The following is a 57,671-nucleotide window of genomic DNA, read 5'->3' as shown; positions in this document are numbered from 1 at the left end:
CTGGCCATCGCCTTCGTGGTGGTGTTCCTGATCGTCCCCGACGACTCCGACAGCGACTCGGGAACCGTGGACGACGGCTTCAACACGTCGCTGACTGTCTCTGGCTGACCTGAGGGCCCGGTGGGGGCTGGTCGCGCAGTTCCCCGCGCCCCTAAAAGCCTAGGGCGCCCCATGCTTTTAGGGGGCGGGGAACTGCGCGAGCAACCCACGACAACCCGCACCCGGCAAACGAACCCGACGCCCCCTGGGGCCAAGGGGCGCGGGGAACTGCGCGCTCAGCCCAAGATCACCCGCACTCAGCAGGCGGACCTGACGCCCCCTGGGGCCAAGGGGCGCGGGGAACTGCGCGACCAGCCCCCGCCGGCCCGCAGCCCTCAAACTGACCGCAACCGAACCCTCGCCTCCATCAACGCGAACCCCAGCAGGTTCGGCCCCCTCCACCGTTCGGGGTCGAACGCGCGGTCGTCGTCCGCCGCCAACCCGATCCCCCACACCCGATCAAGGGGGCTGGCCTCAACGAGGACCCGCTCCCCCGTGCCCAGCAGAAACGACCGAAGCTCGCCGTCCGAGGCGAACTTCCGAACGCTCCCCTCCACGATGATCCCGAACCGCTCCCGCTCCCAGGCGGCCTCGTCGAACCCCCGCACCAACCGCCCGGCCTTCTTCGCGAGCGCGGGATTCGGCGCGTCGAGAGCGAGCCGCTCGGCCCGCTCGTCACCGAAGAGCCGCGCTTTCCGCGCCATCATCCAGTGCTCGGCCGTCCGGTACTCCACTCCGTCCACCGTGAACGGCGACGGCCACCACTGACTCAGACAGCTCGCCCCCACCTGCCCGTCGGCCCGCGCCCGGTGCCCCCAGAAGTGGAGGTACTTGACCTTTGCCCCCGACCGGACCGCGCTGACCAGCGCGTCCCGCGAATCGATCTTCCCCATGCACGCGAGTCTGGCAGGAACCACTGACACTCCGTCCCTCCTTTTCCAAGCGAACTCGACACCTGGTCGACAGATTCCGTCGCGTAACCAAAAGGCAACAACGGAATCACTTGTTGGAGGGCTGTTGCTCTGTCAGGATCGGCACTCAAATCGAGCTGGAGCTACGCCGACCCCCGGTACAAGGGGAGGACGGCGGAGGAGAGCGACATGCACAATCCGGGCCATCGCTTCCAGGCACAGGACCGCTTCGAGGGAGGCGCGCAGTACATCGCGGGCCGGCTGACGAAGGGCACGTCCGGCCGCACCCACGCGGTCGTCGACCCGGCCACCGGCGACGACGTATACACGTACGAGCTGGCGAGCACCGTGGACGTGGACGCGGCCGTCGCCGCCGCCCACGAGGCGTTCCCGGGCTGGGCCACCACCACCCCGGGCGAGCGCTCGGACGCCATGCACCGCTTCGCCGCCGTGCTGGCCGACCGCGCGGCGGAGTTCGCGCAGGCGGAGTCACTGCAGTGCGGCAAGCCGATCAAGCTGACCCGGGAGTTCGACGTCCCGGGCACGATCGACAACACCGCCTTCTTCGCGGGTGCCGCCCGGCATCTGCAGGGCCAGTCCGCCGGTGAGTACTCCGGCGACCACACCTCGTACGTACGCCGTGAACCCATCGGCGTCGTCGGCTCCATCGCGCCCTGGAACTACCCCCTCCAGATGGCCGCCTGGAAGGTCCTCCCGGCGATCGCCGCGGGCAACACCATCGTCCTGAAGCCCGCCGAGCTCACCCCGCTCACCTCGCTGCTGTTCGCCGAGGCGGCTACCCAGGCGGGCATTCCCGACGGGGTCGTCAACATCATCACCGGGGCCGGCAAGGACGCCGGCGAGCATCTCGTCGGACACCCCGACGTCGCGATGACTTCGTTCACCGGATCGACCGCTGTCGGCAAGCGTGTCGCCGAGATCGCCACCGCCACCGTCACGCGGCTTCACCTGGAGCTCGGCGGCAAGGCACCCTTCGTGGTCTTCGACGACGCGGACCTGGAGGCCGCCGTGCACGGCGCGGTGGCGGGCTCCCTCATCAACACGGGCCAGGACTGCACGGCCGCCACGCGCGCGTACGTGCAAAGGCCCCTCTACGAAGAGTTCGTCTCCAGGACCGCGGACCTGATGGCGACCGTCCGGCTCGGCGACCCGTTCGCGCCGGACACCGACCTCGGGCCGCTCATCTCGTTCGCCCAGCGTGACCGCGTCGCCGGATTCGTCGACCGGGCGCGCTCCTACGCGCGCGTGGTCACCGGCGGCGAGATCCCGCAGGACCTCAAGCACGGCGCGTACTACCGGCCCACCCTGGTCGCGGAGGCCGCGCAGGACAGCGAGATCGTGCAGTCCGAGCTCTTCGGTCCCGTTCTCGTGGTCCTGCCCTTCGACAGCGACGACGAAGGCATCCGGCTCGCCAACGACACCCCGTACGGCCTGGCCGCCTCCGCGTGGACCCGTGACGTGTACCGCGCGAACCGGGCCACGCGCGAGATCAAGGCGGGCTGTGTGTGGGTCAACGACCACATCCCGATCATCAGCGAGATGCCGCACGGCGGCTACAAGGCGTCCGGTTTCGGCAAGGACATGTCCTCGTACTCGTTCGATGAGTACACCCAGATCAAGCACGTCATGTTCGACAACACCGCGGTGGCCAGGAAGGACTGGCACCGCACGATCTTCGGGGACCGCTAGTCGTCACCGGCCAAGACCAGGCCGCACCCTCCCGAAAGGGCACCACGAGCATGGAGCAGTACGAGCCCGACAGCCTGTCCTCGGCCCAACTGGCCGCCATGCGGCGCAGCCTCAGGAACGGCAGGGCCTCCCTCAGCCGCCGTTCGCTGATGCGTGCGTCCGCCGGCGGCGCGCTCGCCCTTGGCGGGCTCGGGACGCTGAGCGCCTGCGGGATCCCCGCGGCGAAGAACACCGCGGGCGTCTCGTCCGAGGACCACTCGGCCAAGGAGAAGCAGATCAACTTCTCCAACTGGACCGAGTACATGGACGTGGACGACAGCGAGAAGCACCACCCCACGCTCGACGAGTTCACCAGACGCACCGGCATCAAGGTCAAGTACACCGAGGACATCAACGACAACGTCGAGTTCTTCGGGAAGCTCAAGCCGCAGCTCGCGGCGGGCCAGGACACCGGACGCGATCTGATCTGCGTCACCGACTGGCTGGCCGCCCGGCTCATCCGCTTCGGCTGGGTGCAGAAGCTCAACGCCTCCAACCTGCCGCACGCGTACGCCAACCTCTCCCAGCAGTTCCGTACGCCGGACTGGGACCCGGGAAGGGCGTACTCGTACCCCTGGACCGGTATCTCCACGGTCATCGCCTACAACAAGAAGGCGCTGGACGGCGTGGAGGTGAAGTCCCTCTCGGACATGCTCGACAACCCCAAGCTCAAGGGGCGCATAGGCCTGCTGTCGGAGATGCGGGACAGCATGGGCATGACGCTGCTCGACATGGGCAAGGACCCGGCGAAGTTCACCGACGACGACTTCGACGCGGCGATCGCCCGCCTTCAGAAGGCCGTCGACAAGGGCCAGATCCGCCGCTTCACCGGCAACGACTACACCTCCGACCTCACCAAGGGCGACCTCGCGGCCTGTGTCGCCTGGGCCGGTGACGTCGTCCAGCTCAAGGCGGACAGCCCGGACGTCGACTTCGTCATCCCGGAGAGCGGCTATCTGACGTCCACGGACAATCTGCTGGTCCCCAACAAGGCGCGGCACAAGACCAACGCCGAGCGGCTCATCGACTACTACTACGAGCCCGGTCCGGCCGCGCAGCTCGCCGCGTACATCAACTACGTCTGTCCCGTCGACGGCGTGAAGGCCGAGCTGGCGAAGATCGACGAGTCGGCGGCCGACAACCCGCTGATCATTCCCGACGCCGCCATGGCGGCCAAGTCCCACTCCTTCCGCTCGCTGAGCACGAAGGAAGAGACGGCCTACGAAGAGAAGTTCGCGAAGCTGACAGGGGCGTAACGCCTCCGGCGGGTGCGGATCCGGTGGTCCAGGCAAGCCCGGGCGGGTGCCCGGCGCCCTGGGCGGCAGACACCGGTTCCACCGCGGACCTGCCCGTGCGGCACGGCTTCCGTGTCCCGCCCCCGGACCACAGACGACCCCGACACCCAGGGACCACACCATGACGAACGACACCGGCGGCGACGTCCGCCTCTCCGGAATCAGCAAGACCTACGGCTCCTTCACCGCCGTCCACCCGCTCGACCTGACCGTGCCCCAGGGCTCGTTCTTCGCGCTCCTGGGCGCCTCGGGCTGCGGCAAGACCACCACGCTGCGCATGATCGCCGGTCTGGAGGAACCTTCCTCCGGCTCGGTCCGGCTCGGCGACCAGGACGTGACGAACCTGCCGCCGTACAAGCGGCCGGTGAACACCGTCTTCCAGTCGTACGCGCTCTTCCCGCACCTCGACATCTTCGAGAACGTCGCCTTCGGTCTGCGCAGACGCGGCATCAAGTCGGTGAAGAAGCAGGTCGAGGACATGCTGGAGCTGGTCCAGCTCGGCGAGCAGGCCCGTAAGAAGCCGCACCAGCTCTCCGGCGGCCAGCAGCAGCGCGTCGCCGTGGCCCCGCGCGCTGATCAACACCCCCAAGGTGCTCCTCCTCGACGAGCCCCTCGGCGCCCTCGACCTCAAGCTGCGCCGGCAGATGCAGCTGGAGCTCAAGCGCATCCAGACCGAGGTCGGCATCACCTTCGTGCACGTCACGCACGACCAGGAGGAGGCCATGACCATGGCCGACACGGTCGCCGTGATGAACGCGGGCCGCGTCGAACAGCTCGGCTCGCCCGCCGACCTCTACGAGAACCCGAACACCACGTTCGTCGCCAACTTCCTCGGCACCTCGAACCTCATCGAGGCCGAGGTCGACTCCAAGAGCGGCGACGAGATCGTTCTCAAGGCGGGTGGCGGCAAGCTCCTGCTGCCCGCTGCGCGATGTTCCGCGCCCACGACGACCGGTGGCAAGGTCCTCGTCGGTGTACGCCCCGAGAAGATCTCGCTCACGCACGCCGACGACGCGGGCGAGATCCCGGCGGGCCGCAACCGCATCACCGGCACGATCGCCGACTCCAGCTTCATCGGCGTCTCCACGCAGTACGTCATCGACAGCCCGGTCTGCCCGGAGTTCGAGGTCTACGCCCAGAACATAGACCGCGACTCCCGGCTGGTGCCGGGCACCGAGGTCGTCCTGCACTGGAACCCGGCCCACACTTTCGGCCTGGACGCCGCTCAGGACATCGACGCCGGCATCGAAACGGTCGAGGAAGAGGCGGCCTGATGACGACCGTCACCGACGCGCCACCCCTGGCGCCCACGCCCGCGCCCGAGGAGCGCCCGCCTCGGAAGAGAGGGCGCCTCACCCCGTACTGGCTGCTGCTCCCCGGCATCCTCTGGCTGCTCGTCTTCTTCGCGCTGCCGATGGTCTACCAGGCCTCCACGTCCGTGCAGACGGGCTCCCTGGAGGAGGGCTACAAGGTCACCTGGCACTTCGCGACGTACTGGGACGCAGTGGCCGACTACTGGCCGCAGTTCCTGCGCTCCATCGCGTACGCCGGCACCGCCACGATCCTGTGTCTGCTGCTCGGCTATCCGCTCGCGTATCTGATCGCGTTCCGCGCGGGCCGCTGGCGCAACCTGATCCTGATCCTGGTGATCGCGCCGTTCTTCACCAGCTTCCTGATCCGTACGCTCGCCTGGAAGACGATCCTCGCGGACGGCGGCCCGGTCGTCGGCGCCCTCAACACGCTGCACGTCCTGGACGTCACCAGCTGGCTCGGGATCACGGCCGGGGACCGCGTACTGGCCACACCGCTCGCGGTGGTCTGCGGTCTCACGTACAACTTCCTGCCGTTCATGATCCTGCCGCTCTACACCTCGCTCGAGCGGATCGACGGGCGGCTGCACGAGGCGGCGGGCGACCTGTACGCGAAGCCCTTCACCACCTTCCGCAAGGTGACCTTCCCGCTGTCGATGCCCGGTGTCGTCTCCGGGACGCTGCTCACGTTCATTCCGGCGAGCGGCGACTACGTGAACGCCGATCTGCTCGGCTCCACCGACACCCGCATGGTCGGAAACGTCATCCAGACCCAATTCCTGCGGATTCTCGACTATCCGACGGCCGCGGCGCTCTCGTTCATTCTCATGGCCGGGATCCTCGCCATCGTCACGCTCTACATTCGCAAGTCCGGGACGGAGGATCTGGTTTAAATGGCCCTCGTACGCTGGCTGAAGCGCCGTCTCGTTGTCATCGCGGGTCTGCTGACCCTCGGCTATCTGCTGCTGCCGAACATCGTCGTCACGGTGTTCTCCTTCAACAATCCGAAGGGGCGCTTCAACTACGAATGGCAGCAGTTCTCCACGGACGCCTGGACCGATCCCTGCGGGGTGGCGGACCTGTGCGGCTCGCTCTCGCTGAGCCTGCAGATCGCGGCCTGGGCGACCCTCGGCGCGACCGTCCTCGGCACGATGATCGCCTTCGCGCTCGTCCGCTACCGCTTCCGGGCGCGCGGCGCCGTGAACTCGCTGATCTTCCTGCCGATGGCGATGCCCGAGGTCGTGATGGCCGCCTCGCTGCTCACGCTCTTCCTCAACCTGGGCGCGCAGCTCGGCTTCTGGACGATCCTGATCGCCCACATCATGTTCTGTCTGAGCTTCGTGGTCACCGCCGTCAAGGCTCGTGTCATGTCGATGGACCCGCGGCTGGAGCAGGCCGCCCAGGACCTGTACGCGGGTCCCGTGCAGACCTTCGTCCGCGTCACCCTGCCCATCGCCGCCCCCGGAATCGCCGCCGGGGCGCTGCTCGCCTTCGCGCTCTCCTTCGACGACTTCATCATCACCAATTTCAACGCGGGTTCGACCGTCACCTTCCCCATGTTCGTCTGGGGCTCGGCCCAGCGCGGAACACCCGTTCAGATCAATGTCATCGGTACGGCCATGTTCATCGTCGCCGTACTGTTCGTGCTGGCCGGAATGGTCATCGGCAACCGCCGAAACCGCCAGAAGGCATAGCGCTTCGAGAAACATCGAGAAACATCAAGAACTTCAAGAAAGCAGCAGTCGTAGGGAGTTGAAATCATGGCCCCAAGCGCCATGAGCCGTGACAAGAACTGGGCGAAGTCGCTTTCGGACGCCCAGCCGGTCCCGTACTGGCTGGACGACCCCGGCAGGCCCCGCCCCGAGCCCGCCCTCACCACCGCCGAGACCTGCGACCTGCTCGTCGTCGGCGGCGGCTACAGCGGGCTGTGGACCGCGCTCCTCGCCAAGGAGCGCGACCCCGGGCGCGAGGTCGTCCTGGTCGAGGGCCGCGAGGCGGGCTGGGCCGCCTCGGGCCGCAACGGCGGATTCTGCGCCGCCTCCCTCACCCACGGCCTGTCCAACGGCCTGACCCGCTGGCCCGACGAGATCCACAAGCTCCAGGAGCTGGGCGCCCGCAACCTCGACGGCATCGAGGCGACCGTCGCCCGCTACTCCCTCGACTGCGACTTCGAGCGCACCGGCGAGATCGACGTCGCCACCGAGCCGTATCAGGCGTCCGAACTCCGCGACTGGTACGAGGAGTTGGAGCGCCGCGGCCTGGCGAACGGCGTCGAGTACCTGGACGCCGAGGCCGTACGGGAACAAGTCGACTCACCGACTTTCCTCGCGGGTCTGCACGACCGCCGCGGCGTCGCCATGCTGCACCCCGCCAAGCTCGCCTGGGGCCTCAGGCGCGCCTGCGTCGAACTGGGTGTCCGGGTGTACGAGAACACGCCCGCGCTCACTCTCAAGCCGTACGGCGCCGGGATGGCCGTACGCACTCCGTACGGCAGTGTCCGTGCCCGCCGGGTCGCGCTCGGCACGAACATCTTCCCGAACCTGGTCAGGCGCGTGCGCTCGTACACCGTCCCGGTCTACGACTACGCGCTGATGACCGAGCCGCTCACCGCCGAACAGCTCGCCTCCATCGGCTGGAAGAACCGGCAGGGCCTCGGGGACTCGGCGAACCAGTTCCACTACTTCCGGTTGTCCGCCGACAACCGGATCCTGTGGGGCGGCTACGACGCGGTCTATCCGTACGGCGGCCGGGTGCGCGCCGAGTACGACGACCGGCCTCAGACGTACGCGAAGCTCGCCGGGCACTTCTTCACCTGCTTCCCGCAGTTGGAGGGCGTCCGCTTCAGCCACGCGTGGGGCGGTGCGATCGACACCTGCTCCCGCTTCTCGGCCTTCTTCGGCACGGCGCACCAGGGCCGCGTGGCCTACGCGGCGGGATATACGGGCCTCGGCGTCGGCGCCACCCGCTTCGGCGCGGACGTGATGCTCGACCTGCTGTCGGGGGAGCGCACGGAACGCACGTCGCTGGAGATGGTCCGCAAGAAGCCGCTGCCCTTCCCGCCGGAACCGTTCGCGTGGACGGGGATCGCGCTCACCAAGTGGTCCCTGGCACGGGCGGACGCGCACGGCGGCCGCCGCAATCTCTGGCTGAAGACGATGGACCGGCTGGGGCTCGGCTTCGACAGCTGAGACCGTGTGACCCGCTTCACTCTCAACAAGTCGTCAGAACCCGCGTAATGCCAGGCCCGAACCTCCCTCTCTCCTGTGACGCGACCAGCGTCGACACGAGAAAAAGGGAGGTTCCGCCATGACAGGGGCCAAGACGGCGGTCGAGTGGCTGGCATCCGTCGCTCCGGATCCAGAGGCCTGCCGCTGGGAGTGGGAGCGCAACCCGCTGGGGGTCGCGCTGCTGCAGGCGGGCAGGGTCTGGGACGTACTCATCCTGCCGGGCGAACTCGGCTATCCGACGCTCGACGTGCTGACCCGGGTGCTCGATCAACCGGGCCCGGTGCTCGTCGACTTCGGTGACGCCCGGATGGGGTTCTTCGTACCCCCGGGCACGGCGGCCCGGTGGCTCGGCACGGGGGTGCGCACGGCGGGGCACGGTACGTGGATCGTGGTGCCGTATCCGGGGAGGTCGACCGGCGGGGTCCGCTGGCTCGTCCCGCCGGACGGCTCCGGCACGCTCACCGATCCGACGCTGCTGGAACTGGCGATGCACGAGGCGGCGGCGGGTCTGGCGACCGATGACCGCGACAACCGATGACTGCGATAGCCGTTGACCGATGACCGCGGCAGCCGATGACCGCGGATAGCTGTCGGAGGCCTTGACGACAGGATTGGTCTGGACCAAATTGAGCACGCTCCACGTCCATGGTGCTGGGGGGCACGAACGGATGGTGGCGGGGAGTTGAGGGTTCTGGGGCCGGTGGTCGTGGCCGGTGGTCGGCTGGGCGTGGTCACTCGCACGGGTGAGTGATCGATGGTGTGCGCGGTCGGGGAAGGTGTGATCCAGGTTCTCGGCATGGCACGGTTTCGGATGTACCCGACGAGCGAACAGGCACAGCAGATGCTGCTGCACTGCGCGCACGCCCGGTATGTGTGGAACCTCGCCGTCGAGCAGCACGCGTGCTGGATGCCGGGCCGCAGGTCCGCGCCCGGGTTCGCCGAGCAGTGCCATCAGCTCACCGAGGCCCGGCGTGACAACGCATGGCTGCGTGACGGGAACGCCGACGTGCAAGCAGCAGGCACTCAAGGACTTCGCGCAGGCCAGGAACGCCCGCTTCGCCTCCGGGTTCGGTGAGCCGACCTGGCGCAGAAAGTACCGGCACGAGGGCTTCCGCGTCATCGGCACCGACCGTGTGCCCGAGTACGAGGCGGACGGCAGCCCGAAGCTGAACGCGAGGACCGGCAAGCAGATCATGGGCCGCTCGGTGGTGGTGCGGAAGCTGAACCGGCGGTGGGCTCAGGTGAAGGTGCCCGGCTGCGGCTGGGTACGGTTCCGTCTCAGCGCACGGGGCAAGGGCGCGAAGCTGCCCGACGCGAAGACGTTCCGGGTGACCTTCCGCAATAGGCAGTGGCATGTGGCGTTCGCCGTCATCCCCGAGCCGGTGGCCGGGCCCGGCACAGGCGAAGTCGTCGGCGTCGACCGGGGGGTGACCATCACCGCCGCTCTGTCGGACGGGCGGAAACTGAACTGCCCGCAGCTCACCGTCAAGGAACGCGCCCGGATCCGCAAGCACGAGCGGCGGGCTGCCCGCGCCCCGAAGGGCAGCGAGCAGAAGACGGCCGAGTACGCGAAGGTCGCCAGGCTCAAGGCCCGCGAGGTGAACCGGCGTAAGGACTGGTGCGAGAAGACCAGCACCATGCTCGCCCGCTCGTACGGCCTGGTGCGGTTCGAGAAGCTGCACATCACGAACATGACCCGTTCCGCGAAGGGCACCATGGAGCGGCCCGGCAAGAACGTGGCGCAGAAGGCGGGGCTGAACCGGGGCATCCTCGCCCAGGGCTGGGGCCTGCTCAGGCGGCGCACCGAGCACAAGGGCCCCCGGCCGGGTCGAAGATGTACCCGCCCCCTACACGAGTCTGCGGTGCAGCGCCTGCTGGGGGCACCTCCCACGCCCTTAAGGCAGTGGGGGAGGATCGACAAGAACTCGCGCAAGAGCCAAGCCGAGTTCGAGTGCGAATCCTGAGGCTTCACCTGCAACGCGGACACCAACGCCAGCATCAACGTCGCGGCAGGACAGGGCGGGATCCCCGCCCCCGGCGCTCAGCCGGTGCCGGAGGGGTGACAACGGCCACCAGCCGTGCGAGCACCCGTGAACCTCAGCCCGTATGGGTTGGAATCCCCCTCTTTTAAGAGGGAGAGGATGTCAAATCGCCATGACCGACATGCTCCTGACCGACTTCCCGGTCGCGGGCGACGCCAACAACGTCTTCCCGCCCCTGCGCCCCGACCAGATCGCCATCGGCATGCCGGCAACGCCGAACGCGGGCAACGGCCACGTCCCGTCGTCCGAGACCAACAAGGCCCTCGACTGCCTCACCAGGAAGACGAACTGCGGCTCCTGCACGACCCACGGCACCTGGCCCGCCCTCCGCGGCCTGATGACGTGGTCGATCAACTGGGACCGGTTCGGGGGTGGGAGTTCTCGAAGAACTTCGACGGCTACTTCGGCTGACGAGCCGTGTCGCTACTGCTGCTGGGGCTCGTGACCATCGCGAGCCCCAGCAGCAGCATGGCGCTCAGACACCAGCTCCCCGCCACATCCAGTGGCCAGTGGTAGCCGCGGCGGACCAGGCCGAAGCCGACCGCCGCCACCAGGACCAGGTAGCCGATGACCAGTTCGCGGCGGCGGTAGCGGCTGTTGAGCCAGGGGAGCAGGAGGAGGACGGCCGCTCCGTACGCGACGGCGGCCGTGGCCGTGTGGCCCGAGGGGTAGTAGCCGTCCCCGGCCATACCGGGTGGGCCGGTCCGGCCGACCGCTTCCTTCAGAGGCACGACCAATGCCGGTACGGCGGCCATGGCGACCAGTGCCGCGAGCGACGGAACCCACCAGCGGGGCGGGCCCTCGCGCCGGGCCCGCCAGGACACGTACACGATGACGGCGAGCAGCACCGGAACGGCCACCACGAGATTGCCGAGATCCGCGAGGAACTCCGCGGCACCGCTCGGCAGCCGACTTCCCCTGACCTCCCCGGCCAGCCGCTCGTCCGCCCGACGGACCGGGCCGTCGACGGCGGCCTGCCAGGTGAGAAGGCCGAAGAGGAGAAGGAGCGGCACGAGGACCCAGACAGGCCGCACCACGGCACGCCGCTCACCGTCTACATGGGCAGGCGCATGCTGCGACTGGTGCGGATCCGGAACGCTGGTCATGCCACACACCCTGCCAGGCATGATCGCCCGGGGTGACGGAGGCGCCCCTACAAGGGGCGCGGGGCTGTGACATTTGCGGCTCCGCCGCGGGGCGCGACAAGCCCCCACCATCCCGCAGCCACACCACAACACAAGCCGCGCAAACGCGCCGAAAGGCTTGCACCAGGGGGGGTAGGTGCAAGCCCTTCGGTGGAACCGATCAGATCGGGTTGTCGCACGCCCCGGGGGGTTTGGGGCGGGCGACTGTCCGATCGGTGAGGAGACCCGAAGCCGGAAGCTCCGGTTGTGTGCGCGAGGCACGCCCAGGGCGAAGCTGGGGAGGCCCCGTCCCGGTACCGTCCACAGTCCCCTGTGGCCGGGGTGTATCTCTCATCTGGGTAGAACCTACGTCAGGGCCGAGGCCTCCGACAGGTGGATTCGCGTCCCGCCATGCACCTCGCACACGTTCTTCACACGCCCCGCTCCTCACCGCCGCGACACCGGAACCGATGAGACAGACTCCGCTCAGATGCGGGCAAAAGCCTGCTCGATGATGTCGAGGCCCTCGTTCAGCAGGTCCTCGCCGATGACCAGCGGCGGCAGGAAGCGCAGCACGTTTCCGTAGGTGCCACAGGTCAGGACCAGCAGGCCCTCCTGGTGGCACGCCTTGGCGAGCGCGGCGGTCGCCTCCGCGTTCGGCTCCTTCGTCGTACGGTCCTTGACCAGCTCGATGGCGATCATCGCGCCGCGGCCCCGGACGTCGCCGATGATGTCGAACTTCTCGGCCATGGCGCCCAGCCGGGCCTTCATGAGGGCCTCGATGTTCTTCGCCTTCGCGTTGAGGTCGAGCTCCTTCATCGTCTCGATCGAGCCGAGCGCGCCCGCGCAGGCCACCGGGTTGCCGCCGTAGGTGCCGCCCAGTCCGCCCGCGTGCGCGGCGTCCATGATCTCGGCGCGGCCCGTGACGGCGGCGAGCGGCAGACCGCCCGCGATGCCCTTGGCGGTGGTGATCAGGTCCGGGACGACACCCTCGTCCTCGCACGCGAACCACTGGCCCGTACGGCAGAAGCCTGACTGGATCTCGTCCGCGACGAACACGATCCCGTTGTCGGTGGCGAACTTGCTGAGGGCCGGCAGGAAGCCCTTGGCGGGCTCGATGAATCCGCCCTCGCCGAGCAGCGGCTCGATGATGATCGCGGCCACGTTCTCCGCGCCGACCTGCTTGCTGATCTGGTCGATGGCCTGCGCGGCGGCCTCGGGGCCCGCGTTCTCCGCACCGGTCGGCCAGCGGTATCCGTACGCCACCGGCACGCGGTAGACCTCGGGGGCGAACGGGCCGAAGCCGTGCTTGTACGGCATGTTCTTCGAGGTCAGCGCCATCGTGAGGTTGGTGCGCCCGTGGTAGCCGTGGTCGAAGACGACGACGGCCTGCCGCTTGGTGTACGCCCGCGCGATCTTGACGGCGTTCTCGACGGCCTCGGCGCCGGAGTTGAAGAGGGCGCTCTTCTTGGCGTGGTCACCCGGGGTCAGCTCGGCCAGCGCCTCGGCGACGGCCACGTAACCCTCGTACGGCGTGACCATGAAACAGGTGTGGGTGAAGTCCTGGAGCTGGGCGGAGGCCCGGCGTACGACGGCCTCGGCGGACGCGCCGACGGACGTCACGGCGATGCCGGAGCCGAAGTCGATCAGCCGGTTCCCGTCGACGTCCTCGATGATCCCGCCGCTCGCGCGTGCGGTGAAGACGGGCAGCACGGACCCCACTCCGGCCGCGACCGCGGCGAGACGGCGGGCCTGCAGTTCCTGCGACTTCGGACCGGGAATGGCGGTGACGACGCGGCGCTCCTGCGGAAGTGTGCTCATGAGGGGCTCCCTGAGGGGTCTTGCGAACGGCTTGGGGAAGGTCTTCGGGAAGGGCGTGCGGACGGCCTGCGAACAGGTTCTTCGGACGCCCGGCTTCCTTCTTCGCAGGCTAGAGCCGGGAACGGGGGGTGGGCATGCTCCATCTGGGCGGTGTCGGGAGATTCGGTTGTCCGCCATGGACATAGCGTGGGCGGGGAGCGACGAGGGTCCGGGGTGTCCGTATCGCCGCGTACCCGGCCCGGTAAGCGGTGAACTCCCCTTGTGAGGGCGTTAGATTGACACGCAAACCACGTACGGAGCGGCTGGTCAGGGGTGGCAGAGGCGATGGACAGCGACGGCACGCAGGACGCACGGGGCACGCACGCCGATCGTGTGCCGCGGCCGGCGGGACCGCCCCAGGTGCCGCCACGGCCCGCGCAGGCGCCCGGGACGCCGCCGGCGCCTGACGGGTCCACCTTTCTCACCTGGCTGCGGACCCCCCGGCCCGAGGCCGCGCCGGGCGTGTGGCGCTTCGGGCACCTGCCGCGGCCGGAGGAGGAGCCCGAGCAGATCCCGGCCCGGCAGCTGATCGGCGGGGCGCTCATCGCGTTCCTCGTGGGATGGCTGATCTGGTCGCTGCTGTGGAACGGCTACCTCGGCGGATGGTGGCTGCTGCCGCTCTACGCGATGATCCCCGACTCCTGGGCCGAGCCCCACAGCTTCGGTTCCGTCGTGGTCGTCTACGCCTACTACGTGGCGATCGCCATGGGGATCATGATCGGAGTCGGGCGCCTCGGCCGCTGGAGCGAGGTGTGGCGACGCTACGGGCTGCCCGCCTGGCGCCGGGCCGCGCCCGTCAGCGAGCGGCCGCCCGCGCCCGAGGAGGACCCCGCCCAGTGGAACCAGCTCCGCGCCGCCGGAGCCGCCGACGCCGCCGAACGGCTCGGTGCCGAGGCCCGGGCCGGACGGATGCGCGATGTCGACCAGGCCAGGATCGCCCGGGCCTGGCAGGGCGTGCGGAGCGGACGGCACAGTCTCGCCACCTTCAGCGGGGCCGTTCTGCAGGACGGAGCCGCCGCCTGTCTGCACCCTTCCGGGGAGCGGGATCTGCCGGGTCGGCTCGCCAAGCACGATCTCGTCACCGGGCAGGTCCGCCTCGGCACGACCGCCGACGACCCGCGGAACCCGTACTCCTACCGAGGGACCGGTCTCGCGCTCGGACCGGACCTGCTGGGCACCTCGCTGCTCGCCGTCGGGCCGGCCGGGTCCGGCAAGACCGGCGGGGTCGTCTGGCCGCTCGCCGAGTCGCTGTGCCTGCACGCGCTCGCGGGGCGGGCCGCCGTGGTCGTCGTCGGGGCCGCGGGGGCGGGGCTCGGGCCGGTGGACGCGTACGACGTCGTGGTGCGGGTGGGCAATCCCGAGTCCGTGTACGACCTCGATCTGTACGGCGGGACCACCGACCCCGACGAGGCGGCGGCCGTGCTCGCCGAGGCGCTCGTCGGGGACCTCGCCGATCCGCATCCCGGGGCCGACAGCAGGCGGTCCACCACCGTGCTGGCCCAACTGCTCGGGCCGTTCCGGGGGGTGCATGGGCGTTTCCCGTCCGTGCCCGAGCTGAGGCAACTGCTCGACGGCTCGCCCGGACCGCTCGGCGCGCTGCGCAAGGCGCTCACGGAGGGCGGCCAGGAGTCGCTGCTGCGCGAACTCGACGCGCGCGAGCGGCAGTTGGGGAATCCGGGAGATCTGGGGAGTGTGCTCGCCGATCGGGTGGCGTTGCTCGACCGCCCCGCGTTCGCCGGGTTCTTCGACACGTCCGGGCAGTCCCGCCCCTTCTCCCTGCGCGCCCTCGACCATCCCGTGCGGGTGCGGATCGACCTGCCCGAGCGCGGGCACGCCGACGCCTCCCGGATGCTCGCGCGGCTCGTGCTCGCCCAGTTCGCCGCGAGCGTCGCCGTACGGGAGGACCGGTCGCTGTTCGCCTGTCTTGTGCTCGACGACGCCACGGGGGTCATCACGCCCGAGGCGGTACGGGGCGTTCAGCGGCTGCGGTCCGCCAACGCCGGGGTCGTGATGACGCTGCGCACGCTCGACGACGTACCCCGGCCGCTGCGGTCGCCGCTGCTCGGTGCGATCGGGTGCCGGATGGCGCTGTCCGGGCTCACGCCGTGGGACGGGCAGGACTTCGCCGAGGTGTGGGGCAAGGAGTGGACCGAGGCGCGGGACGTCACCGACCGGCAGATCATCGCCGAGACGCCCGCCGGCAAGGCCGTACACATGCTGCGGCGGGTGATCACCGGCAACGCGCCCACCGCCCGGGCCGTGACCGTGCGGCAGGTCGAGCGTGAGCGGTGGTCCGCGTCCGAGCTGGCGCACGGGGTGCCGCCGGGGCACGCGGTGCTCTCGCTCACCAGCGTGCGCGGGGAGCACGCGCCTCCTCTGCTGGTGGATCTGCGGAGCTGAGGCGGGTGCGGGAAGCCGAGGGCTCCTGGGGGACATTTGACGGGTGCGCCGACCAGGACGTCCGGACATATGGTCACGGGCCGACCGTACGGTGAGGCAGAATCGACATAGGTCGTTCATACGCTGCGGCCAAAGGATCGCAAAGATCACATCGTCCGCGACCGTCGAAGAACCTGTGAAGACCCGAAGACCTGAAGGCCTCATGCCCCCCACGCTCGCCTCGCTCGTCCATCACTCGGCGCTCAAGCTCACCGTGCGCGCGGGCGGGGAACGTCTGGACACCCCCGTCCGCTGGGTGCACGCCAGTGAGCTCACCGACCCCGTGCCGTACATGGAGGGCGGGGAACTGCTCCTCATCACCGCGCTCAAGCTGGACGCGGAGGACTCCGACGCCATGCGGCGGTATGTGAAGCGGCTGGTGGGGGCGGGGGTGGCCGGGCTCGGCTTCGCCGTCGGCGTGCACTATGACGAGACGCCCAAGGCGCTCGTCGACGCGGCGGAGGGCGAGGGGCTGCCCCTGCTGGAGGTGCCCCGCCGGACGCCGTTCCTCGCCATCAGCAAGGCCGTGTCCGCCGCCATCGCCGCCGATCAGTACCGGGCGGTGACGGCAGGCTTCGCGGCGCAGCGGGAACTGACCAAGCAGGCGCTGAGCGACGGGCCCGAGGGGCTGCTGACCGCGCTCGCCTCGCAGGTGGACGGATGGGCCGCCCTGTACGACGCGTCCGGCGCCGTCGTCGCCACCGCGCCCGAGTGGGCCGGGCGGCGGGCCGCCCGCATCACCGGTGACGTGGAGCGGCTGAGGGAGCGGGCCGCGCCCGCGAGTTCCGTCGTCGGCGGCGCGGGCGACGGTGAGAGTGACGGCGGGGACGGGAGCGGCGAGGACCGGGTCGAGCTGCACTCGCTCGGGACGGGGCGGCGGGCCCGGGCCGCGCTCGCCGTCGGGACCGCGGCCGCGCTGGGTACGGCCGAGCGGTACGCCGTGCACTCGGCCATCGCCCTGCTGACGCTGACCACGGAACGGTCCCGGTCGCTGTACGCCGCCGAGCAGCGGATCGGCGCGGCCGTGCTGCGGATGCTGCTCGCCGGGCAGCCGGATCACGCGCGCGGGGTCGCCGGGGACCTGTACGGGGGGCTGCTGGACGCGCCCTACCGGATGATCCTGGCCGAGGCCGCGTCGGCTTCCGCCGGGCGGGCCCGTGCTCGGGCCGGGGACGCGGACGCGGATGGTGGCGGGACCGCGGTCAGCGCCGAGGCCGCCGCCGTTCTTGCCGAGGCCGGCGGCGATCTCGTGCGCGGGCTCGGTGAGGTCGTGGAGTCCGCCGCCGCCCGGTCCGGCGAGGCCGTGCTCGTGGTGCCCGACGGGGAGCGGCTCGTGGTGCTCGCCGCGGACCGGGGTGCGGTCGTCGCCGCCTGCGCCCAGTACGCCGAGGCCGTGGGGGGTGCTCGCGGCGGCAGCGAGCAGGCGGGCGACGAGGACGAGCTGGTCGTCGGCATCTCGGCTCCCGCCGGGCCCATCGCCGCGGGGGCCGCCTACAAGCAGGCCGAGCAGGCCCTGTCCGTCGCCCGGCGGCGGGGGCGGGTGCTCGTCGAGCACGAGGATCTGGCCGCGGGGTCTGTGGTGCCGTTGCTCGCGGACGACGCGGTGCGGGCGTTCGCGGACGGGCTTCTGAGGCCCCTGTACGAGCACGACGCCACCGGGCGGGGGGATCTCGTCGCCTCGTTGCGGGCGTGGTTGTCGCGGCACGGGCAGTGGGATGCGGCCGCGGCGGATCTTGGAGTGCATCGGCATACGTTGCGGTACCGCATGCGGCGGGTCGAGGAGATCCTCGGACGGTCTCTGGACGATCCGGATGTGCGGATGGAGCTGTGGCTCGCTTTGAAGACGACGGCATCGGCGGAGTAGGGAGGGCCTTTTTTCGCCCCCGCCGCCCCTACCCATTCCCGTCCCTTTTCGGGGGTCGGCCCCCGAACCCCCGCTCCTCAAACGCCGGAGGGGCTAAAAGACCGCGCAGTTCCCCGCGCGCCCAGGTCTTTAGGGGCGCGGGGAACTGCGCGACCAGCCACAGCCGGACCCGCACCCGACCACACACCCTCAGGCGACTAGGCCAAAGCGGCGCACCCCGGCGGGGGAGTGCTACGACTCGGACAGGCGCCGCCAGGGCACCGCGGGCCTACCGTGGTCGGGAAAGACCAAGAACACCCCCGATCGCGGAAGGGCCCGGACTCGCACATGACCGACACCCACGCCTTCTGGCTCGCCGGCCGCCAGGCCACAGGCGAGTCCACCTTCGACGTCACCTCCCCGTGGGACGGCCACCCCGTCGGCAAGGTCTCCGTACCGACCGACGCCCAGGTCGAAGAGGCAGTGGCCGCCGCACACGCAGTACGGGACGAGTTCGCAGCCACCCCCGCCCACGTACGCGCCGCCGCCCTCGACCACGTGAGCCGCCGCCTGGCGGAGCGGACCGAGGAGATCGCCCGGCTCATCTCCGCCGAGAACGGCAAGCCGGTCAAGTGGGCCCGCGGCGAGGTCGGCCGGGCCGTGTCCGTGTTCCGGTTCGCGGCCGAGGAGGCCCGTCGGTTCAACGGCGGCGAGGCCCAGCGGCTCGACACCGACGCCGGCGGCCAGGGACGCCTCGCCCTCACCCGCCGCTTCCCGAAGGGCGTCGTCCTCGGCATCGCGCCCTTCAACTTCCCGCTGAACCTCTGCGCCCACAAGATCGCCCCCGCGATCGCGGCCGGTGCCCCGATCATCCTCAAGCCGGCTCCCGCGACCCCCCTCTCCGGGCTGCTCATCGGCGAACTGCTGGCCGAGACCGACCTGCCGGCCGGGTCCTGGTCCGTGCTGCCCGTCGCCAACGACAAGATGCCCGCCCTGGTGCAGGACGAGCGGCTGCCCGTCATCTCGTTCACGGGGTCCGACAAGGTCGGCTACGCGATCATGGACTCCGTACCGCGCAAGCACCTCACCCTCGAACTGGGCGGCAACGGCGCGGCCGTCGTCCTCGCCGACTGGGCGAGCGACGAGGACCTCGACCGGGCGGCCTCGCGGATCGCCACCTTCTCCAACTACCAGGGCGGACAGTCCTGCATCTCCGTGCAGCGGGTGATCGCGGACGCGTCCGTGTACGACCGGCTGCTGCCCCGCGTGGTGGCCGCCGTCGAGGCGCAGGTCACCGGCGACCCGGCCGACGACGCAACCGACGTCGGGCCGCTGGTGAGCGAGGACGCCGCCAGGCGCGTCGAGACATGGGTCGACGAGGCCGTGAACGCCGGCGCCACACTGCTCGCGGGCGGCAAGCGCGACGGTGCCTCGTACGCGCCGACCGTGCTGGCCGATGTGCCGGCCGATGTGACCCTCTCCTGCGAGGAGGTCTTCGGGCCCGTGCTCACCGTGCAGAAGGTGGAGGGGGAGGCGGCCGCCTTCGCCGCCGTCAACGAGTCCAAGTACGGGCTGCAGGCAGGCGTGTTCACCCACGACCTGCAGACCGCCTTCCGCGCCCACCGCGCGCTGGAAGTGGGCGGCGTCGTGGTCGGTGACGTGCCGTCCTACCGCGCCGACCAGATGCCCTACGGCGGCGTGAAGCAGTCCGGGGTCGGGCGTGAAGGCGTGAAGTTCGCGATGGACGACTACACGTACGAGCGCGTCCTCGTGCTCACGGGACTCGCTCTCTGAGATCAGGCGCGAGGCGTCATGCGACGGCCGGAGTCCGCTGTGCGGGGACTCCGGCCGTTGTCGTACCTCGTCCGGACCCTCAGCCGGAGAAGCCGACGTGCGCGAGCCGCACCGGGCCGCGCAGTCCGATGTACAGGTCGTGGACCTCGGTGGCGCCGAATTCGGCGACGACGGTGGTGTAGTCGTACGGTCCCGGTGTGGCCGGGACATCGAGGCGGGCGATCACCGGGCCGCCGTCCAGGGCCAGTTCGAGTGAACCCTCGCCCGACACCTCGACGGTGACGGTCCCGGTCGCAGGGCCGAAGTCGCAGCCGCGGTACACCAGTTCGGCGGTGTTCCCGTGGGTCCCATCGTTCCCATCGTTCCCGTGCGCGGGTGTGACCGCGTCGCCCGACAGCTTCGTACGGTCGACGATCTCCGCTCCTCGCTGCTCGTCGAAGTCGGCCGCGTTCAGGTCGAGTTCGAGGACAGGGCGCGGGGTGGTGGGCGTGCCGTCCAGCTCGATCGTCCCGCGCAGACGGATGTCCTCGCTGGACGCGCCCACGAGGAGTTCGTACGGACCCGGCTCCAGGCGCCGGATGCCGTGGACCACGTCCCAGAACTCGAAGGCGGACAGCGGGAGTTCGAAGGACAGCTCGGTGGAGGTGCCGGGCAGTACGTGGACCCGGCGGTGGGCCAGCAGTTCGCGGCGGGGGCGGGAGACCGAGGGCGTCACGGCCCGGGAGTAGAGCTGAGCCACCTCGTCGGCCGGCGTGCTGCCCGTGTTGGTGACCGTGATGGTGACGTGCACGGAGTTCTCGACCACGTGGGCCACGAGGTTCCCGTACTCGAAGGACGCGTACGACAGGCCGTGGCCGAAGGGGAAGAGCGGGGTGCCCTCGAAGTACAGGTACGTCTGGCGGCTGCCGACCACGTCGTAGTCGAGGAGGTCGGGGAGGTCCGCGTCCGAGGCGTACCAGGTCTGCGGGAGCCGGCCCGCCGGGGAGACGTCGCCCGCCAGGACGCGGGCCAGGGCCGTGCCGGCCGCCTGGCCGCCGTGGGCCGTCCAGAGGACGGCGGGGAGGTCCGCGGGGTCGGTCGCGTACGGGTAGGAGGACGTGATCACCAGGGCCGTGCGGGGGTTCGCGGCACGGGCCGCCTCCAGGAGGCGCTGCTGGTGGGCGGGGAGGGCGAGGGTCGTACGGTCCTCCGTCTCGCGGCCGTTGATGTGCGGGTCGTTGCCCGCGACCACGAGGACCACGTCGGCCGCGGCGGCCGTGCGGGCCACCGTGTCCTCGCCGCGCTCCGTGATCTCCAGTTCGAGGATTTCCGGGTTCTGAGCGGCAACCTTCACGCCGTCGGCGGTGACAGAGACGTAGCGACCCGTACCGACGTGCTTGAGGAGGTGACCGTTCTCGTGGGAACCATGGGATTCGTGGGACTCATGAGATTCATGAGATTCATGGGATCCGTGAGGCTCCAGGCGGAAGGTCTCCTGGACGACCCAGCCGCCGGGCTGGTCGGCGGAGGCGCGTACGAACCCGTCGTCGGCGACCGAGAGATAGCGGCCGTCGGGGGCGCGCAGGGTGAGGACGCCCCCGCCCCAGTCGATCAGCGCGAGCTCGGTGCCCGTGGAGTCGGTGGTGAGCGGGGGCAGATCCGTCCGGCCCGCGAGGAGGGCCGGGTCCAGCGCACCCTCGGCGCCGCGGACCTCGTCGGTCGCGTCGTCCGCCCGCGGCACGCTCAGATACGTACCGGCGGAGGTCTTGATGCGTACGCGGTCCACGCCCTCGGCGAAGTCCACGCGGTCGGCGCCGAAGCGCTCGTAGAGGCCTTCGAGCGGGGTGGAGCGGTGGATGAGGGTGCCGCTGTACCAGTCGAGCTTGCACTCGTCGGCGAGGAGGCCCACCACCGCGATGCGGGTGTCCTGCCCGGTGAGGGGGAGCAGGCCGTCGTTCTTGAGGAGGACGATCGCCTGTTCCGCGGCTTCCCGCGCGAGGGACCGGTGCGCGGGCGTGTCGAAGTCCAAGGCGCCGGCGTACGGGTCCAGGCGCGGGTCGAACTCGCCGAGGCGGAAGCGGACCGCGAGCTGGCGGCGGACCGCCGCGTCGATGTCGGACTCGGTCAACAGGCCCTGGTCCAGGGCTCTCTGGAGGCGTTCGACGATCTGCGAGCTGTCCGTGCCGTGGTCCGTGAAACTGTCGACGCCGGCGATCAGGGAGGCGGCCGTGGCCTCCTCGTGCGTGTCGAAGTAGTGCTCGGAGTCGACCAGGTTCGAGGGCGCGCCCGCGTCCGAGCAGACCAGGAGGTCCTGGTCCGTCCAGGTGCGAAGCTGCTCGGGCAGATACGGCGACACATGGTTGGGGCGGCCGTTGACCAGGTTGTACGCGGGCATCACGCCGGCCACCGAGCCCGCCTCGACCGTCTCGCGGAAGGCGCGCAGATCGTACTCGTGCAGCACGCGCGGGCGGACGGAGCTCGACGCGGTCGCCCGGTCCGTCTCGTTGTTGTGCGCGAGCCAGTGCTTGAGGACCGGGGCCGTCCGCCAGTACGCGGGGTGGTCGCCGCGCAGGCCCCGGGTGTACGCGGTGGCGATGGCCGAGGTCAGCTTCGGGTCCTCCGAGTAGCCCTCCTCGTTGCGGCCCCACAGGGGGTGGCGCAGCAGGTTGACCGTGGGCGCCCAGACGTTGAGGCCGACGCGGTCGTCGCGCGAGCGCATCGCGCGGGTCTCCGTGGAGACCGCCTCGCCGACCCGGCGTACGAGCTCGTCGTTCCAGGTCGCGCCGAGGCCGACCGCCTGTGGGAACACCGTCGCCGGGCCCATCCAGGCCACCCCGTGCAGCGCCTCCTGGCCGGTGCGGAACGCGGCGATGCCGAGCCGCTCCACCGCGGGCCCGAACTGGTGCAGCATCGCGACCCGTTCCTCCAGGGTGAGCCGCGACAGAAGATCGTCGATGCGCTTCGCGAACGGCAGCTGCGAGTCGCGGAAAGGCGGCGTTTGAGCGGTCACGCGAGGATCCCTCTGTGGAAGGTGCGGGAGAACGGTGAAGGACTTTCGAAGCGCTTCGATGCTCATTCGACTCCGGGGTGGGTGTCAAGACACCCCGACGCAACAACTCCGAATCCTCACCGCCATCCCAAGGGCCGGAAGCGACCGGTTCAGACCTTTATACCTCCGAGGAATGTTGGAATCGGCTCTTGTGCACCCCCAGGTGTTCACTTAACCTCGCAGCAACATCGAAGCGCTTCGACTCTCGTCGATAGCCGAAGATGTCGCCCCCGGAGGGTGCGCATACCTCCGAGGTCCGCTTCAGCTCAGCCAGTTCCACTCAGACACCGCAGCCGACGGCCCTACCGCCGGGTGTCCTGCTGTGCGCCATGAAGGGTTGACGCAATGACGCCGAACTCCGCCACTTCCGCTCCCAGTCGGAGAAGTTTCCTCGGCTCCACGGCGGTCGCTGCCGCCGCGGTGGCCGGCGGGATGCCGCTGCTGGCCGCCTGCGGCGGGTCCGGCGGCGGCTCCAAGGACGGCACGACCTCGGGCAAGGACGCGCAGAAGATCCTTCCCGCCTTCGTGGCGCAGAACGTGGTGACGCCGGACATCGCGTCGAAGAACGGCTCCGCCCTCGGTTTCACCAGCAAGCTGGTCCTGGGTGACCTGAAGACCTCGGTGCCGAAGAAGCTCGGCAAGGGCAGCACCATCAAGATCATGTCGCCGTTCTGGGGCACGCCGCCGAAGGGCGGCAATCCCTACTACTCGACGATGAACACGACGATCGGCGCCAACGTCGTCTGGCAGAACCAGGACGGCAACACGTACGACGAGAAGCTGGGCGCGGTTCTCGCCTCCAGCGACATGCCGGACGTCGTGGTGATCCCCAGCTGGAACATGGGCGGCAAGATACCCAGCGCCATCATCAGCAAGATGGCGGACCTCGGCCCGTACCTGTCGGGCGACAAGGTCAAGGAGTACCCGAACCTCGCGGCCATCCCGACCGACGCCTGGCAGTACTCCATCTTCGGCGGCAAGCTGCGCGGCCTGCCCCAGCCCTCCCCCACCGTCGTGGGCATCGTGCCCTTCTACCGCAAGGACGTCTTCGACAAGGAGGGGTACGAACTCCCCACCTCCGCCGACGAGTTCCTGGCCCTCGCCAAGGAGATCACCAACGCCAGGGCGAAGGTGTGGGCCTGCGACGACATGAAGTGGAGCGCCTTCAACTTCTTCGGCGTGCTGTCCGGAAGCGAGAAGTCGCTCGGCTGGAACCTCGTCGACGGCAAGCTGATCTACCGGGTCGAGACCGACGAGTACCTCGAATCGCTCGAGTGGACGCGCAAGCTGTACGCGGCGGGCGTCGTCCACCCCGACGCCAGGGCGGCGAACCAGGGCAACGCGGGGCAGCGTTTCACCGACGGCCAGGTCATGATGTACAACCAGAACATCACGGACTGGTGGGGCAAGATGGCCGAACAGGCCACCCAGAACAAGGACTTCCGCATCGCCGGCATGGACATCTTCGGCCATGACGGGGGCGACCCCCAGCTGTGGGCCGCATCGCCCGCGGGCATCTTCGCCTTCATCAACAAGAAGGCGTCCAAGGCCGTGATCCACGACGTGCTGGCCGCCGCGAACGTCACCGCGGCCCCGTACGGCACCAAGGAGTACATGCTCACCAACTACGGGGTGGAGGGCACGCACTACACCGTCAAGGACGGCGTTCCCACCAAGAACGACAAGGGCAACCAGGAGGTCCTGAACGCCTTCGTCATGCTGGCGAGCCCCGCCCCGACCATCGCGCACCCCGACTTTGCGGAGATCGCGAAGGAGCAGGTGGAGTGGCAGCAGCGGATGGGCGCCTTCACCAAGAAGTCCTCCTTCTACGGGCTCCAGGTCACCGAACCGGCCCGCTACACCAGCCTCTCCAACGACTTCGAGGACCTGGAGGACAGCGTCGTCCGCGGCCGCAAGAAGGTCAGCGACATGCAGCAGGCGGTGTCGGAGTGGAAGAGCCAGGGCGGCGACAAGCTGCGGGACTGGTACAAGAAGCTGCTGGACGACAGCGGATCCGCGCAGGGGTGACGAGGTGGCACACAGCACCACTCCGGGCGCCGCCGCGCGCACCGCGCCGTCGACGGCGGACGACACCGTCGAACCCTCCGCCGGAGGGGGCGGATCCACCAGGGCCGCCAAGCCCGCGAAGCCCTCCGGGGTCTCCAGAGCCGAGAAGAAGGCCCTGAAGAAGGCCGCGAACGGCGGCACCCTCAGGACCCGCCTCAAGCGGGACCGCACGCTGATCCTGATGACCCTGCCGGCCGTCCTGCTGGTGCTGGTCTTCAACTACATACCGATCCTGGGCAACGTCGTCGCCTTCCAGGAGTACGACCCGTACATCAGCGACAACGGCTTCGTCGCCATCTTCCACAGCCCCTGGGTCGGCTTCGAACAGTTCTCACGGATCTTCGAGGACTCGGCGTTCTGGGAGGCCGTCCAGAACACCTTCGTCCTGTTCTCCCTCCAACTGCTGCTCTTCTTCCCGATCCCGATCGTGCTGGCGCTGCTCATCAACAGCGTGATCAGGCCACGGGTGCGGGCGGTGTCGCAGGCGATCCTCTACCTGCCGCACTTCTTCTCCTGGGTGCTGGTCATCACCGTCTTCCAACAGATCTTCGGCGGCGCCGGCATCATCGCGCAGACCCTGCGCCAGCACGGCTACGAGGGTTTCGACCTCATGACCGACCCGGGGATCTTCAAGTTACTGGTGACGGCGGAGGGCGTCTGGAAGGACGCCGGCTGGGGAATCATCGTCTTCCTCGCGGCGCTGGCCTCCGTCAGTCCCGACCTGTACGAGGCTTCGGCAATGGACGGGGCCGGCCGGTGGCGCCGGATGTGGCACGTCACGCTGCCCGCGCTGCGGCCGGTGATCGCCCTGCTCCTGGTGCTGCGTGTCGGTGACGCGCTCACGGTCGGCTTCGAACAGATCCTGCTGCAGCGAGACGCGGTGGGGCCGGGCGCGGCGGAAGTCCTGGACACCTTCGTGTGGTGGAACGGCGTCCGCAACCAGGACTTCAGTTACGCGGCGGCGGCGGGCCTGATCAAGGGCGTGGTCAGTCTCGGCCTCGTCCTCGCCGCGAACAAGGTCGCCCATCTCATGGGCGAGCAGGGGGTGTACAAGAAGTGAGCGCTGTCACCGAGGAACGGCCGAAGGCCCCCGGCCTGAAGGCTTCCGGACCGAAGGCTTCCGGACGCTGGGCCGCACCGCCGAGGCCCGTCTGGGAGGAGGAGCCCAACAAGGCAGGGCTCGCGAGCAAGGGCATCGTCCTGTCCATCGCATGCCTCGCCGTCCTGTTCCCGCTGTGGATCGTTGTCGTCACCAGTCTGTCCTCGAAGCAGGACATCAGTGAGGCCGGCGGCCTGGTGGTGATCCCCAAGAGCATCACCTTCATCGCCTACCAGGAGCTGCTGAGCGGCGGCCAGGTCACCCGCGCCACCCTCGTCAGCCTGGGCGTCACGCTCGTCGGCACGGTGTTCTCGATGACGGTGTCCATCCTCTCCGCGTACGGGCTCTCCCGCATCGGTTCCGTCGGGCACCGCTGGTTCCTGATGATCCTGCTCGCGACGATGTTCTTCGGCGCCGGCCTCATCCCCACGTATCTGCTCGTGCAGTCCCTGGGGCTGACGGACACGTACCTGGCGCTGATCCTGCCGAGCGCGATCAGTGTCTTCAACATCCTGGTCCTGCGGGCGTTCTTCATGAGCATCTCGCCGGAGCTCACCGACAGCGCGCGGATCGACGGGGCGGGGGACTGGCGGATTCTCTGGCAGATCGTGCTCCCGCTCTCCCGTGCCGTCATCGCGGTGATCACGCTGTTCTACGCCGTCGGCTACTGGAGCGCCTGGTTCAACGCGTCGATCTACCTGAGCGACCAGGACATGATGCCGCTGCAGAACGTCATGATCCAGCTCGTCCAGAAGCAAGAGCCTCCGGTCGGTATGAGCCAGGCCATCAAGACGGGCCAGCTCTCCGCGCTCGCCGTCCAGATGGCGGTCATGGTGCTGGCCCTGCTGCCCGTCGCGTTCCTCTCGCCCTTCGTCCAGAAGCACTTCAAGAAGGGCATGCTGACCGGCGCGGTCAAGGGGTGACTTGCGTCCCCCTTCTGGCTTGGCTTGGAACTTGTTCGGTTGTTTGTCGGCTGCGGGGCCGTTGTGGCTGGTCGCGCAGTTCCCCGCGCCCCTTGACCGAGCCCGCCCACTCCTCATTTCGAAGTTCCCCCCTTCTTGGAACGAGGTATGTCATGCGCACGCCCCGCCTGAGCAGACGCGCCGTCCTTGCCGGGACCGCTGCCACCGTGGCCGCCACCGCTGTCTCCGGGGCGACCGTCAACCCAGCGGCGGCGGCCGCCCCGGTGGCGGACCGGTCCGCCTACCGCTGGCGCAACGTCGTCATCGGCGGGACCGGGTTCGTCACCGGGGTGCTGTTCCACCCCTCCGTACGCGGTCTCGCCTACGCCCGTACCGACATCGGCGGCGCCTACCGCTGGGACGACCGCGCCGGCCGCTGGACCCCGCTCACCGATCACCTCGGGTGGGACGACTGGAACCTGCTCGGCGTCGAGGCGATCGCCGTCGACCCCGCGCATCCCGGGCGGGTCTACCTCGCCCTCGGTACGTACGCGCAGTCGTGGGCCGGGAACGGTGCGGTGCTGCGGTCCGAGGACCGGGGTGCGACCTGGAGCCGGGCCGATCTCTATGTGAAGCTCGGGGCCAACGAGGACGGGCGGGGTGCGGGGGAGCGGCTGCTGGTCGATCCGCGGGACAGCGACACACTGTGGCTGGGGACGCGGCACGACGGGTTGCTGAAGTCCACCGACCGTGGGGCCAGTTGGGCGGCGGCGAGCGGCTTTCCGGCGAAGGCGAGCGCCTCCGGGCAGGGCGTCATGTTCCTCGTCGCCGCCGGTCGGGCCGTCTACGCCGGGTGGGGCGACGGCGACAGCACCTCGGGCACGGCGAACCTGTACCGCACGGCCGACGGGACGGCATGGGAGGCCGTTCCCGGGCAGCCGTCCGGTACCGCTGCCAAGGTGCCGATCCGTGCCGCGTACGACACGCACACCCGCGAGCTGTACGTGACCTACGCCGACGCGCCAGGCCCCAACGGCCAGTCCGACGGCAGCGTGCACAAGCTGCGCACCGCGACCGGCGAGTGGGCCGACGTGACCCCGGTGAAGCCCGGCGGCACCACCGATGGGGGCACCGCCCACACGTTCAGTAGTGGGGGAGGGTCCGCCGACACCTTCGGCTACGGCGGCGTCGCCGTGGACGCCCGCTGCCCGGGCACCCTCGTCGTCTCCACCAACAACCGCTGGGCCGACGTCGACACCGTCTACCGAACTACGAACGGCGGCCGTACCTGGACGTCCCTCAAGGACGCTGCTGTCTTCGACGTGTCCGAGACTCCTTACCTCAAGTGGGGCGACGACAAGCCGAAGTTCGGCTGGTGGATCCAGGCGCTCGCCGTGGACCCGTACGACTCGAAGCACATCGTGTACGGGACGGGGGCGACCCTCTACGGGACCCGTGATCTCAAGCGCTGGGCGCCGCAGATCCGGGGTCTGGAGGAGACGGCCGTGCGCCGGCTGATCTCGCCCCCGGTCGGGGAGGCGCACCTGCTGAGCGGGCTCGGGGACATCGGCGTCATGTACCACGAGCGGCTCACGGCGTCGCCGGCGCGCGGCATGGCGGCGAACCCCGTGTCCGGGTCGGCGACGGGACTCGCGCAGGCCGCGGCCAGGCCGTCGTACGTGGTCCGGGCGGGCTGGGGCGACAACGGCAACGGCGCCTACTCGAACGACGGAGGCAGGACCTGGGCGCCCTTCGAGGCCCAGCCCGACATCGCCGAGAACGCACCGGGGCCGATCGCCACCAACGCCGACGGCAGCGCGCTGCTGTGGTCCTTCGTGCACTGGGACGGCACGAAGTACGCAGCCCACCGGTCCACCGACAACGGCACGACCTGGTCCGAGATCCCCTCCTTCCCGAAGGGCGCCACGCCGGTCGCCGACCCGGCCGACCCGACGCTCTTCTACGCATACGACACCGACACAGGAACGCTACTCGCCAGCACTGACAGTGGCCTTTCGTTCACGGCGCGTGCCGGCGGACTGCCCTCCGGAGACGCCCAGTTCAAGCTCGTCACCGCGCCCGGAAGGAGCGGTGACCTGTGGCTCTCCGTCAAATGGAACGGGCTCTACCGATCCACCGACGGCGGGGCGAGCTTCTCGAAGGTGGCCAGCTGCTGGGCCTCGTACACGCTCGGTTTCGGCAAGGCCGCCGACGGCGCCGACTATCCCGCGATCTACCAGGTCGGCTCGACGGACACCATCACCGCCGTCCACCGCTCCGACGACGAGGCGAAGACCTGGACGCGGATCAACGACGACGCCCACCAGTGGGGCTGGACCGGCGAGGTCGTCGTCGGCGACCCGCGCGTGTACGGCAGGGTGTACCTGGCGACCAACGGGCGCGGCATCCAGTACGGGGAGCCCGTCCGATGAGCAACGCGAACCCGACCCCGCCGTCGACCCCAGGCCCTCCCGGCCTCGCCGACGCCACCCGCGGCCGTATCCTCTTCGGCGGCGACTACAACCCCGAGCAGTGGCCCGAGGAGACCTGGCACGAGGACGTACGCCTCATGAAGGCGGCCGGCGTCAACTCCGTCACGCTGGGTGTCTTCTCGTGGGCCAAGCTCGAACCGCGGCCGGGGGAGCGGGAGTTCGGCTGGCTGGACCGGCTGATGGACCTGATGCACGAGAACGGCATCGGGGTCGTCCTCGCCACGCCCACCACCTCGCCCCCGCCCTGGATGGGCCGCCTCCACCCGGACACCCTGCCCCGCGACGAGGACGGCCGCACCGAGTGGTGGGGCGGCCGCCAGCACTTCTCGCACTCCAGCGCCACCTACCGCCGCTACGCCGCAGCGATCACCGAGGAGCTGGCCGCCCGCTACGGCAGCCATCCCGCGCTGACGATGTGGCACATCAACAACGAGTACTGCACCTACGACTGGGGCGACGAGGCCGCGGCCACCTTCCGCCGCTGGCTCCGGGACAAGTACGGCACGCTCGACGCCCTCAACTCCGCCTGGGGGACGGCTTTCTGGAGCCAGGGCTACGGCGACTGGGAGGAGGTCCTGCCGCCGCGGCACGCCCACTACATGAAGAACCCCGGCCAGGTCCTTGACTTCAAGCGCTACACCTCCGACATGCTCCTGGAGTGTTACGTCGCCGAGCGGGACATCGTCCGCCGGCACTCCCCGCACATCCCGGTGACCACCAACTTCATGCCGATGTGGGTCGGCCAGGATGCCTGGAGGTGGGCGGGGGAGGAGGACGTGGTCTCCGTCGACATCTATCCCGACCCGCGCGACCCCTTCGGCGCCCAGAACGGCGCCCTCATCCAGGACATGACGCGCTCCCAGGCCCGCGGGCCGTGGATGCTGATGGAGCAGGCCGCGGGACCCGTGAACTGGCGGGGCGTCAACCACCCCAAGCCGCGCGGCCTCAACCGCCTGTGGTCCCTCCAGGCCGTCGCCCGGGGCGCCGACGCCGTCTGCTACTTCCAGTGGCGGCAGTCGCGGCAGGGCGCGGAGAAGTTCCACTCCGGCATGGTCAGTCACGCGGGGGAGCGGGGCCGTACCTACCAGGAGGTCAAGCAGCTCGGCGCCGAACTCGCCCGTATCAGCGAGGAGGTGACGGGCAGTCACTCGTCGTCGGACGTCGCGATCCTCCATGAGTGGAACGCCTGGTGGGCCGGTGCGCAGGAGGGCCGTCTCTCCTCCGAGGTCGACCATCCGCAGGTCGTGCGCGCCTGGCATCGCGCCCTGTGGGAGGCCCACGTCACCACGGACTTCGCGCACCCGGAGCACGATCTGTCCGCCTACCGGCTGGTCGTCGTGCCGCAGCTCCACCTGCTCACCGACGCGGCGATCGGCAACCTCGTCGCGTACGTACAAGGAGGCGGCACCCTCGTCAGCGGCTTCCTCACCGGTGTCGCCGACGAGGACGACCGGGTACGGCCCGGCGGCATGGACGAGCGGCTGCGGGAGCTCTTCGGCATCCGCACCCTGCACGAGTGGTGGCCGCTCGACGCGGATGAGAGCGCCGAATGCGACGGCTTCCGGGGCACGTTGTGGTCCGAGGAGATCGAGGCCGAGGCGGACGCGGTCGTGGAGGCCCGCTACAAGGGCGGCGAACTCGACGGCATGCCGGCGGTGTTGCGCAAGGAGCGTGCCTGGTATGTCTCCACGCTGCCCGAACCCGCCGCGCTGCGCGAGCTGTTGACGGGCGTGGCGTCGGGCGCGGGCGTGCGGCCGGTGCTCGACGGGCTGCCCCCGCAGGTCGAGGCCGTCCGCCGGGGAGACCTGCTCTTCGTGCTCAACCACGGGCGCGAGGCGGTCACCGTGCGGGTGCCGGGGACGTATCGGGATCTGCTCAACGGTCAACAGGTCACGGGAGCGCTGGAGTTGGGGCGTCTCGGCGCGGCGGTGCTCTCGCCGTGAGCGCCGATGTATCCCACTCGCAAGCACTCTCACCATCGCCCTCGTCCTCGCCGCACGGCACCTGGGAGCCGCGCCCGGCCGCCCGCTGGGAGGACGCCTTCCTCAGCGGCAACGGCCGTCACGGCGCGATGGTGTTCGGTGATCCGAACGATGGCCGTGTCATCGTCACGCACCACACCCTGGTCCGCCCCAACGGCGGCGAGCACGCCAGACCGCCGGAGCTGGCGGCCCAACTGCCGCGGCTCCAGGACCGGTTGCTCGCCGGGGACCTGACCGCGGCCGAGGAGTTCACCGACGGGCGTCCGCTGCAGTGGGTGCAGCCCTTCCATCCCGCTTTCCAGGTGCGGCTGCGCCGGCCCGCCGACCGTGGGCGCGGCTACCGCCGCTCGATCGACTTCACCACGGGCGTCGCCGAGGCGGCCTGCACGGGCTGGAGCAGCCGCGTCTTCGTCTCCCGCGCGGACGACGTGATCGTCCAGCACGTGACCTCGCCCGGACTCACCGCGGACATCGCGCTGGACCACCGCCTCCCCGGCTCCGAGTTGCTCAAGCGGCTCAAGAGCCCCGCACTGCTCGAACGGCTCTTCGCGGCCGGCCGCTACCACCTGCTGTCCGCCGCCGGGATGCTGCCGCCGAGACTCACGGGGCTGTGGACCGGCGACTGGGACACGGCATGGTCCGGGGCGTTCACCACGGACGCCAACCTCAATCTGCAGACCGCGTCGGCCGTCGCCGGCGCGCTGCCCGAGGTGGTCGAGGCCCACGCGGCCCTGATCCACGGCCAGTTGCCGCACTGGCGGGACAACGCCCGGGCCGTCTTCGGCACGCGAGGCATCGTCGCCCCACCGCACACGGACGGTGAGTCCGGGCACACGTACCACTTCAGCCGCGAATACCCGCTGCACCTGTGGACGGCAGGCGCCGACTGGCTGCTCAAACCGCTCGTCGACCACGACGAGGCACGCGGCGAGCACGGCCCCCGGCTGAAGGCGGCACTCGCCGAACTCGCCCTGTTCTACGAGGACTTCCTCACCCGCACCGACGAACACGGCCGACTCGTCGTCGTCCCCTCCTACTCACCCGAGAACCGCCCGGCGAACGCGAGCTGGGGCGCGATCAACGCCGCCATGGACCTCTCGGCGGCCCGGCACGTCCTGCTCACGGCGGCCGTGTGCCACCTGGGACCGGATGCCGACCGCCGGCGCGCACTCGCCGCGCGGCTGCCCCCGCACCGCGTCAACGACGACGGAGCGCTCGCCGAGTGGGCGTGGCCAGGCCTCGACGACACGTACGACCACCGGCACCTCAGCCATCTGTACGGCGTGTGGCCGCTCGACGAGATCAACCCGTACGACACCCCTGATCTCGCGGCCGCCGCGCATCGGGCCCTCGAACTGAGGGGCGCCGAGAACGACTCCGCGCACGGCCATCTGCACCACGCGCTCGTCGCGGCCCGCCTGCGGGACGGCGAGCGGGTCGCGCACGCGCTCGGCCAGGTGCTGGAGGGCGACTTCTTCCACACCTCCCTCATCAGCGCACTACCCCGGCCGCGACGTCTACAACGCGGACGCCGCCCACACCCTCCCCGCCGTGATCATCGAGACGCTGATCCAGTCGACCCCGGACAGGCTGGTCCTGCTGCCCGCCCTGCCCGCCGCGTTCCCGGAGGGCGAACTCCGGGGCGTACGGACGAGGTTCGGCGCCGAGGTCGACCTCGGCTGGAGTCCGCGGGGAGCCCGCGCGGTGGTTCGGCCGACCCGGACGCATCGCGTCGACCTCAGGACTTCCTCCGGAGCGCGACCGCTCCACCTGCGAGCCGGAGAAGACTGCGTCCTCAGCCTGGAGCCGCAGTAGAACCGCAGTAGATCCACAACAGATCGAACCCCCACACACCCCCCCCACCCATGGAAGGGACACCATGGCAACACGCACGCTGACCCGGATCACCAAAGCACTGCTGGCCCCGGCGCTCGCGCTCGGCGCCACCATCGGCCTCGCCTCGGCCCCCGCCTCGGCGGCCGTCTGGAATTCCTGCGACCAGTGGGGCAACACCAGCCTCAACGGCTACACGCTCTACAACAACATCTGGGGCTCCGGCGCCGGCAGCCAGTGCATCTGGGCCAACTCCGGTACCAACTGGGGTGTCTGGGCCAGCCACCCCAACACCGGCGGCATCAAGTCGTACCCGAACTCCAAGAAGGTGGTCAACAAGACGATCACCTCGCTCGGTTCGCTCAGCAGCAGCTACAACGTCACCGTCCCGTCGTCAGGCGCGTACAACACCTCGTACGACATCTGGGACACCGACTACGACTACGAGATCATGCTCTGGGTCAACTACAACGGAGCCGTCGGTCCGCTCGGCACCTCACAGGGCAATGTCACCCTCGGCGGCCACACCTGGACCGTCTACAAGGGCAACAACGGCGCCAACGAGGTCTTCTCGTTCCTGCGCACCTCGGACTCGAACTCCGGGACCGTCAACGTCCTGCCGATCCTCAAGTGGATCAAGGACACCAAGGGCTGGATGGGCAACGAGACCATCGGAGACGTGCAGTTCGGCTTCGAGATCACCTCGTCGTCCGGCGGCCTGGACTTCGCCACCAACAACCTGACCGTCTCCAGCAGTTGAGCCCCGCCGTCATAGGTATCGCCACCGTCACCGGCAGGTGACCGTACGCCCGGGTCGGCGCCGTCCCCACGCGGGGCCGGCCCGCGCTGCGCCCATCCCTACGCCTACCGCTGCGACGTCGTCTCCCGCACCCACGGCAGCAGCGTGCGCTCCGCGAGCACGAGCGCGTAGAACAGCGCCACGCTCATCACGCCGAGCAGGGCGATCGCGGCGAACGCCAGCGCGGTGTCGGAGTTCGCCCCGGACTGCACGACGACGAAGCCGAGCCCCTCGTCGCCGGCGCTGAACTCACCGATGACCGCGCCGACGGCCGACAGCGGCATGGCGACCTTCAGCCCGACGAAGATCTGCGGCAGCGCGCTCGGGAAGCGGAACCTGAGGAACGTCTGGGTGCGCGAGGCGCGCAACGACCGTGCCAGCTCGACGAGTTCGACAGGTGTCGAGGTGAGTCCGCCCGCCACCGACAACACGACGGGGAAGAAGCAGACGAGCAGCGCCATGACGACCTTCGGCTGCTGACCGAACCCCATCCACACCACCAGCAGCGGTGCCAGCGCCACCTTGGGCACCGCGTTGAACGCCACCAGGAGCGGCGAGAACATCAGCTCCACGATCCGCGACGCCGCGATCGCCACCCCGATCAGCAGCCCCGCCGCCACGGCCAGCGCGAAGCCCAGCACGATGACGACGAGCGTGGTGACCGCCTCGCCCAGCAGATAGCCGGGCACGCGGAGGAAGGCGTCCAGCACGTCCGCCGGTGACGGCAGGACGATCTCCGGTACGTCGAACACGACCACGGCGAGTGCCCAGGTGCCGATGGCCGCGGCCAGCCCGAGCACGGGCCAGCCGAACTCCATCACCCGCCTGAGCACTTCAGGACTTCGGCACCAGGTCGAAGGAGACCAACTGCTCAGGCGTCAGACCGGACTTGACCGCCCCGGCGTCCGCCAGCGCCTTGATCGCCCCGGCCACCCGCTCCCGGTCCATCGTGCCGATCGGCGCCCCTTCCTCCTTGGGCTGTACGGCCTCGCCGAGCAGCTCGATCTCCGCGGCGGCGGCCTTCTCGTTGACGGTCGGGTGCTTCTTCGCCAGCACCGCGGCCGCCTCCTCCGGATGGTCGATCGCGTAGCGCATGCCCTTGAGCAGCGCCGATGTGAAGCGTCTGACCAGGTCCGGGTCCTTCTCGGCGATCTTCGTGGTGGTCGTGACGGCCGAGCCGTAGCTCTCGGTCAGGAACTTGCCGAACGGCAGGACCACGACTTCCTTGCCCTTGACGGCGTTCTCGATGTTCGGGCGGCCCACCCGGTACTGGCCGACCGCGTCGACCTTGCCGGTCGCGAGGTTGACCCCGAGCTGCTGGGGTTCGAGGTTGACGAAGTCGACCTTGTCGGCCTCGAATCCGGCGAGTTTCGCGTATGCCGGGAAGAGGGCCCCGATGACCGACCCGGCCGGATCCGCGATCTTCTTGCCCTCCAGGTCCGCGGGCTTGCTGATGCCGCTGTCGGCCAGCGCCATCACGGCGGCGTCCGTGGTCTGGTGGACGGCCGCGACCGCCGTCACGCCGGACACCTTGCCGCCGCCGACCTGCATGATCGTGCTGCTGAGGTCGACGGGCGCGAACTGTGCCCGCCCGCCGGCCAGCGCGGCCAGGCTGATGGCGCTGCCCTGCCCCGGCTGGATGGTGACCGAGACGCCCGCGTCGCTGAAGTAGCCCTTGTCCTGGGCGACATAGGCGTACGCCTCGCGCCCGAAGGTGCCGAAACCGGTGATGTAGGTGACCTTGTCGGGCGCGGAACCGCCGGAGGATCCGGCTTTGCCCTCGTTGTCGTCGTCGGAGCCGCAGGCCGTGGAGAGTGCCGCCGTCAGCAGGACAGCCAGGAGCGCGGCGGGTAACCGCGTATTCCGTCTCATGGCTCTCAAGTGGAGCTGTTGAGGCGGAAGTTGTCGATACCGCAGACCTGGTTGTCATGTAACAAACATCGACCGAGGTGGTTGATCACGGATTGCGCCGCCCTATCCTCGGCCGTACCGCTACCGCTACCGCTACCGCTCAAGGTGAACCGGTGATGGAGGGCAGCCCGTGATCCGAGTGCGCGGCGTGTCGAAGAGCTTCGACGGCCGCAGAGGGACCGTGGAGGCCCTGCGCGGCATCGAACTGGACGTCGGGGACGGTGAGTTCGTGGCCGTCCTGGGCCGCTCCGGCTGCGGCAAGTCCACCCTCCTGCGGGTGATCGCCGGACTGCTCCCGGCCTCCGCGGGCGAGGTACGGATCGCGGACGAGCCCGTGCGGGAACCGCGCCGGGACGTCGCCATCCTCTTCCAGCGCCCGGCCCTGCTCCCCTGGCGCTCGGTGCTCGACAACGTCCTGCTGCCCATCCAGGTCCACGGCCAACCACGCCCCGAACACCGTGAAGCAGCCCGGCAGTTGCTGTCCACCGTCGGTCTGGATGCCCCCTTCCACAGACGCCTGCCGCACGAGCTGTCCGGCGGCATGCAGCAACGCGTGGCGCTGTGCCGCTCCCTGATCCAGCGCCCGCGCGTGATGCTGATGGACGAGCCCTTCTCGGCCCTGGACGCCCTGACCCGCGAGGAGTTGTGCGAGGTGCTGCAGCGCGTGCACATGGAGTACGCCGCCACGGTCGTCCTCGTCACCCACTCCATCGAGGAGGCGGTCCTGCTCGCCGACCGGGTCGTGGTGCTCAGCCCGCGCCCCGGCCAGGTCCGTACGGTCCTCGACGTCCCGGTACCCCGGCCCCGCTCCCTGGGCCACGACGCGCACGCCACCGAACTCGCCCGCTGTCGCGCCGAGTTGCACGATCTGCTGCTGGCCAGCCATATGACGGGAGTGTGAGCGGGGAGATGGAACTGCGCCTGTTCACGGAGCCGTACCACGGGGCCACCTACGACGAACTCATGCGGGCCGCCCAGCACGCGGAGGAGTGTGGCTTCGAGGGCTTCTTCGTCGCCGACCACTACCACCCGATGCACTACACCGACGCCCTGCCGGGACCCACCGACGCCTGGACCACCCTCGCCGGTCTGGCCCGCGAGACCTCGCGGATCAGGCTCGGCACCCTCATGACCTCGGCCACCTTCCGGCACCCCGGCCCGCTCGCGGTCACCGTCGCGCAGGTCGACGCGATGAGCGGAGGCAGGGTCGAACTCGGCCTGGGCGCCGGTTGGTTCGCCCTCGACCACAGCGCGTACGGCATCCCGTTCCCGCCACCCGCCGAACGCTTCGAGCGGATGGAGGAACAGCTCCAGATCGTCACGGGCCACTGGGCCACCCCGCCCGGCGAACGCTTCTCGTACGAGGGCCGCCACTACCGCCTGACCGACTCGCCCGCCCTGCCGAAGCCCGTCCAGCGGCCGGGAGTGCCGGTCATCGTGGGCGGCCGCGGCCCCCGCCGCACACCGAGGCTGGCCGCCCGGTACGCCGACGAGTTCAACCTGCCCTTCACCTCGCCCGAGCAGAGCGCCGACCTGTTCGCGGGCGCGCGGGCCGCCAGGGAGGCGGCCGGCGGACCTCCCCTGATCCTCTCGGTGTGCCTCGGTATCGCCTCCGGCCGCACCGAATCCGAGATCGACGCCCGTCTCGCGCTGCTGCACGAGCCGTCCCGCCTGCCCCCGGAGGAACCGCTGCACGGCCCCCCGGGGAAGATCGTCGACGTCCTCGGCCGGTACGCCGGCCTCGGGGCCTCCCGCGTGTACGTACGCCTGCGCGACCTCTCCGATCTCGACCACCTGGACCTGCTGGCGGCCGAGGTCGCGCCTCGGCTCTCTTGAGAAACTTCCTTGAGATCGACCCTCAACTCCCCTGAGAGAGCAGGCTGTTACTCGGCGATCGGGATAGCCGCCGCGTCCCGCAGGAAGAGCGGTATCCGGTCCAGCGGGGCGTCCACCGTGACGCTCGTACCGCCCTCGTACGAGGTCCCCGTCCAGGTGTCCGTCCACCGCGCCCCGGCCGGGAGATAGGCCGTCCGCACGCTCGCCCCCGCCGTCAGGACGGGCGCGACCAGCAGATCCGGGCCGAAGAGGTACGAGTCGGCCACCGACCAGGTCGCCTGGTCCTCCGGGAACTCCAGGAACAGCGGCCGCATCACCGGCAGACCCTCCTCGTGCGCGGCCCGCATCACGTCGAGCACGTACGGCTTCAGTCGCTCACGCAGCCGGAGGTACTTCTCCATGATCGTGCCGGCCTCCTCGCCGTACGACCAGACCTCGTTCGGGCCGCCGGTCATGTCCGGGCCGAGCGGCATGCCCGGGTCCCGGAAGCCGTGCAGCCGCATCAGCGGGGAGAGCGCGCCGAACTGGAACCAGCGGATCATGACCTCGCGGTACGCCGGGTCGTCCGGGTCGCCGCCGTGGAAGCCGCCGATGTCGGTGTTCCACCAGGGGATGCCGGACAGTGACGTGTTGAGGCCCGCCGCGATCTGGCGGCGCAGGGTCGCGAAGTCCGTGCCGATGTCACCGGACCACAGGGCGGCGCCGTAGCGCTGACTGCCCGCCCACGCCGAGCGGTTGAGGGTGACGATCTCGGTCTCGCCGGCCGCGATCATGCCCTCGTAGAAGGTGCGGGCGTTCTCGCTCGGGTACATGTTGCCGACTTCGAGGCCCGGGCCCGCCCAGTAGCGCAGGTTCTCCTGGAAGCCCGGCTTCAGCTCCGGCTCGCAGGCGTCGAGCCAGAACGCCGTGATCCCGTACGGATCCAGGTAGTTCTCCTTGATCCGCGACCACATGAAGTCGCGCGCCTCGGGGTTCGTCGCGTCGTAGAAGGCGACCTGGACCGTGGAGGCGACCTCCTTGTCCGGCCAGTCGGCGTGCGCCATCGGGCCGTACTGCGTGCCGATGAAGTAGCCGCGCTGCTCCATGAGTTGATGGTTCTCGGAAAGCGGGGAGACGGACGGCCAGACGGACACGACGAGCTTGATGCCGAGCTCCTTCAGCTCCCGCTGCATCGCCGCCGGGTCGGGCCACTCCGCCGGGTCGAACTTCCACTCGCCCAGGTGCGTCCAGTGGAAGAAGTCGCAGACGATCGCGTCGATGGGCAGGCCCCGGCGCTTGTACTCCCTTGCCACGCCCAGGAGTTCGTCCTGAGTGCGGTAGCGCAGCTTGCACTGCCAGAAGCCGGCGGCCCACTCGGGCAGCATCGGCGTACGTCCGGTCACCGCGCTGTAGCGGCGCTGCGCGTCGGCCGGCTGCCCCGCGGTGATCCAGTAGTCGATCTGCCGGGCCGAGTCCGCCACCCAGCGCGTGCCGTTGCCCGCGAGCTCGACGCGGCCGATGGCCGGGCTGTTCCACAGCAGGGTGTAGCCGCGGCTGGAGGTGAGGACCGGGATGGTCACCTCGGCGTTGCGCTGGACCAGGTCGAGGACGGCGCCCTTCTGGTCGAGCAGCCCGTGCTGGTGCTGGCCCAGGCCGTACAGCTTCTCGCCCTCGTACGCGGCGAAGCGCTGCTCCAGCCGGTGGTGGCCGTTGCCGACCGGGGTGTAGAGGCGCGGGCCCGGCCACCAGAAGTGGGCGCGCTCCTCGGTGAGGAGTTCCGCGGAGTCGTCGGTGCGGACGAAGCGGATCAGGCCCTCGGCGTCGACCTCGACGGTCAGCGCGCCGACGGTCAACTGCCCGTGCCCGTCCTCGATCTTGACGGAGGCCTCGGTCGCGGGCGCCTCGTCGAGCAGCGCGCCCGGCAGCCCCTCCAGGACCGGCCCGCCGAGCCTGGCCCGGACCCGGACCGCGTCGGGGCCCCACGGCTCGATGCGTACGGTCTCCTGGCGGCCGCTCCACTCCAGGGCGCCGTCGCGCTCGCGGAACGTGCCGACGGTGGGGGAGGACTGGGCGAGGCTGACCGCTCCCAGTCCGGTCTCGTTAAAAGCAGGCTGATTCACCGGAGTCCTTCCGAGGATGCCGCGGCGTTTACGCCGGGGAGGATTCGTACTTTTCGGCGCCGGGCCGTGTGGCGGTCCGGTAGGCTTTCCGCGTTGGTACGCGAGTCCATGAAGGCACGAACCGGTATGCACCGGGGACACGGTTGTGGGTGGCGTTGACCGTGCTGACGTCGTCGGGTCCGCCCCGGCGTGGGTACTTGTCAACGTGCCCGTACTGCAAGGGGAGGCTCTCCTTGTGGTAGATGCGACCTGTGGCCGTCCTGCCGTCGGGGGTAGCCAGGAGCGCAACGAGGTGTGCAGGCTGAGCTGTCAAGCCCGGTCGTGTGCGGCCGAGAAGTTGACGTGGGGTGTTCCTGATACCGGCCCGGCTCAGCTTGTAGCCGGGGCGGGCCCCGAACTCGCCCGTACCGTCAACTCGGGTGCGAGAAGCACGACTTCGTCCTTGCCGTGCCCTTCGAGCTTGGCGATCAGGTGCTCCACGGCGTGCCGGCCCATCTCCTGCGCGGGGATGGCGACCGAGGTCAGCCGCACCGAGGCCTGGGTGGCGACCTGGTCCGGACAGATCGCGACCACCGACACGTCCTCGGGCACCGCCCGGCCCTGCTGGCGCAGCAGCGCGAGCAGCGGCTCGACCGCGGACTCGTTCTGCACGACGAAGCCTGTGGTGCCCGGCCGCTCGTCGAAGATCCGGGACAGGGTCAGCGACATCACGTCGTAGCCGCCCTCGCACGGGCGGTGCAGCACGCGCACGCCCAACTCCCGTGACCGGGACCGGAGTCCGTCGAGGGTGCGCTCGGCGAAGCCGGTGTGCCGTTCGTAGACCGCGGGCGCCTCGCCGATGACAGCGATGTCACGGTGACCGAGCATCGCGAGATGCTCGGCGCACAGCGCGCCCGTGGCGCCGAAGTCGAGATCGACGCAGGTCAGGCCGCTGGTGTCGGCGGGCAGACCGATGAGGACGGACGGCTGGTCCGTGCCCCGCAGCAGCGGCAGCCGCTCGTCGTCGAGCTCGACGTCCATCAGGATCATCGCGTCGGCGAGCCCGCTGCCGGTGACCCGGCGCACGGCGTCGGGGCCCTCCTCACCGGTCAGCAGCAGCACGTCGTACCCGTGGGTGCGGGCCGAGGTCGCCACGGCGATGGCGATCTCCATCATCACGGGTACGTACATGTCCGTACGGAGCGGGATCATCAGCGCGATGATGTTGGACCGGCTGCTTGCCAGTGCGCGGGCTCCCGCGTTGGGGTGGTACCCGAGCTGCTGGATGCTCTGCTCGACCCGCTCGCGGGTACCCGCGGAGATGGACCGCTTGCCGCTGAGGACATAGCTCACCGTGCTCGCCGAGACTCCGGCGTGCTGGGCGACCTCGGCGAGGGTGACCATCCAGCTCTCCAAGCGTTGTGTGAAGCGCTTCGACAGTGCGCATTGTGGGTAAGGGGCGAGTGGGGGTGGCTAGACAGTAGCTTGACGGCGGGTGGGTGTCCATAGGTTGTCGAAGCGCTTCGACTCCGTCGGTTTTGTGGGGCGCCTATGGGGGTGGGGGTCCGGTGGGGTGGCGGGTGCGGGTGGGTGGGGGCTTGTCGCGCAGTTCCCCGCGCCCCTTGGCGGGAGGCTTCGCCCCCACCATCCTCCCGTGAGTGGTTCGCTCTTGTGCGCGTCGGGTTGGGCCGAACGGCGCGTGAGGGGTGGTGGGTGGGTCCGGAATCGGGTACATACGATCGAGTAGAACCGGTCGGTAACCGTACCGGAACCAAGATCCCTATTCGCGGCGAGGTGAGCCTCTTGTCCGCAACACCCCACCAGCCAGCTGTCACCGAACGTGAAGCCCGGCAGGTCGCCGAGGCGGCGCGGGAGCAGGACTGGCGCAAGCCCAGCTTCGCCAAGGAGCTGTTCCTCGGCCGCTTCCGGCTGGACCTGATCCATCCGCACCCGATGCCGCCCGACGAGGACGTGCAGCGCGGCGAGGAGTTCCTCACCAAGTTGCGCGACTTCTGCGAGACGAAGGTCGACTCGGCCCTCATCGAGCGGGAGGCGCGGATCCCGGACGAGACGATCAACGGGCTCAAGGAGCTCGGCGCCCTCGGCATGAAGATCGACACCAAGTACGGCGGTCTCGGTCTGACGCAGGTGTACTACAACAAGGCGCTCGCCCTGGTCGGCTCGGCGAACCCGGCGCTCGGCGCGCTGCTCTCCGCGCACCAGTCCATCGGCGTACCGCAGCCGCTGAAGCTCTTCGGCACGCAGGAGCAGCGGGACATCTTCCTGCCGCGCTGCGCCCGTACCGACATCTCCGCCTTCCTGCTCACCGAGCCGGACGTGGGCTCCGACCCGGCGCGCCTCGCCACCAGCGCGGTGCCGGACGGCGACGACTACGTCCTCGACGGGGTGAAGCTCTGGACCACCAACGGCGTCGTCGCGGATCTGCTGGTCGTGATGGCGCGGGTGCCGAAGTCCGAGGGCCACAAGGGCGGCATCACGGCGTTCGTCGTGGAGACCGCCTCGGAGGGCGTCACCGTCGAGAACCGCAACGCCTTCATGGGGCTGCGCGGCCTGGAGAACGGTGTCACCCGCCTCCACCAGGTCCGGGTCCCGGCCGCCAACCGGATCGGACCGGAGGGCGCGGGCCTCAAGATCGCCCTCACCACGCTCAACACCGGACGGCTCTCGCTGCCCGCCATGTGCGTCGGCGCGGGCAAGTGGTGTCTGAAGATCGCCCGCGAGTGGTCGTCCGTGCGCGAGCAGTGGGGCAAGCCGGTGGCCTTCCACGAGGCCGTGGGCGCCAAGATCTCCTTCATCGCGGCGACGACGTTCGCCCTGGAGGCCGTCCTCGACCTGTCGTCCCAGATGGCGGACGAGAACCGCAACGACATCCGTATCGAGGCCGCCCTCGCCAAGCTCTACGGTTCCGAGATGGCCTGGCTGATGGCCGACGAGCTGGTCCAGATCCGCGGCGGCCGCGGCTTCGAGACCGCCGACTCGCTGGCCGCCCGCGGCGAACGGGCCGTCCCCGCCGAACAGGTACTGCGCGACCTGCGCATCAACCGCATCTTCGAGGGCTCGACCGAGATCATGCACCTGCTGATCGCCCGCGAGGCGGTCGACGCCCACCTGTCCGTGGCCGGCGACCTCATCGACCCGGAGAAGTCCCTCTCGGACAAGGCGAAGGCGGGCGCCAACGCCGGGGTCTTCTACGCCAAGTGGCTCCCGAAGCTGGTCGCGGGCCCCGGCCAACTCCCGCGCTCGTACGGGGACTTCCACCCGGCGGGCCACGTCGACCTCTCCGGTCACCTGCGGTACGTGGAGCGGTCGGCCCGCAAGCTCGCCCGGTCCACCTTCTACGCGATGTCCCGCTGGCAGGGCCGAATGGAGACCAAGCAGGGCTTCCTCGGCCGGATCGTCGACATCGGCGCCGAACTCTTCGCGATGAGCGCCGCCTGCGTCCGCGCCGAACTCCTGCGCACCACCGGGGACCACGGCCGCGAGGCGTACCAGCTCGCCGACGCCTTCTGCAGCCAGTCCCGGGTCCGCGTCGAGGAACTCTTCGGCCGGCTGTGGTCCAACACCGACGACCTCGACCGCAAGGTCGTCAAGGGTGTCCTCGGCGGTGCCTACACCTGGCTGGAGGAGGGAGTCGTCGACCCGTCCGGCGAAGGCCCCTGGATCGCCGACGCGACACCCGGACCGTCCGAAAGGGAGAACGTCCACCGCCCCATCCGTTGACCTTTTCCCCAGGAATGCACTGCCGTCCCCGTCGTCATTCTGCCGCTTGCCGCACAGAAGGTGTGCGTCAACAATGAACGGAATGGCGAACGGGGACAAAATATGCGCCACGGTGTGGGGGAAGAATACAGTCAGGGATTTTCCGTCCAGCTGACGCGAGCGCGCGGGGAAGCGCGAGAACAGCTGAACGACACAGAACTCGTACGGGCGTTACGGACGGTGCGCAATGAGGTTCTGCCACTGGCGGACAAGCTTCGCCAGAGCGCGCCGGAGACCTTCGAGGCCCACCGGGACGCGCTCGCGGTCCTGCTGAACGACTGCGCGCTGGCGCTGGTCGACGAGGAACCGCGGCCGTCCGTGGCCTCCTTCGACCCGCTGCCCGTCCGGAGATTCGACCTCCGGGACGTCGACGCACTGCTCGACGCGGGGCGGCCGGGCGAACGGCCCGTGATCCAGCAGCTTTTCCGCGGCGCGGTGGGGTATGCGAAAGACCCCGTACTGCGCGAGGTGATCAAAGCGAACCAACAAGGCGTCCACATTCTGCAGCGCGCCAATCGCCGCATACAGATGCTGGTGGACGCGATTTAATGGGGGTAATTCCAGTGCCGGCTCTCGGTCTCGACAACATCACCGGCCGGATCATGCGGGCCGGCGAGGGAAGAATCCTGCGCAGACTCCAGCGCATCGCGGAACAGGTGGGCTCCCTGGAGGAGGACTTCGAGCAGCTCACCGACGAGGAACTCCAGGCGCTCACACCGGAGTTCCAGGGGCGGTACGAGGCCGGTGAGAGCCTCGACGACCTGCTGCCGGAGGCCTTCGCCGCCATGCGCGAGGCCGCCCGCCGCACACTCGGGATGCGCCACTTCGACGTACAGGTCATGGGCGGCGCGGCCCTCCACCTCGGCAACATCGCCGAGATGCAGACCGGCGAGGGCAAGACCCTGGTCGCCACCCTGCCCGTGTACCTGAACGCCCTGACCGGCAAGGGAGTCCACCTCGTCACGGTCAACGACTACCTCGCCCAGCGCGACGCCGACTGGATGGGCCGCGCCTACCGCTTTTTGGGCCTGACCGTGGGCGTCATCAAGTCCCAGTCTACCCCGGCCGAGCGGCGCACGCAGTACGCCTGCGACATCACCTACGGCACCAACACCGAGTTCGGCTTCGACTACCTGCGCGACAACATGGCCTGGTCGAAGGACGAACTCGTGCAGCGCGGCCACCACTTCGCGATCGTCGACGAGGCCGACTCGATCCTCATCGACGAGGCCCGCACCCCGCTGATCATCTCCGGCCCCGCCGACCAGCCCACGCACTGGTACGAGGCGTTCTCCAGGATGGTCACGCGGATGCGGGGCGTCGCCGTCCAGGACGAGAACTTCACCTCACCGCTGGACAAGGAGCGCCTCGCCGAACTGCGGGCCACCCACGACTACGAGTACGACCCGAAGAAGCGCACGGTCGCGATCCTGGACAGCGGAGTGGAGTTCCTCCAGGACCAGCTCGGCATCGAGAGCCTCTACGAATCCGACCACACGCCCCTCATCGGCCACCTGAACAACGCGCTCAAGGCCAAGGAGCACTTCAAGAAGGACAAGGACTACGTCGTCGTGAACGGCGAGGTCCTCATCGTCGACGAGCACACCGGCCGCATCCTCGCCGGCCGCCGCTACAACGAGGGCCTGCACCAGGCCATCGAGGCCAAGGAGGCGGTGACGGTCAAGGACGAGAACCAGACCCTCGCCACCATCACCCTCCAGAACTTCTTCCGCCTCTACGAGAAGCTCGGCGGGATGACCGGCACCGCCATGACGGAGGCCGCCGAGTTCCACCAGATCTACAAGCTCCACGTGGTGCCGATCCCCACCAACCAGCCGAACGCCCGCGAGGACGACCCCGACCAGATCTACCGGACCGTGGAGGCCAAGTACACGGCGATCCTCGACGACATCGCCGAGAAGCACGAGAAGGGCCAGCCCATCCTCGTGGGCACCACCTCCGTCGAGAAGTCCGAGACCCTCGCCGCCCGGTTGAAGCAGCGGGGCATACGCCACGAGGTCCTCAACGCGAAGAACCACGAGCGCGAGGCCCAGATCGTGGCGCAGGCCGGCCGCAGGGGCGCGGTCACCGTGGCCACCAACATGGCGGGGCGCGGCACCGACATCATGCTCGGTGGCAACCCCGAGGCGATGGCCCTCGCCGAGCTCGACCGGCGCGGCCTCACCCCCGAGGAGAACCCCGACGAACACCGGGCGGCCCTCGACCGGATCAAGGAGTCGGTCGCGGCCGAGCACGACGAGGTCAAGGGCCTCGGCGGGCTCTACGTCCTCGGCACCGAGCGCCACGAGTCCCGCCGCATCGACAACCAGCTGCGCGGCCGCTCCGGCCGCCAGGGCGACCCCGGCGCCTCCCGCTTCTACCTCTCCCTCGGGGACGACCTGATGCGGCTGTTCCGGGCCCAGGTCGTGGAGCGCGTGATGTCGATGGCGAACGTCCCCGACGACGTCCCCATCGAGAACAAGATGGTCACCCGCGCCATCGCCTCCGCCCAGTCCCAGCTTGAGCAGCAGCACTTCGAGTCCCGCAAGGACGTCCTGAAGTTCGACGAGGTGCTCAACCGGCAGCGCACCCTCATCTACGCCGAGCGCCGCCGCGTCCTCGACGGGGAGAACCTGCGCGAACAGATCCTCCACTTCATGGACGACACCATCCGCGCGTACATCACCGAGGAGACCGCCGAGGGCTTCCCCGAGGAGTGGAACCTGGAGCGGCTGTGGGGCGCCTTCAAACAGCTCTACCCGGTCCGGATCACCATCGAGGACCTGGAGGACGCGGCCGGCCAGCGCGCCGAGCTCACCGCCGACGAACTCGTCGAGGCGGTCACCGACGACGTCCACGCCCGCTACGAGGAGCGCGAGACCGAGCTCGGCGCGGACGCGCTGCGCGATCTGGAGCGGCTCGTCGTGCTCTCGGTCCTCGACCGCAAATGGCGCGAGCACCTGTACGAGATGGACTACCTCCGCGACGGCATCGGGCTGCGGTGGACGCTCGGACGGGAGCCGATCGTCGAGTACGAGCGCGAGGGGTACGACATGTTCGCCGCGATGACCGAGGCGATCAAGGAGGAGTCGGTCGGGTACGTGTTCAATCTGGACGCGTCCGGGAAGGCCACCGGTGGCCAGGAGGGGCTGGATTCCGGTCGTCGTACGGATGGGCTGCATTTCAGTGCGCCGACGTTGGATACGGCGGAGGGCGTTGTCGAAGGGGACTTCGAGCCGGCCGACGCGGTTCCGTCGCCGACGGCGGAGGGTGTGGCCGATGCGAAGCCCCAGCCCCAGCAGCGGCGCGCGGCCAGGTCCAGGAGCCGTCGCAAACGCAAGAGGTAGTCGGGGGCGCGTGAGGTGGAGGGCTGCGCGGTTCGGTGGCGGGTGCGGGTCGTGTGGGGCTGGTCGCGCAGTTCCCCGCGCCCCTAACGGGGCACAGGTGGGACTCGCTGTCCTGTTGGAGCGGCATTGCGGCAACAATGGGGGGATGAGCGACAGTCCAGCCCCCCTCGCCGATCCGCATCTTGTCTTCGATCCTGTGGACGGAGTCCGGGATGTGGTGATCCTCGGATCCACCGGGTCGATCGGGACCCAGGCCATCGATCTTGTGCTGCGCAATCCCGACAGGTTCCGGGTCACCGGGCTCTCCGCCGCGGGCGGGAGGGTCGGACTGCTCGCCGAGCAGGCGCACCGGCTCCGCGTCCGGACGGTCGCCGTCGCGCGCGAGGACGTCGTACCGGCGCTGCGCGAGGCCCTGTCCGCGCAGTACGGAGCGGGGGAGACCCTCCCCGAGATCCTCGTGGGAGCGGACGCCGCGACCCACCTCGCCGCCTCCGAGTGCCACACCGTCCTGAACGGCATCACCGGCTCGATCGGCCTCGCCCCCACCCTCGCCGCCCTGGAGGCGGGCCGCACCCTCGCGCTCGCCAACAAGGAGTCGCTCATCGTCGGCGGCCCGCTGGTGAAGGCGCTGGCCAAGCCGGGCCAGATCATCCCGGTCGACTCCGAGCACGCCGCCCTCTTCCAGGCGCTCGCCTCCGGCACCAGGGCCGACGTACGCAAGCTCGTCGTCACCGCGTCCGGCGGCCCCTTCAGAGGACGTACGAAGACCGAGCTGGCCGACGTCACCCCCGAGGACGCCCTCGCGCACCCCACCTGGGCCATGGGCCCCGTCATCACGATCAACTCCGCGACCCTGGTCAACAAGGGTCTTGAAGTCATCGAGGCGCACCTCCTCTACGACATTCCCTTCGAGCGGATTGAGGTGGTCGTGCATCCGCAGTCGTATGTCCACTCGATGGTGGAGTTCACGGACGGATCGACAATGGCCCAGGCGACGCCCCCCGACATGCGCGGGCCGATCGCCATCGGCCTCGGCTGGCCCGAGCGGGTCCCCGACGCCGCGCCCGCCTTCGACTGGTCGAAGGCGTCGAGCTGGGAGTTCTTCCCGCTCGACACCGACGCGTTTCCGTCGGTGGGGCTCGCCCGGCATGTCGGGCAGCTCGCGGGCACGGCCCCGGCGGTGTTCAATGCGGCCAACGAGGAGTGCGTGGACGCGTTCCTGAACGGCTCCCTGCCGTTCAACGGGATCATGGAGACCGTCACGAAGGTCGTCGCCGAGCACGGCACTCCCCCACTCTCGGCTTCGCTCGAGCGGGGGGACCCCCATCGTCCGGGAACCTCGCTCACCGTCCCGGACGTCCTCGATGCGGAGACCTGGGCGCGGGCCCGGGCCCGTGAACTGACAGCCCGAACCACAGCGACATCGACAGCCACGACAACGGCGGAGGCTCGTGCATGACGACCCTGATGATGATCCTCGGCATAGTCGTCTTCGCGATCGGCCTGCTCGTCTCGATCGCCTGGCACGAGCTGGGGCATCTCTCCACGGCCAAGCTGTTCGGCATTCGCGTGCCGCAGTACATGGTCGGCTTCGGCCCGACCATCTGGTCGCGCAAGAAGGGCGACACGGAGTACGGGGTCAAGGCGATTCCGCTCGGCGGCTACATCCGCATGATCGGAATGTTCCCGCCCGGCCCCGACGGACGTATCGAGGCCCGGTCCACCTCGCCGTGGCGCGGCATGATCGAGGACGCCAGAGCCCAGTCCTTCGAGGAACTCCAGCCGGGCGACGAGAAACGCCTCTTCTACACGCGCAAGCCGTGGAAGCGCGTCATCGTGATGTTCGCCGGCCCCTTCATGAACCTGATCCTGGCCGTCGCGATCTTCCTCGGCGTGATGATGACCTTCGGCATCCAGACCCAGACGACCACGGTCGGCAAGGTCTCGGACTGCGTCATCGAGCAGAGCGAGAACCGGTCCGAGTGCCAGAAGAGCGACACCGCAGCGCCCGCCAAGGCCGCCGGGCTCCAGGGCGGTGACAAGATCCTCGCGTTCAACGGCGAGAAGATCACCGACTGGTCGACCCTCCAGGCCGACATCCGCGCCAACCCCGGCAAGGACGTCACCCTCACCGTCGAGCGCGACGGCAAGCAGCTCGACCTGACCGCCCACCTGATCCGCAACCAGGTCAGCAAGACCGACGGCGACGGCGGCTACGTCGAGGGCAAGTACGTGTACGCCGGCTTCCTCGGCTTCACGCCCGCCTCCGGCATCGTCCAGCAGTCGTTCGGGCAGTCCGTCGACCGCATGGGCGACATGATGCAGAACGGCGTCGAGTCGCTCGTCGCCCTGCCGTCCAAGGTCCCCGCCCTGTGGGACGCGGCCTTCGGCGACGGCCCGCGCGAGGCGGACTCCCCGATGGGCGTGGTCGGCGCGGCCCGGGTCGGCGGCGAGGTCTTCACGCTGGACATCCCGCCGGAGAACCAGATCGCGATGATGCTGTTCCTCGTCGCGGGCTTCAACCTCTCCCTGTTCCTGTTCAACATGCTCCCGCTGCTGCCGCTCGACGGCGGGCACATCGCGGGCGCCCTGTGGGAGGCCCTGCGCCGCAACCTGGCGAAGGTGCTGCGGCGGCCGGACCCCGGTCCGTTCGACGTGGCGAAGCTCATGCCCGTCGCGTACGTGGTGGCCGGGATCTTCATCTGCTTCACGATCCTGGTACTGATCGCGGACGTGGTTAACCCGGTGAGAATCTCCTAGTCATACGGAGTTTGTGGCGGCCGGACATGATTTGTGTCCGGCCGCCCTCCATTGGGTGGACCTGCGCAGCGGATGTGCTCCTGTCTGCGGGGGTGCCGTAATCTCGATGGCTGGAGCCCGTCAGCTTTCGGGACCGACCGATCCTTACCTTGGGGTTGCACAGCAGATGACTGCGATTTCACTCGGCATGCCGTCCGTTCCGACCAAGCTCGCCGAGCGCCGGAAGAGCCGGCAGATCCAGGTCGGAACCGTGGCGGTGGGCGGAGACGCACCCGTCTCGGTGCAGTCGATGACGACGACGCGTACGTCCGACATCGGCGCCACCCTCCAGCAGATCGCCGAACTGACCGCGTCCGGCTGCCAGATCGTGCGCGTCGCGTGCCCCACGCAGGACGACGCGGACGCGCTGGCGACCATCGCCCGCAAGTCGCAGCTCCCGGTCATCGCCGACATCCATTTCCAGCCGAAGTACGTGTTCGCCGCGATCAAGGCCGGCTGTGCCGCGGTCCGCGTGAACCCCGGCAACATCAAGCAGTTCGACGACCAGGTCAAGGAGATCGCGCGGGCCGCCAAGGACACCGGCACTCCGATCCGGATCGGCGTCAACGCCGGCTCGCTCGACAAGCGGCTGCTCCAGAAGTACGGCAAGGCGACGCCCGAGGCGCTCGTCGAGTCGGCGCTGTGGGAGGCGTCGCTCTTCGAGGAGCACGACTTCCGGGACATCAAGATCTCGGTCAAGCACAACGACCCCGTGGTCATGGTCAACGCCTACCGGCAGCTGGCGGCCGCCTGCGACTACCCGCTGCACCTGGGTGTCACCGAGGCCGGCCCCGCCTTCCAGGGCACGATCAAGTCCGCGGTCGCCTTCGGCGCGCTGCTCGCCGAGGGCATCGGCGACACGATCCGCGTCTCCCTCTCGGCCCCGCCGGTCGAGGAGATCAAGGTCGGCATGCAGATCCTGGAGTCGCTGAACCTCAAGCAGCGCCGTCTCGAGATCGTCTCCTGCCCGTCCTGCGGGCGCGCCCAGGTCGACGTGTACAAGCTGGCGGAGGAGGTCACCGCCGGTCTTGAGGGCATGGAGGTCCCCCTCCGCGTCGCCGTCATGGGCTGCGTCGTCAACGGACCCGGCGAGGCCCGCGAGGCCGACCTCGGCGTCGCCTCCGGCAACGGCAAGGGCCAGATCTTCGTCAAGGGCGAGGTCATCAAGACCGTCCCCGAGTCGAAGATCGTCGAGACGTTGATCGAGGAAGCGCTGAAGATCGCCGAACAGATGGAAGCGGACGGAATCCCGTCCGGCGAGCCTTCGGTGTCCGTGGCGGGCTGACGACGTCGTGTGCGGGTCGCGTGTGGCTGGTCGCGCAGTTCCCCGCGCCCCTGGAAGGCGGGGCTGCGCCCCTGTTTCCAGCCCGTCCGGCGTTTGAGGACGAGCGCGTTCAGCGCGATACGGGGGTCTGGGGGCGGAGCCCCCAGGGATGGGACGGGTAGGGGCGGCGGGGGCGAGAAAACCCGGCCCCGACCCATCGGGCGGCGCGGCACAATTCCGCCAGGTACAGTGCGGAGATCAGCAGACCTGATGGTGAAGGCCCCGCACGTGTTGACGCAGACGACCACCAGGGTCCTCGAACCGAGCGACCTGGACGCCGCGCTCGCCGTCCTCGACCGCGAGCCGGTGGCGAACGCCTTCGTAACCTCCCGCGTACAGGTCGCCGGCCTCGACCCCTGGCGCCTCGGCGGCGAGATGTGGGGCTGGTACGAGGACGGCATGCTGACGTCCCTCTGCTACGCGGGCGCCAACCTGGTCCCGATCTGCGCCACCCCCCGAGCCGTACGGGCCTTCGCGGACCGCGCCCGCAGGGCAGGCCGCCGCTGCTCCTCCATCGTCGGCCCGTCCGACGCCACCTCCCAGCTCTGGCGTCTCCTGGAACCCAACTGGGGCCCGGCCCGTGAGGTCCGCCCGCACCAGCCCCTGATGGTCACCGACCGGCTCCCCACCGACATGGCCCCCGATCCGTACGTCCGCCGCATCCGCAAGGACGAGATGGAGACGATCATGCCGGCGTGCGTGGCGATGTTCACCGAGGAGGTCGGCGTCTCCCCGCTCGCGGGCGACGGCGGCCTGCTCTACCAGGCCCGGGTCGCCGAACTGGTCGGCTCCGGCCGCTCGTTCGCCCGCCTCGACCACAACGGCAGGGTCGTCTTCAAGGCGGAGATCGGCGCGGCCACCACCCAGGCCTGCCAGATCCAGGGCGTCTGGGTGGCCCCCGAATACCGAGGCCAGGGCCTCGCGGCCCCCGGCATGGCAGCGGTCCTCCGCTACGCCCTCGCGGACGTGGCCCCCGTCGTCAGCCTCTACGTCAACGACTACAACACAGCCGCCCGAGCCACCTACCGAAGAGTGGGCTTCCAAGAGGTCGGCGCCTTCATGAGCATCCTGTTCTGAGGGCGGGCCGAGCCCCGCAAGGGCGCAGGCACTCAGGGGCGCGGGGAACTGCGCGACCAGCCACAACGTACCCGCAGCAACAAGACAACCCCTCGTCCCCGACGCACTGAAACGAATCGCCCGGGTAGTCTCCGGGCATGCTGCGCTTCCCCGGTCAGGGCCCCGTCACGCCCGACGACATCGTCATCGGTCTCCTGGACCTGGCCGCCAGGATCGACGAGGCGCTGGCCGTCCAAGCCCTGGCGTTCGGACTCGGCTCGGACGAGATCGCCGTACGACGACAGATCGTGCTGCGGCACATCACGTACCCCGGCGCCCGCGCGCTAGGCGCGACCACCGCGGACGGACGCCTCGTCGGCTTCGTCTACGGCATGCCCAACGACAGGACGCACTGGTGGTCCACCGTCGTCGAGCCCTATCTGCGCAGCCAGGGATCCGACGGTTGGCTGGACGACTCCTTCGTGATCACCGAACTGCACGTCCACCCGGGCTTCCAGAACCAGGGCGTCGGCCGTGCCCTGATCACCACCATCACGGACAGCGCCGCCCAGCCCCGCTCGATCCTCTCCGCCATCGACACGGAGAGCCCGGCCCGCGGCCTGTACCGCTCGCTCGGATACGAGGACCTCGCCAGGCAGGTCCTGTTCCCCAGCGCACCGAAGCCGTACGCGGTGATGGGCGCCCCGCTGCCCCTCCGGCGCCGCTGACCCGTCCTCCCCGCGCCGCCGACCGACCCCTCCGGCACCGCCGACGGATTCCTCCGGCGCCGTAAACGGATTTCCGGCGACGGCGGCCCCCCGGCTAACCTCCTAGCCATCACCCTTACGCAGCAGGAGTCGAGAACCATGGCCCAGGTCCAGCGCATGTCCCGTTTGATGGTCAAGACACTGCGTGACGACCCGGCGGACGCCGAGGTGCTCAGCCACAAGCTGCTGGTGCGCGCCGGCTACGTACGCCGCACCGCCGCCGGCCTGTGGTCCTGGCTGCCGCTGGGCAAGAAGGTCCTGAACAATGTGGAGCGGGTCGTCCGCGAGGAGATGGACGCCATCGGCGCCCAGGAGGTCGCGCTGCCCGCCCTGCTGCCGAAGGAGCCCTACGAGGCGACCGGCCGCTGGGAGGAGTACGGCCCCGAGCTGTTCCGCCTCAACGACCGCAGGGGCGGTGACTACCTCCTCGGCCCGACCCACGAGGAGATCTTCACCCTCCTGGTCAAGGACCAGTGCTCGTCCTACAAGGACCTGCCGGTGATCCTCTACCAGATCCAGAACAAGTACCGCGACGAGGCCCGTCCCCGCGCCGGCATCCTGCGAGGCCGCGAGTTCCTGATGAAGGACTCGTACTCCTTCGACACGGAGGACGAGGGCCTGGCCAAGTCGTACGCCCTGCACCGCGAGGCGTACCAGAAGATCTTCACGCGTCTCGGCCTGGACTACCGCATCTGCGCGGCCACCGCGGGCGCCATGGGCGGCTCCAAGTCCGAGGAGTTCCTCGCCCCGGCCGCCGCCGGCGAGGACACCTTCGCCGACTGCCCGAACTGCGACTACGCGGCCAACACCGAGGCGATCACGTACGCGCTGAAGCCGGTGGACGGGTCGGCCGTGCCCGCTCTCGAGGAGATCCCGACCCCCGAGACCCCGACCATCGAGACGCTCGCCGCGTACCTGGACGTCCCCGCCTCCGCCACCCTGAAGAACCTGCTGGTCAAGGTGGACGGCGAGATCGTGGCCATCGGAGTACCCGGCGACCGCGAGGTCGACATGGACAAGGTGGAGGCGCACTTCACCCCCGCCGCCGTCGAACTCGTCACGGCCGAGGACTTCACGGGCCGCGACGACCTCGTACGCGGATACGTCGGCCCGCAGGGCCTGGAGAAGGTCCGCTACCTCGCCGACCCCCGCGTCGCCCCCGGCACCGCCTGGATCACCGGCGCCAACAAGGAGGGCGTGCACGCGAAGAACGTCGTCGCGGGCCGTGACTTCGAGGTCGACGAGTACGTGGACGCGGTGGTCGTGCAGGAAGGCGACCCCTGCCCCGCCTGTGGCACCGGCCTCACGCTGGACCGCGCCATCGAGATCGGCCACATCTTCCAGCTCGGCCGCAAGTACGCCGACGCCCTCCAGCTCGACGTGCTCGGCCGGCAGGGCAAGCCGGTTCGCGTCACCATGGGCTCGTACGGCATCGGTGTCTCGCGTGCGGTCGCGGCGCTCGCCGAGCAGCACGCGGACGAGCAGGGCCTGGTCTGGCCCGCCGAGATCGCCCCGGCCGACGTCCATGTCGTCGCCGCGGGCAAGGCACTGCAGACCGAACTGGCCCTCGACGTCTCGGAGAAGCTGGGCGCGGCGGGCGTCCGCGTGCTCGTGGACGACCGGGCGGGTGTCTCGCCGGGCGTGAAGTTCACGGACGCAGAGCTCATCGGCGTACCGAAGATCCTGGTGGCCGGCCGCCGCTCCGCCGAGGGCGTCCTGGAACTGAAGGACCGCCGCACCGGTGAGCGCGAGGAGCTGACGGTGGACGAGGCGATCGCCCGCCTGAGCAACTGACCCTGCCAGGCAACTGACCTCGCCGAGCAACTGACGCCGCGCGGTTAAGAAGCCTCTCAGAGACTTCTTGCCGGGCGTATGGGCGCCGCACAGTTTTCTCTCAGGCTGCTCCCCGACCGTAGGACGTGACACAGCGTCATTCGGGAGGGGAGCAGTCATGTCTGGCAGCGAACGGGGGGCCGCCGCGGCGGTCCGCAGAGGCGCACGGCGTACGGCTGCCGCGGCAGCGGCGGTGACACTTGCGGCCGCGGCGGGAGTCTTCGCACTCATCGGCACGATGGAGTCGGCGGCGACGACGACGGCGGCGGCCGGAACCACGGACTCGTCGTCATCGTCATCGACGACCTCGCAGTCGGACGACACGTCTTCTTCTTTCTCATCGTCATCCTCGTCGTCGGATTCCTCGGCCTCGGACAGCGGGAGCGACTCCTCCTCGTCGCTGCAGGGCTCGTCCGACGACCTGACCTCCCCCGACGACAGCGGGACCGCCGACTCCACCTCGGGGGCGTCGTGATGACCGCCGCCGACACCTCCGCGCGCCCTACGGCCGCGGCGAACTGGCGTGCCCTCGGTACGAGCGTGCGCCTCGTCAGGACGGACCCGGCGCTGCTGGACTCCTGCAACCTGCTGCTCGCCCGGCACCTGGCCGAGGTCGACGCGGCGTGCAGCAGGTTCCGCGAGGACTCCGAGCTGGTCGCGCTCGACAGCGCCGGAGGGCGGCCCGTCAGGGTCAGCCCGCTGCTCGCGGAGGCGCTGGCGGTGGCGTTGCGAGCCGCCGCGGCGACGGACGGAGCCGTCGACCCGACGGTCGGCTCGGCGATGAACGCCATCGGCTACGACCGCGACTTCCGGCTGGTCCAGGAGGACGGGCGCCCGGTGAAGCTCACCGTGCGCCCCGTTCCGGGCTGGCGCCTGATACGCCTGGACCGCGCGACCGGTACGGTCACCGTCCCGGCCGGGGTCCGCCTCGACCTCGGTGCCACGGCCAAGGCCTGGGCGGCGGACAAGGCCGCGGTGACACTTGCGCGGGCGGCGGGCTGCGGGGTTCTGGTGAGCCTCGGTGGCGACACGGCGGTCGCCGGCGAACCCCCGGCGGGTGGCTGGCGGATCCGCGTCCAGGACGTCACGGGTCCGGTCGACGAGACGCCTCCGCAGGGCCCGTACGCGACGGTCGGCCTGCGCGGCGGTGGGCTCGCCACCTCGGGCACGGCCGCCCGCACCTGGCGCTCGGGCCCGCACACCCTCCACCACATCCTCGACCCGAACACCGGCCTTCCGACGGATTCCCCCTGGCGGACGGTCTCGGTCGCCGCCACCACCTGCGCCGACGCGAACGCGGCCGGCACGGCGGCCCTCATCAAGGGCACGGGCGCGGAACGGTGGCTGTCCGGCCTGGGCCTCCCGGCGAGGCTGGTGGCCCGGGACGGCACGGTGGTGACGACACCGGGCTGGCCGACGACCGGGACACCGCAGTTCTCGCTCCCGCCGCCCCCACCCGTTCCCGTCCCTGACTCAGGGGCTCCGCCCCCGAACCCCCGCTCCTCAAACGCCGGAGGGGCTGGAGACTTCGCGGCTGGGCCGAACTGTCATAGCCCAGTCCAGGCACAACTAGCCCGTCCGGCGTTTGAGGACGAGGCCGTTCAGGCCGATTTCCCACCCACCCCGGTCAACCCACCCACCCGGCAAGCCCCTGCCCACCCAGCCCGTCAGGCGTTTGAAGACAAAGGGGGGTCTGGGGGCGCAGCCCCCAGGGACGGGAAGGGTAAGGGCGGCGGGGGCGAAGAACTCCCGGCGGTCACCGAGACGGAGACGGCCCCATGACCGACGCCTCCATCCTCTGGTACGCCAACCGAGCCACCGGTGCCGTCTGCCTGGTGCTCTTCACCGTGGTGGTGCTCCTGGGCGTGGCAGTACGGCTGAGGACCCGCCTACCCGGCCTCCCACGCTTCGGCACGGTCTCCCTGCACCGCACCATCTCCCTCTCCGCGACAGCCTTCCTGGCCATCCACATAGCCACAGCGGTCATCGACGGCTACGTCGACATCAGCCCCCTCGACGTCCTGATCCCGTTCGCCTCCGACTACCAGCCCCTCTGGCTGGGCCTCGGCACGGTCGCCCTGGACCTGATGCTCGCCGTCCTGGTCACCAGCCTCTTCCGCGAGAGGCTCGGCCACCGCACCTGGCGAGCCATCCACTGGCTGGCCTACGCGTCCTGGCCCGTGGCCCTGATCCACGGCATGGGAATCGGCACGGACACAGGCACCGACTGGATGCTCTGGCTGACCGTCACCTGCGTGGCAGCGGTCCTCACCGCCTTCACGATCCGCGTCACCCGGGCCGCCCGAGCCGACCGCCGCACCCCCGCCACCCTCCTCACCGCCGAAGGGGCGCGACCATGACCAGCACGTTCACGGACATCCTCATGTCCCCACGCCTCCTCGCCCCGGGCGCCGCCCCGGCCGACCGCGCCACGCACGAGACCCGCTACGGCCCTCTCACCCACGCCGACCCGGCGGCCCTCCTGCACACCCTCGCGGAGTCCGGCCTCACCGGCAGGGGAGGCGCCGCCTTCCCCACGTACCGCAAGTTCGTGTCGGTCATCGACGCGGCCCGCCGCACCGGCCGCGCCCCGGTCGTCGTCGCGAACGGCGCCGAGGGCGAACCGGCGAGCGCCAAGGACAGGACGCTGCTGAGCCTCTCGCCCCATCTGGTCCTGGACGGGCTGCAGTTGGCTGCCCGGGCGACCGGAGCGGGGGAGGCGTACCTCGCCGTGGAGGACGGGGCGACCCGCCTCGAAGCGGCCCTGGCCGAACGGGACGACCCCTTCCCCGTACGCGTCGTACGCCTGCCCAGGCGCTTCCTGTCGGGAGAGTCCTCGGCCCTCGCCCAGCACCTCTCCGGCCACGCCGCCCTGCCCCGCCACCAGGACCCTCCGGTGAGCGAACAGGGCGTACGCCGGGCACCCACCCTCGTCCAGAACGTCGAGACGCTCGCCCACCTCGCGCTGATCGCCCGCTACGGAGCGGACTGGTTCCGCTCGGCCGGCACCCCGTCGGAACCGGGCAGCGCCCTGTGCACGGTCCACGTCCCCGGCCGCGAGCCGCAGGTCGTGGAGGCACCCTTCGGCATACCCCTGCACCGGCT

41 protein-coding genes and 3 pseudogenes (2 of these 44 cut by a window edge) are annotated in these 57,671 nt (G+C 69.8%); 36 read left to right on the top strand and 8 right to left on the bottom strand.

Annotated elements, in window-relative coordinates:
• Positions 1-108, top strand: the final stretch of a protein-coding gene (locus QF035_RS16485; protein ID WP_307521097.1) for a DUF4190 domain-containing protein. 747 nt of this gene lie to the left of the window's left edge; the window shows 108 of its 855 coding nt (coding positions 748-855); its start codon lies beyond the left edge, outside the window; its stop codon occupies positions 106-108.
• 266 nt (positions 109-374) lie between these two features.
• Here QF035_RS16485 and QF035_RS16480 read toward each other — a convergent pair whose 3' ends face one another.
• The gene (locus QF035_RS16480; protein WP_307521096.1) at positions 375-932 is read right to left on the bottom strand and encodes an NADAR family protein; all 558 of its coding nucleotides are present in this window, start codon (positions 930-932) and stop codon (positions 375-377) included.
• Between the two features lie 207 nt (positions 933-1,139).
• Between QF035_RS16480 and QF035_RS16475 the strand changes: the two genes are divergently transcribed.
• The 10 genes and pseudogenes from QF035_RS16475 to QF035_RS16430 form a co-directional block, all read left to right on the top strand.
• Complete coding sequence (locus tag QF035_RS16475; protein ID WP_307521094.1) at positions 1,140-2,660, top strand: gamma-aminobutyraldehyde dehydrogenase; 1,521 nt, start codon at positions 1,140-1,142, stop codon at positions 2,658-2,660.
• 50 nt (positions 2,661-2,710) lie between these two features.
• Positions 2,711-3,955 (top strand): polyamine ABC transporter substrate-binding protein, encoded by a 1,245-nt coding sequence (locus tag QF035_RS16470; RefSeq protein WP_307521093.1) that lies wholly within the window; start codon positions 2,711-2,713, stop codon positions 3,953-3,955.
• Positions 3,956-4,115: 160 nt separating this feature from the next.
• Positions 4,116-5,268, top strand: a pseudogene (locus tag QF035_RS16465) (ABC transporter ATP-binding protein).
• Positions 5,268-6,197, top strand: a complete 930-nt coding sequence (locus tag QF035_RS16460; protein ID WP_189845645.1) for an ABC transporter permease — start codon at positions 5,268-5,270, stop codon at positions 6,195-6,197. The pseudogene QF035_RS16465 and the gene QF035_RS16460 overlap by 1 nt, the downstream one beginning before the upstream one ends.
• The gene (locus tag QF035_RS16455) at positions 6,198-6,998 is read left to right on the top strand and encodes an ABC transporter permease (protein WP_055617187.1); all 801 of its coding nucleotides are present in this window, start codon (positions 6,198-6,200) and stop codon (positions 6,996-6,998) included.
• Between the two features lie 66 nt (positions 6,999-7,064).
• Positions 7,065-8,492: an NAD(P)/FAD-dependent oxidoreductase gene (locus QF035_RS16450; protein WP_307521091.1), complete on the top strand. Its 1,428-nt coding sequence runs from the start codon at positions 7,065-7,067 to the stop codon at positions 8,490-8,492.
• Positions 8,493-8,610: 118 nt separating this feature from the next.
• Positions 8,611-9,069: a hypothetical protein gene (locus QF035_RS16445; protein WP_307521090.1), complete on the top strand. Its 459-nt coding sequence runs from the start codon at positions 8,611-8,613 to the stop codon at positions 9,067-9,069.
• A gap of 258 nt (positions 9,070-9,327) precedes the next feature.
• Positions 9,328-9,606, top strand: a complete 279-nt coding sequence (locus tag QF035_RS16440) for a helix-turn-helix domain-containing protein (RefSeq protein ID WP_307521089.1) — start codon at positions 9,328-9,330, stop codon at positions 9,604-9,606.
• Positions 9,521-10,495 carry an RNA-guided endonuclease InsQ/TnpB family protein gene (locus tag QF035_RS16435; protein ID WP_307521088.1) on the top strand — a complete coding sequence of 325 codons (975 nt, stop codon included), beginning with the start codon at positions 9,521-9,523 and terminating at the stop codon, positions 10,493-10,495. Before QF035_RS16440 ends, QF035_RS16435 begins: the two co-directional genes overlap by 86 nt.
• A 169-nt stretch (positions 10,496-10,664) precedes the next feature.
• Positions 10,665-10,984: pseudogene (locus QF035_RS16430) on the top strand (chitinase); the annotation flags it as partial.
• On the opposite strand, the gene QF035_RS16425 reads toward QF035_RS16430, so the two are convergent.
• Together QF035_RS16425 and gabT are read right to left on the bottom strand one after the other, a co-directional pair.
• Complete coding sequence (locus tag QF035_RS16425; protein WP_307521087.1) at positions 10,972-11,679, bottom strand: phosphatase PAP2 family protein; 708 nt, start codon at positions 11,677-11,679, stop codon at positions 10,972-10,974. The pseudogene QF035_RS16430 and the gene QF035_RS16425 sit on opposite strands and share 13 nt — an antisense overlap.
• 504 nt (positions 11,680-12,183) lie before the next feature.
• Complete coding sequence (gene gabT / locus QF035_RS16415) at positions 12,184-13,518, bottom strand: 4-aminobutyrate--2-oxoglutarate transaminase (RefSeq protein WP_307521085.1); 1,335 nt, start codon at positions 13,516-13,518, stop codon at positions 12,184-12,186.
• 324 nt (positions 13,519-13,842) lie between these two features.
• Between gabT and QF035_RS16410 the strand changes: the two genes are divergently transcribed.
• The 3 genes from QF035_RS16410 (at position 13,843) to QF035_RS16400 (ending at position 19,633) form a co-directional block, all read left to right on the top strand.
• Complete coding sequence (locus QF035_RS16410) at positions 13,843-15,957, top strand: ATP-binding protein (RefSeq protein ID WP_307531169.1); 2,115 nt, start codon at positions 13,843-13,845, stop codon at positions 15,955-15,957.
• Between the two features lie 202 nt (positions 15,958-16,159).
• Complete coding sequence (locus QF035_RS16405; protein WP_307521084.1) at positions 16,160-17,860, top strand: PucR family transcriptional regulator; 1,701 nt, start codon at positions 16,160-16,162, stop codon at positions 17,858-17,860.
• 327 nt (positions 17,861-18,187) lie between these two features.
• A complete protein-coding gene (locus tag QF035_RS16400; RefSeq protein ID WP_307521082.1) occupies positions 18,188-19,633 on the top strand; it encodes an aldehyde dehydrogenase family protein in 1,446 nt (481 codons plus the stop codon).
• A gap of 79 nt (positions 19,634-19,712) precedes the next feature.
• Here the strand turns inward: QF035_RS16400 and QF035_RS16395 are convergent, their stop codons facing one another.
• Positions 19,713-22,622 carry a glycoside hydrolase family 3 C-terminal domain-containing protein gene (locus QF035_RS16395; protein ID WP_307521080.1) on the bottom strand — a complete coding sequence of 970 codons (2,910 nt, stop codon included), beginning with the start codon at positions 22,620-22,622 and terminating at the stop codon, positions 19,713-19,715.
• Positions 22,623-23,006: 384 nt separating this feature from the next.
• Here QF035_RS16395 and QF035_RS16390 point away from each other — a divergent pair, with 384 nt between their 5' ends.
• The 7 genes and pseudogenes from QF035_RS16390 (at position 23,007) to QF035_RS16360 (ending at position 33,796) form a co-directional block, all read left to right on the top strand.
• A complete protein-coding gene (locus tag QF035_RS16390) occupies positions 23,007-24,689 on the top strand; it encodes an extracellular solute-binding protein (RefSeq protein WP_307521078.1) in 1,683 nt (560 codons plus the stop codon).
• 4 nt (positions 24,690-24,693) lie between these two features.
• Entirely contained in the window at positions 24,694-25,788 is a 1,095-nt protein-coding gene (locus QF035_RS16385) for an ABC transporter permease (protein WP_307521077.1), read from the top strand.
• Positions 25,789-25,823: 35 nt separating this feature from the next.
• Positions 25,824-26,750 (top strand): carbohydrate ABC transporter permease, encoded by a 927-nt coding sequence (locus tag QF035_RS16380; RefSeq protein WP_307531167.1) that lies wholly within the window; start codon positions 25,824-25,826, stop codon positions 26,748-26,750.
• 152 nt (positions 26,751-26,902) lie between these two features.
• Positions 26,903-29,161 carry a WD40/YVTN/BNR-like repeat-containing protein gene (locus QF035_RS16375; RefSeq protein WP_307521076.1) on the top strand — a complete coding sequence of 753 codons (2,259 nt, stop codon included), beginning with the start codon at positions 26,903-26,905 and terminating at the stop codon, positions 29,159-29,161.
• Positions 29,158-31,164 carry a beta-galactosidase gene (locus QF035_RS16370; RefSeq protein ID WP_307521075.1) on the top strand — a complete coding sequence of 669 codons (2,007 nt, stop codon included), beginning with the start codon at positions 29,158-29,160 and terminating at the stop codon, positions 31,162-31,164. The genes QF035_RS16375 and QF035_RS16370 overlap by 4 nt, the downstream gene beginning before the upstream one ends.
• A pseudogene (locus QF035_RS16365) lies at positions 31,161-33,018 on the top strand (glycosyl hydrolase family 95 catalytic domain-containing protein). Before QF035_RS16370 ends, QF035_RS16365 begins: the two are co-directional and overlap by 4 nt.
• A 64-nt stretch (positions 33,019-33,082) precedes the next feature.
• Positions 33,083-33,796, top strand: coding sequence for a glycoside hydrolase family 12 protein (locus tag QF035_RS16360; RefSeq protein ID WP_307521074.1), 714 nt, complete (start codon positions 33,083-33,085; stop codon positions 33,794-33,796).
• A 104-nt stretch (positions 33,797-33,900) separates the two neighbouring features.
• On the opposite strand, the gene QF035_RS16355 is transcribed toward QF035_RS16360, so the two are convergent.
• On the bottom strand, positions 33,901-34,668 hold the full coding sequence (locus QF035_RS16355; protein ID WP_307521073.1) for an ABC transporter permease: 768 nt from the start codon (positions 34,666-34,668) through the stop codon (positions 33,901-33,903).
• A gap of 1 nt (position 34,669) precedes the next feature.
• Entirely contained in the window at positions 34,670-35,707 is a 1,038-nt protein-coding gene (locus QF035_RS16350; RefSeq protein ID WP_307521072.1) for an ABC transporter substrate-binding protein, read from the bottom strand.
• 169 nt (positions 35,708-35,876) lie between these two features.
• Between QF035_RS16350 and QF035_RS16345 the strand changes: the two genes are divergently transcribed.
• On the top strand, positions 35,877-36,647 hold the full coding sequence (locus QF035_RS16345; RefSeq protein ID WP_307521071.1) for an ABC transporter ATP-binding protein: 771 nt from the start codon (positions 35,877-35,879) through the stop codon (positions 36,645-36,647).
• Between the two features lie 8 nt (positions 36,648-36,655).
• Complete coding sequence (locus QF035_RS16340; RefSeq protein ID WP_307531166.1) at positions 36,656-37,582, top strand: LLM class F420-dependent oxidoreductase; 927 nt, start codon at positions 36,656-36,658, stop codon at positions 37,580-37,582.
• A gap of 47 nt (positions 37,583-37,629) precedes the next feature.
• Here QF035_RS16340 and QF035_RS16335 read toward each other — a convergent pair whose 3' ends face one another.
• Both QF035_RS16335 and QF035_RS16330 read right to left on the bottom strand, forming a co-directional pair.
• Positions 37,630-39,681, bottom strand: coding sequence for a glycoside hydrolase family 31 protein (locus QF035_RS16335; protein ID WP_307521070.1), 2,052 nt, complete (start codon positions 39,679-39,681; stop codon positions 37,630-37,632).
• Positions 39,682-40,050: 369 nt separating this feature from the next.
• Positions 40,051-41,064 carry a LacI family DNA-binding transcriptional regulator gene (locus QF035_RS16330; protein WP_307521069.1) on the bottom strand — a complete coding sequence of 338 codons (1,014 nt, stop codon included), beginning with the start codon at positions 41,062-41,064 and terminating at the stop codon, positions 40,051-40,053.
• Positions 41,065-41,454: 390 nt separating this feature from the next.
• On the opposite strand from QF035_RS16330, the gene QF035_RS16325 reads away from it, so the two are divergent.
• From QF035_RS16325 to QF035_RS16265, 13 genes are all read left to right on the top strand, one after another.
• Positions 41,455-43,401 (top strand): acyl-CoA dehydrogenase family protein, encoded by a 1,947-nt coding sequence (locus tag QF035_RS16325; RefSeq protein WP_373466664.1) that lies wholly within the window; start codon positions 41,455-41,457, stop codon positions 43,399-43,401.
• 102 nt (positions 43,402-43,503) lie between these two features.
• Complete coding sequence (locus QF035_RS16320; RefSeq protein WP_307521066.1) at positions 43,504-43,989, top strand: hypothetical protein; 486 nt, start codon at positions 43,504-43,506, stop codon at positions 43,987-43,989.
• A complete protein-coding gene (secA, locus tag QF035_RS16315; protein WP_307521065.1) occupies positions 43,989-46,787 on the top strand; it encodes a preprotein translocase subunit SecA in 2,799 nt (932 codons plus the stop codon). Before QF035_RS16320 ends, secA begins: the two co-directional genes overlap by 1 nt.
• Before the next feature lie 145 nt (positions 46,788-46,932).
• A complete protein-coding gene (dxr, locus tag QF035_RS16310; RefSeq protein ID WP_307521063.1) occupies positions 46,933-48,246 on the top strand; it encodes a 1-deoxy-D-xylulose-5-phosphate reductoisomerase in 1,314 nt (437 codons plus the stop codon).
• A complete protein-coding gene (locus QF035_RS16305; protein ID WP_189845193.1) occupies positions 48,243-49,547 on the top strand; it encodes a M50 family metallopeptidase in 1,305 nt (434 codons plus the stop codon). Before dxr ends, QF035_RS16305 begins: the two co-directional genes overlap by 4 nt.
• 166 nt (positions 49,548-49,713) lie before the next feature.
• Positions 49,714-50,871 (top strand): flavodoxin-dependent (E)-4-hydroxy-3-methylbut-2-enyl-diphosphate synthase, encoded by a 1,158-nt coding sequence (gene ispG / locus QF035_RS16300; RefSeq protein WP_055616509.1) that lies wholly within the window; start codon positions 49,714-49,716, stop codon positions 50,869-50,871.
• A 267-nt stretch (positions 50,872-51,138) separates the two neighbouring features.
• Positions 51,139-51,987, top strand: a complete 849-nt coding sequence (locus QF035_RS16295) for a GNAT family N-acetyltransferase (RefSeq protein WP_307531164.1) — start codon at positions 51,139-51,141, stop codon at positions 51,985-51,987.
• A gap of 137 nt (positions 51,988-52,124) precedes the next feature.
• Complete coding sequence (locus QF035_RS16290; RefSeq protein ID WP_307521060.1) at positions 52,125-52,694, top strand: GNAT family N-acetyltransferase; 570 nt, start codon at positions 52,125-52,127, stop codon at positions 52,692-52,694.
• 138 nt (positions 52,695-52,832) lie between these two features.
• On the top strand, positions 52,833-54,527 hold the full coding sequence (locus QF035_RS16285) for a proline--tRNA ligase (protein WP_307521058.1): 1,695 nt from the start codon (positions 52,833-52,835) through the stop codon (positions 54,525-54,527).
• A 157-nt stretch (positions 54,528-54,684) separates the two neighbouring features.
• The gene (locus QF035_RS16280) at positions 54,685-55,041 is read left to right on the top strand and encodes a hypothetical protein (protein ID WP_307521057.1); all 357 of its coding nucleotides are present in this window, start codon (positions 54,685-54,687) and stop codon (positions 55,039-55,041) included.
• Entirely contained in the window at positions 55,041-56,348 is a 1,308-nt protein-coding gene (locus QF035_RS16275) for an FAD:protein FMN transferase (protein ID WP_307521056.1), read from the top strand. Before QF035_RS16280 ends, QF035_RS16275 begins: the two co-directional genes overlap by 1 nt.
• On the top strand, positions 56,345-56,926 hold the full coding sequence (locus QF035_RS16270) for a ferric reductase-like transmembrane domain-containing protein (RefSeq protein WP_307521055.1): 582 nt from the start codon (positions 56,345-56,347) through the stop codon (positions 56,924-56,926). The genes QF035_RS16275 and QF035_RS16270 overlap by 4 nt, the downstream gene beginning before the upstream one ends.
• A protein-coding gene (locus tag QF035_RS16265; protein WP_307521054.1) for an NADH-ubiquinone oxidoreductase-F iron-sulfur binding region domain-containing protein crosses the window boundary here: on the top strand, positions 56,923-57,671 show its 5' portion. It continues 469 nt past the right edge of the window; 749 of the gene's 1,218 nt are visible here — the first part of the coding sequence; it begins with the start codon at positions 56,923-56,925; the stop codon falls past the right edge of the window. The genes QF035_RS16270 and QF035_RS16265 overlap by 4 nt, the downstream gene beginning before the upstream one ends.

The organism is Streptomyces umbrinus (assembly GCF_030817415.1).
GTDB lineage: Bacteria > Actinomycetota > Actinomycetes > Streptomycetales > Streptomycetaceae > Streptomyces > Streptomyces umbrinus_A.
Note: the sequence above shows the minus strand (reverse complement) of the source record. Positions and strands in the feature narration are given on the sequence as shown.

Excerpts from the sequence above, each read along its gene's own strand:
- QF035_RS16480 (WP_307521096.1), bottom strand. The coding sequence starts at position 932 with ATGGGGAAGATCGATTCGCGGGACGCGCTGGTCAGCGCGGTCCGGTCG.
- QF035_RS16475 (WP_307521094.1), top strand. The coding sequence starts at position 1,140 with ATGCACAATCCGGGCCATCGCTTCCAGGCACAGGACCGCTTCGAGGGA.
- QF035_RS16470 (WP_307521093.1), top strand. The coding sequence starts at position 2,711 with ATGGAGCAGTACGAGCCCGACAGCCTGTCCTCGGCCCAACTGGCCGCC.
- QF035_RS16460 (WP_189845645.1), top strand. The coding sequence starts at position 5,268 with ATGACGACCGTCACCGACGCGCCACCCCTGGCGCCCACGCCCGCGCCC.
- QF035_RS16455 (WP_055617187.1), top strand. The coding sequence starts at position 6,198 with ATGGCCCTCGTACGCTGGCTGAAGCGCCGTCTCGTTGTCATCGCGGGT.
- QF035_RS16450 (WP_307521091.1), top strand. The coding sequence starts at position 7,065 with ATGGCCCCAAGCGCCATGAGCCGTGACAAGAACTGGGCGAAGTCGCTT.
- QF035_RS16445 (WP_307521090.1), top strand. The coding sequence starts at position 8,611 with ATGACAGGGGCCAAGACGGCGGTCGAGTGGCTGGCATCCGTCGCTCCG.
- QF035_RS16440 (WP_307521089.1), top strand. The coding sequence starts at position 9,328 with ATGGCACGGTTTCGGATGTACCCGACGAGCGAACAGGCACAGCAGATG.
- QF035_RS16425 (WP_307521087.1), bottom strand. The coding sequence starts at position 11,679 with ATGACCAGCGTTCCGGATCCGCACCAGTCGCAGCATGCGCCTGCCCAT.
- gabT (WP_307521085.1), bottom strand. The coding sequence starts at position 13,518 with ATGAGCACACTTCCGCAGGAGCGCCGCGTCGTCACCGCCATTCCCGGT.
- QF035_RS16410 (WP_307531169.1), top strand. The coding sequence starts at position 13,843 with ATGGACAGCGACGGCACGCAGGACGCACGGGGCACGCACGCCGATCGT.
- QF035_RS16405 (WP_307521084.1), top strand. The coding sequence starts at position 16,160 with ATGCCCCCCACGCTCGCCTCGCTCGTCCATCACTCGGCGCTCAAGCTC.
- QF035_RS16400 (WP_307521082.1), top strand. The coding sequence starts at position 18,188 with ATGACCGACACCCACGCCTTCTGGCTCGCCGGCCGCCAGGCCACAGGC.
- QF035_RS16390 (WP_307521078.1), top strand. The coding sequence starts at position 23,007 with ATGACGCCGAACTCCGCCACTTCCGCTCCCAGTCGGAGAAGTTTCCTC.
- QF035_RS16375 (WP_307521076.1), top strand. The coding sequence starts at position 26,903 with ATGCGCACGCCCCGCCTGAGCAGACGCGCCGTCCTTGCCGGGACCGCT.
- QF035_RS16370 (WP_307521075.1), top strand. The coding sequence starts at position 29,158 with ATGAGCAACGCGAACCCGACCCCGCCGTCGACCCCAGGCCCTCCCGGC.
- QF035_RS16360 (WP_307521074.1), top strand. The coding sequence starts at position 33,083 with ATGGCAACACGCACGCTGACCCGGATCACCAAAGCACTGCTGGCCCCG.
- QF035_RS16350 (WP_307521072.1), bottom strand. The coding sequence starts at position 35,707 with ATGAGACGGAATACGCGGTTACCCGCCGCGCTCCTGGCTGTCCTGCTG.
- QF035_RS16340 (WP_307531166.1), top strand. The coding sequence starts at position 36,656 with ATGGAACTGCGCCTGTTCACGGAGCCGTACCACGGGGCCACCTACGAC.
- QF035_RS16330 (WP_307521069.1), bottom strand. The coding sequence starts at position 41,064 with ATGGTCACCCTCGCCGAGGTCGCCCAGCACGCCGGAGTCTCGGCGAGC.
- QF035_RS16320 (WP_307521066.1), top strand. The coding sequence starts at position 43,504 with ATGCGCCACGGTGTGGGGGAAGAATACAGTCAGGGATTTTCCGTCCAG.
- secA (WP_307521065.1), top strand. The coding sequence starts at position 43,989 with ATGGGGGTAATTCCAGTGCCGGCTCTCGGTCTCGACAACATCACCGGC.
- dxr (WP_307521063.1), top strand. The coding sequence starts at position 46,933 with ATGAGCGACAGTCCAGCCCCCCTCGCCGATCCGCATCTTGTCTTCGAT.
- QF035_RS16305 (WP_189845193.1), top strand. The coding sequence starts at position 48,243 with ATGACGACCCTGATGATGATCCTCGGCATAGTCGTCTTCGCGATCGGC.
- ispG (WP_055616509.1), top strand. The coding sequence starts at position 49,714 with ATGACTGCGATTTCACTCGGCATGCCGTCCGTTCCGACCAAGCTCGCC.
- QF035_RS16290 (WP_307521060.1), top strand. The coding sequence starts at position 52,125 with ATGCTGCGCTTCCCCGGTCAGGGCCCCGTCACGCCCGACGACATCGTC.
- QF035_RS16285 (WP_307521058.1), top strand. The coding sequence starts at position 52,833 with ATGGCCCAGGTCCAGCGCATGTCCCGTTTGATGGTCAAGACACTGCGT.
- QF035_RS16280 (WP_307521057.1), top strand. The coding sequence starts at position 54,685 with ATGTCTGGCAGCGAACGGGGGGCCGCCGCGGCGGTCCGCAGAGGCGCA.
- QF035_RS16275 (WP_307521056.1), top strand. The coding sequence starts at position 55,041 with ATGACCGCCGCCGACACCTCCGCGCGCCCTACGGCCGCGGCGAACTGG.
- QF035_RS16270 (WP_307521055.1), top strand. The coding sequence starts at position 56,345 with ATGACCGACGCCTCCATCCTCTGGTACGCCAACCGAGCCACCGGTGCC.